Consider the following 55,755-nt stretch of genomic DNA (forward strand, 5'->3'; position numbering starts at 1 on the left):
CCATTCGTCTAGTGGTCCAGGACACTGCCCTTTCACGGCAGTGACAGGGGTTCGAACCCCCTATGGGACGCCACTTCACAACGTACGATGATAAGCGGAAATAGCTCAGTGGTAGAGCATCGCCTTGCCAAGGCGAGGGTCGGGAGTTCGAATCTCCTTTTCCGCTCCAATCGTCTCCCCCTTTTGCTTCGCTCAGTCGTCATTCTCTAGCCAGCCCCGGCTCAACGTCTGTCGCAAGCCCGTCGTTCGTTTTTTCCGTGCTTTTTCGCGTGTCTGCGTTTCAGTTCCGTACTCGGCATTGAATTCTGAGCACTCGCCCCTATCCTTAGTGTCCTAATTTTTTAACCATCTCACAGGTGTCCTGATGGCTGAACCGGCGCTGTCCATCCGTGGCCTGACCAAGGTTTACGGCAACGGCTTTCATGCCTTGAAAGGCATCGATCTCGATGTCCAGCAGGGTGACTTCTTCGCGTTACTGGGCCCCAACGGGGCCGGCAAGTCCACTACCCTCGGGGTGGTCTGCTCGCTGGTGCAAAAAACCGCCGGCAAGGTGTCGGTGTTCGGCATCGATATCGACAAGGACTTCGCGCGCGCTAAGAACAACCTCGGCGTGGTGCCACAGGAGTTCAACTTCAACCAGTTCGAGAAGGTCGAGGACATCATTCTCGCCCAGGCCGGTTACTACGGCATGTCGCATCGCGAGGCCAAGCCCCGCGCCGCGGAGCTGCTCAAGGATCTGGGACTCTGGGATAAGCGCGATGGCAGCGCACGCGCACTCTCCGGTGGCATGAAACGCCGCCTGATGATCGCCCGCGCCCTGATTCACCGCCCCAAGCTGTTGATCCTCGATGAGCCCACCGCCGGGGTCGACATCGAGCTGCGCCGTTCGATGTGGGACTACATGCGCCGCATCAACCGCGAGGAGGGCACTACGATCATCCTCACTACCCACTATCTCGAGGAAGCCGAGAGCCTGTGTCGCAACATTGCGATCATCAATCACGGCGAGATCGTCAAGAACACCAGCGTGCGTGAGCTGCTCGGCCAGCTGAATACCGAGACCTTCCTGCTCGACCTGGCCGAGCAGGTAAGCGAGGTGCCGAGCCTCGATGACTTCCAGATCGAGAAAGTCGACTCAAGCCAACTGGCGGTGTCGGTCAAGCGCGGCCAGCGCCTCAACGACCTGTTCAGCCAGCTTTCCGATCTGGGGCTGACCGTGGTGTCGATGCGCAACCGGGCCAACCGGCTGGAAGAAATGTTTGTCTCGATGGTGGAAGAGTCCAACGCGGAGGCCGCGAAATGAATCCCATGCAGATAGCCGTGGCGCTATGGACCCTGGTCGGCAAGGAAGTGCGTCGCTTTACCCGTATCTGGCCGCAGACGCTGCTGCCGCCGTCCATCACCATGACCATGTACTTCATCATTTTCGGCAACCTGATCGGCTCGCGGATCGGGCCGATGGACGGCTACGACTACATGGACTTCATCGTACCCGGCCTGATCATGATGGCGGTGATCACCAACAGCTACTCCAACGTGGCCTCGAGCTTTTTCTCGAACAAGTTTCAGCGCTCGATCGAGGAGATGATGGTCTCGCCGATGCCCAACTGGGTGATCCTGGCGGGCTTCGTGCTCGGCGGCATGGCGCGCGGCCTGGGCGTGGGCATCATCGTTACCGGGGTGTCGCTGCTCTTCACCCGCATCGAGGTGGCGCACCCGCTGCTGACGATCGGAGTGGTGGTACTGACGGCGGCACTGTTCGCCACCGGTGGTTTCATCAACGCGCTGCTCGGCAAGAAGTTCGATGATATCTCCATCGTACCGACCTTCATTCTGACGCCGTTGACCTACCTGGGCGGGGTCTTCTATTCGATTTCGCTGCTGCCTGACTTCTGGCAGGGCGTGTCGATGCTTAACCCCATCCTCTACATGGTCAATGTGTTCCGTTACGGCTTCCTGGGTGTCTCCGACATTCCGGTGGGCTGGGCGCTGGCCGCCATCGCCGCCTTCATTACCGTGCTGTTTGCCGTCGCGTTGTGGATGCTGGAGCGCGGCAAGGGCATCAGGGGCTGATCATGACTCACGACCGTCCAGAAACGCTTGCCGAGGCCCCGCTGGGGCGCGAGTCGGCTTACCCGGAACACTATGATCCGGCGCTGCTGTATCCCATTCCCCGGGCCGCCAACCGGGCGCCGCTGGGCATCGCCAATGATGCCCTGCCGTTCGTCGGCGAAGATGAATGGCACGCCTTCGAGGTCTCCTGGCTGACGCCGCGTGGCAAGCCGGTGGTCGCGGTGGCCCGTTTTCGGCTGCCCGCCGACTCGCCGAATCTGATCGAGTCGAAGTCCTGGAAGCTGTACCTGAACAGCTACAACCAGACGCGCTTCGCCTCCCGCGCGGAGGTAAGTGCCACGCTGGAACAGGACCTTGCTGCCGCTGCCGGCGCGCCGGTCTCGGTCGAGCTCTTCGGCGTCGACAATCAGGCCCTGGCCACCCAGCGCCTGCCCGGCGACTGCATCGACGATCTCGATGTCGAAATCGAGGCCTATACGCCCGATCCCGCGCTGCTCAGCGTGGGTGAAGAGGTCGTTGAGGAAACCCTGCACTCGCACCTGCTCAAGTCCAACTGTCCGGTCACCGGTCAGCCCGATTGGGGCAGCGTGCTGATTCGCTATCGCGGCCCGCGACTCGATCGCGAGGGGCTGCTGAAGTACCTGGTGTCCTATCGGCAGCACCAGGACTTCCACGAGCACTGCGTCGAGCATATCTTCACCGACCTGATGGCCCGCGCCCGCCCCGAGCGGCTCCTGGTGCTGGCCCGCTACGTGCGTCGTGGCGGGCTGGATATCAGCCCCTGGCGGGCAACGCCCGGCGAGCGCCCACCCGAGCCGCTGCGTCTGGCGCGCCAATAGCCATCTGGCGTACAGTCACGCTAGACGCTTTCAGGCGGGCTTCACGCTTTAAACGGCCCGCCACCCCATTGCTGCAAGGAGACCCGGATGGATGCAATGACGCTGCTGCATGAACGCAGCTCCATGGGCAAGTTGTGCAGCCCGGCCCCCGACGCCGACCAACTGGATGCCATCTATCGCGCCGCCCTGCGCGCACCGGATCACAAGGAGCTCACACCGTGGCGGTTTATCGAGTTCTCGGGTGAGGGGCTTACCCGCCTAGGCGAGCTATTCGCCGAGGCCGAGTTCCACAACAACCCGCATATCGACGATGCCGCCCTGAACGCCGCGCGCAAGAAACCGCTGCGGGCGCCGATGATCATCGCCGTGGTCGCCAAGATCACCCCCGACCAGCCCAAGGTGCCGCCCCTCGAGCAGTCGCTTTCTGCCGGCTGCGCCGCCCATGGCATGCTGCTAGCGGCCCAGGCGCTGGGGTTAGGCGCGATGTGGCGCACCGGCCACTACGCCTTCGACCCCACGGTGAAGAAGGGCCTGGGCCTTGGCGAGCACGACGAGCTGGTGGCTTTCCTGTACCTGGGGCAGATGGGCGGGCGCCACAAGCCGCTGCCGGAGCGCGACCCGGCCGACTTCGTCGAGCGCTGGAACTGAGCCGTGCGTGAGGTGGGTGTGCCGCATCCGCGCTTGGCGCTGCCTGCGGCAGGGCAGGGCGATGACCTGAGCGCCTTTCGGCACTGGCTAGAGGCCGCCATTCCGCTGGTGCCGCAGTTGGGCATTGAGGATATGCACTGGCAGGACGACACCCTGGTGTGGTCGCTGTCGCTTGCCCCCAACCTCAACGACAAGGGCACCGGCTTTGGCGGCTCGCTGGCCGCCCAGACCACCCTGATCGGCTGGAGCTGGGTCACGCTCTGGCTGCGCTCCCGGGGCCGCGAGCAAAACGTGGTGGTCGCTGATGCAAGCCAGCGCTTCAAGGCGCCGGTGAGCGGCGACTACCGCATCCTGTGCCGCCCCGAAGACCCGGCAGGGCAGGCGGCCCTGGCCGAGCGCCTCGCCAGCCGTGGCAAGGGGCGCATCGCGCTGGTGCAAGAGCTCTACTGTGGCGACACCCTGTGCCTTACCGCTCGCGGCGACTATGCGGTATTGCCCTGAAGATATTGGGAAAATTTCGCGACCGGCTTGCAATCGCCGCCTGATCTCGATAAAGTATGCGCCGTTCTGACGCGGAAGGCGCAGCCCCCACGGCAGAGCTAAAAATTGCGGAGGGGTGTCCGAGTGGTCGAAGGAGCACGCCTGGAAAGTGTGTAAGTCGAAAGGCTTCGAGGGTTCGAATCCCTCCCCCTCCGCCACCGAATATAGATAAGCCGCTGATTTCAGCGGCTTTTTCTTTTTCTATGCCATCGCAGACCATACTTCAGCCCATACTTTGTGCCTGGCTTTCACTGGCCTTCCCAGGACACTGTTGGACAGTACGTCCCTTTGCAGCACCCTCCCATCGCTTTCCTTTTCCAATGCCACAGCTGTCACTGACGGTCCCGAGCCTGGCACAGGCTGATCGGCAGCTAAACATCAGGCACCTTAGCCAGAACAACGACAAGGCTTTCAGGTAGGTGGCCCATGTGGCCAACCACTCCGATCTACTTGCGATCCAGGATTTGAAAGAGGTGTTTCTTGGGACGATCCATGTGCACGGAGCACTATGCTTTCTTGTGTCGGGTGAACGAGATAGCTCATTCGGGTAGCGTGGTGGTTTTCTGAACCATGGCGATATCTTTTCCCGTAAGCCCCATGCGGCGCGCCTTCGTGATATGGCGAGCGGGGACCTAATCACCGTCGCCACGCTGCTGTGGCTTGCTGGGAAGGCCATCCAGCAGCAGAGCAGGTGATGGCCCAACCCTGTCGATTCTTAACAATCGCGTAGATGAAAACTTGCCAATAGCAGGTGACAGCCGGTGTCAAGCTGGTACGCTGGGTCGTATATAAGGTATGACGCAAAGGAACTGCGCTATGTCCGACTCTTCAAGGGTGCCACGTATCAACCTGTTCCCGCATTCGTGCCGGGTACCCATCTATGCCGTCGACACCTTGGTTGCAGATCCCACGGTGACCCACTGCCCGTTGAAGGGCGATACCGATTGCTACTCCCTCGACAAAAACGCTCACGTTGCTTGGAGTTATCAGCAGCCGACCAGTGAGCGATTGATGTTCGATGCCGATAAGGTAGGCGGACGGTTCGAGTGAAGTCTCCTACCGACCCACAGTGGTCATGTCAGAGCAGATGGTCAGCATCTGATTTTGTTGTGTGTGGGCCACCATGAACACTTGATGATTTATATTTTTAAAATTCTTTGCATTACACTACAACTGAGCCGAACACGCCGCTGTCAGCGCTTGGAATACCTTGGGGTAGATCTTTAATATTAGCTATGATGAGGATTTATGGCGTTTAAAAAACCTTCCGCACACGTTCCTGTCCCTGAGAGTCCGGATCGGCTATTTCGAGATCTTCCTCGCCGCAAGCACCCAAGCCTATATGATCACCAAGGACAGGTTCTCCGAACATACGTAACCGAAGCGCTAGGCGCATCAGACGTAGCTCTTCAGTTGCCAACTGGTAGTGGAAAAACTCTCGTTGGGCTTTTGCTCGCTGAATGGCGACGGAGAAAGTACGGCGAGCGCGTAGTCTATCTTTGTCCTACCAGACAGCTTGTGAGTCAAGTGGCTGACGAAGCGGACGATAAGTATGGATTGTCTGTTCAGGCTTTTACTGGCTCTGTAAAGAACTACACACCAAGTGCGAAAGCTGCCTACTTAGATGGAAACAAGGTGGGGGTTACTACCTACAGCAGCTTGTTCAATACCAACCCGTTTTTTGAGGATCCGGATATTGTTATCGTCGACGATGCTCATGCGTCGGAGAATTATATTGCGAGCCAGTGGACGGTTAATATTCGTCGTTCTGGTGAAGATGAGGGTTTGTTCTATGCTGTCGCTGGAGTTCTTAAGGGGAAGTTGTCAGAGGTCAGCTATGCCCGCATGATTGGGGAGAGAGGTGGCTTTGAGGATATGACATGGGTCGATAAGATCCCAAGCTATAAGTTGGCAGAAATCGCCCAAGAACTGCAGTCAGTTATATCTCAGAATATACGTGAAAGCGATCAGCGTTACGCGTGGAGCATGCTTGAGGATAATCTTGCCGCTTGCCAGTTGTATGTCACATGTTCAGAAGTGATGATTAGGCCACTAATACCTCCGACATGGACGCACCGTCCGTTCTCAGGGGCAAAGCAGAGAATTTTTATGTCCGCCACTTTGGGGGTAGGCGGAGACCTAGAGCGACTCACAGGCCGCACAAATATCACTCGCTTACCTATTCCTGAAGGGTGGGATCGCCAAGGGATAGGTCGTCGATTTTTCATCTTTCCAGAAAGATCTTTGGCAGAGGATGAAACCCTAGATTTACGTCGTTCTCTAATGAGAAAAGCAGGTCGAAGCCTCGTGTTAACACCAACCAATGAGGCTGCAGAGAATATTCGAGAAGATGTAGGCTCTATGTTGAAATTCCCAGTTTTCACTGCGGAAGACCTTGAGTCTAGCCGTTCAGGTTTTGTAGATAAAGAAGGTGCGGTAGCAGTGATAGCTAACCGCTACGATGGAATCGACTTTCCGAATCACGACTGTCGTCTGTTGTTTGTCGAAGGTTTGCCGAGAGCAACTAACCTTCAGGAGCGGTTCCTCATGACTCGAATGGGAGCCAATCTTCTATTTAATGAAAGGGTTCAAACCCGTGTGCTCCAAGCGGTCGGCAGGTGTACTCGAGGCCTCAATGATTACTCAGCGGTTGTGGTCACGGGGGAGGATCTTCCAGCCTACCTAACGGATCGACGCAGACGGAAGCATTTCCATCCTGAATTGCAAGCTGAGCTTGAGTTTGGGGTGGAGCAGTCGAGCGAAGTCAGCGCGGAAACCATCAAGGAAAACTTCGAAATATTCCTTGAGCATGAGTCAGAGTGGGAGGAGGCAAATGAAATTATTCTAGAAGCAAGGGGCAACGCAGTTCAGGAGCCTTTTCCCGCAATGGGTGAGTTATCCTCAATCGTGAAGCATGAAATAGTCTGGCAGCAGGCAATGTGGGGGCAGGACTACCCGAAAGCATATGAGTCTGCTCGTGAAGTGCTTGGTGGGCTAAACAATAGTGAGCTTCGGGGTTATCGAGCACTATGGCATTACCTTGCAGGGAGTGCAGCCGAACTTGCATCCGCACAAAAATATGCCGACTTAGGTGTGCAGGCAAGAGAGCAGTTCAAAAAGGCGAAAGACGCGGCAGCGGGTATTCCTTGGCTCGTCGAACTGGCGCATGGGCGCGATGAACCGCCAACAGCCGATGAACAAGATGATACAGTTATCCAGCTACAGGTCGAGCGTCTTGAGGCCTACCTACAGAAGCTAGGTACGGTTCATAACCGCGCGTTTTCGGCGAAAGAGAAGAAGATTCGTGACGGTCTCCAGGATGGTGCCTCATTTGAGCAGGCGCAGGTGCTGCTAGGCGAACATCTCGGTTTTGTGGCGGGCAAGCGCGAGACTGATGCTTCCCCCGATCCATGGTGGCAAGTTAGTGATGTGGTTATCGTTTTTGAGGATCATGCCAATGCTAACCCAAGCACAGCCGTAATTGACGCGACTAAGGCGCGACAGGCGGCTTCACACCCGGATTGGATCCGAGATCATGTGACGGATGCCGTAGATGCACGAATTATTCAGCCTGTGCTTGTGACACCAGCCAAGAAGGCCATGCCTGGAGCGCAGCCACATCTCATGAGGGTCGCTTATTGGGGGCTAGATGAGTTCCGGGCATGGGCTGAAGAAGCTCTAGTGACGGTCAGGGAACTGCGTAGGAGCTTTCAGGAACCGGGAAACTTGGCGTGGAGGGCTGAAGCAGCAACAGCTCTTGTAAATGCCATGGCAGATGCGCCGGGACTGAGTGTTTGGCTTGAAAGACGGCCTGCGCGCGAGTATCTGGAGGAAACGCCATAGGGTCTTTGTTTTTCGGCTCAATCTCAAAGCGCTTGGCCGAAAATTCTGAGTGCAACGCCTGACCGAATCGGTAAGGTGTTGTACCCATGTCATATTCTGAATTCTGTATCGAAGAACGGGCGACGATCCAGGTCTACCCCACACGCGCAACAGCGTTGCCAGGATCGCCGGACAGTTTGTCGGCCAAGGCGCAAGCTGCTTCCTGAAAGCCCTCGGGTCGCCTTGATTCAGCACATGCTGCGTCAACGCTTGCCCCCGAGCAGATCAGCGGCAAGCTCAAGCATATGAATATCCCTGACCTCCGAGACTCCTACGTATGCCGTGAAACGATCTACAGCGCTATCTATGCGTTGCCCGTCGGCGAGCTACGAAAAGAGCTTGCGGCAAGTTGACCGGCGCAACCAGATCCCTGATATGGTCAGTATTTACCTCCGTCCTCCCGAGGTGGAAAAACGTGAATTCCCCGGGTACTGGGAAGGCGACCTGATCAAAGGCGAGGGCAATGCATCGGTTGTCGGCACCATCGTCGAGTTGAAAAGCGGCTACCTGATTTTGGCAAAGATGCCCTATGCGATCGCCACCTCTGCCCTGGAAGACTTTAGCGCTGCGCTGAACCGTATATGCCGTTGGCTGCTCGGGAGGGCATGACATATGACCAAGGGCGCGAGATGATGTAGCACGCCCAGATCACCCAGAATACAGGTGTTGCCATCTAATTTTGTGACCCGCATAGCCCGTGGCAAAGAGGAGCCAACGAAAATATCAATGGGCTCATACGGCATTACTTGCCCAAAGGGACGGACCTATCGGTCTATAGCCAGCAAGAACTAGATGAGGTCGCGCTTGAGCTTAACATGCGTCCGAGAAAGCGCTTTGACTTCAAGTGTCCCATTGAAATGATGAGCGAACCGAGGGCGCAGACCATCAAGCTCCATCATTGACACATTGACTGTGTTGTAATCAGAAACTGCATCCACCAGCTATTTTTAATCGGAACGAACTCCATGAATGTTCTTGAATTTGACCAAGGAAACGCCGGAGAGAGTATGGCCGCAAGTGCCTTGTCTCTGATATTTAATGGGGAGACGGCCCGAGAGACAATGCGAGGCGAGGGCATGGGCGCTCTCGATCTTCAATTAAAGTACTCGACAGACTTCCCTAGCCCGTCTTACACTCAAGTGGCAGTGCAAGTAAAAACTGGGCCAAGCTTTGGTCGCTGGACACCAACAAAAAATCGCTGGCGATTACAAAACATTGATCAGGCACATCTAAAAAAGTGGAAAGCAACGAATCAGCCAGTTATCTTGATCTGGGTTCGCCTCGACCCGGAAATAAAAATATATTGGAAGCTTGTAGACAAAAAAACTCCGGTTGAGACACTCTCTGTGTCAGAAAACCATCTTCTCACCCCAGCATCAAGATTTGAAATAGAGCGACTGCTGAACAAGCAACGTCTACCCATCACTAGGGCAGGTAGCTTTACGGTACCCTCGGTCACAACCACAACTGAGGCACGCCACTGGGCTAGAACAAAATTTAAAAAAACAAAGGGAGAAATCAATTGCTGCCTAGGAAAAGTCGCCATCACGAATTATGCCTGGCGACACCTAACAAGAGTCACGCGAGCTCAATCTCACATTCGCGACAGCTTGATAGCTCTGCCGCATGCAAAGGAGCTACTTTCCAAGACACCACACCAGATTCAAACTCTTCCAGACGCAGTTGAGTTAGTGGGAGAAAAAATTACTGTAAATAGAAAGGTTCTTGCGGTGTATCGCAACGTGCACTTCTCTGACAAAGGAGATTGCGTGGTCTATATCAGACTGGACGAGAAAGTCATCTACAATAAATGCTGGAGAAAAAAAGGCTTAATCAGGCAGAAGCTCTGTCAACAACTTAGATTGGAAAGTATTTATAGGAAGACTGCGAAAAGATAGTGCGCATCCCCCCTCTTCACTTACCTGTCCTACACACCAATATGAATATCAATGAGATCAGACACATACCCGAGAAGCGCTGGAGGTATGATCGCGCGCGAGAGCTGAGGAGCGCGCCATTATGATAAAGTGGATTCTGGCTTTGTCAATAGAGATCAATCATCTTGGCCGTTTGAGCGGCCTTGCACTCAATCCTATGGGGCGCAAGCATTCATCTCGGCCTCCTCGTTGCGAACCAAGAGCGAGGGGCCGCTTTCAGTGCTACCTAAGAGTTAGGAAATGACCACCGGCGCTGGCTCTCATTCACATCAATACCATGCACACAGCCCCATGGACGCAATGAACAAACGTCCGCTTTTGGCCGGTAGCTGCCAATGTTCACCAAAAAAAGAAGTAGCTCGATAAGCCGGCGTCGCCCCTGAAGGCAGCGCCGGCGTTGTGGGTTGGTTGACGTTCAGAGGTACCCAAGCTCTGCAAAGGATGAGCAACCTTCTGTCCCAACCACGATGTGATCGATGATGCGGATTTCCACCAGGCCCAAGGCTTCCGTGAGCCGTTGCGTGATGCGTCGGTCTGCATCGCTGGGCTCGGGATCGCCAGAGGGGTGGTTGTGAACCAGGATCACCGCAGCAGCATTCCAAGCTAGGGCCTGTTTGACTACTTCACGCGGGTAAACGCTCGCCGAGTCGATGGTGCCGCGGAAAAGCTCCTCGAAGCAGATCACCCGATGCTGGCAGTCGAGGAATAGGGCACTGAATATCTCGTGCTCATACTCCTGCAATAGCAGCTGCAGGTGCTCGAATGCCAGCGCGGGCTTGGTAATCTTGCGTCCCCTGGCCAGCCGACGACGAGCAAAGGCCTTGGCGATGCTGAAGAGCTCCGATTCAGTCACCGTGTCGGTGATGCGATAGGTGCCGGCGGTCTCGCCGGCACTCAGCTTGCGGTGGTTCATGGTGTCTCCTTCCTCAGGCCGCCATGACCATGGCCATCCGGCGCTCCAGCTCCTCGTGGAAAGCCTCGACGCGCTCGGCGATGTTGCGGATCATCGTCTCGTCCCGGTAGGCCCGCTTCACGAACAGAGGCATGCCCGGCCAGTAGCTGACGAAGTCGATCCATTCCCGCTCGCTGACCCACAGACCGCCCTGGCACTGCGCCAGGTGCTCCTGGGGCAGCTCATCGGCCAGCAGAAGCTCGATCTGGTACTTGGGCAGCTTGGTCTTGATCTCCACCAGGCCGTGGCCATCCACCAGACAGTCTGGCGAATACCCCACCCCGTGATTAAGGATGATGCCGACCTGCTCAAGACGCGGTAATCCTGTGGCTTCTTGGTAGAGCTCGCGGGCCACCGGCTCCAACTCGTGTCCCCGCTGAGTGTGGGTATTGCCTTGGAAGGCATCAGAGGGCTCGCCGGTGATGCGTTCGCCAATCAACTGGTGCATGTAGCTCAGTGCACCGGCTCCGAAGCCGTTCGGCCCCTTGCCCTTGACCAGCAGAGTCTTCAGCTCGGACATGGTGACGATGCCGAGCCTTGCGGCATGCCACTCGGGCGTGCCCTGGTCCAGTGTCAGGATCTGCATAATGATCTCCTTCTCGATGACACGGCATAAGCCGCGAGGGGAGGGCCCTCGCCAGCCGATCAGTGATGTTGGCGGTTGGGCTGTGCCCGCTTTTGCAGAGAGGCTCGAAGTCTGTCGAAGTCGCCGCGCGGTACCTGCTCGGCCTCGCCGTACTTGCCGACGAACCATTCCTGGGTGGCGGGAGGACAGATGGTGATCAGCTGCTTGATCTGACCCGCCTGGAAGGGCGTGACCAGCTTCACCGGAGCGGCGCTGTGTCCGTTGTCGTCCTGGCCGCGGGTGGTGATGTTGAGCAGGGCAGAGAGTACGTAGCGCTTGCCGTAGCTGGTGGAGGAGCCGAAGGCCTGGACGGCATTTTTGCTGCCGCTGGTATCGGCCGGCAACAGCATGCTGGTTTCTTCACGATGACCGTCTTGGTGCATCAGCACGCCGGTCACCTGAATGCCGCATTCCTGGGTCTGAATGCGGAAGCTCATCGCGAAGCCGTGCTTCTTCATGATCGGCCGTACGGTATCGACGATGTCCTCCAGAGTGGCGTAGTTACCGTTGTTGGCCTTGCCACGCTCGGCGATACTCGGCACCTCGGTCTGCATGGCAGCCATGGCAGCGCTATAGGCCATCAGCGCCTGACGATCGAGCACGCGTTCCTGCATCTGCAGTAGGCGCTCCATCTTGTCGATGTCGACCTCTGGGTTGAGAGCGGCCCGCTCGATCACCTGGATGATCGCCGTGCTGTCTGGGGTGGCTTGGGTAACCGGTGCTTTGTTGACGGTCTTGGGGTGAATGGGCGTTGCCATGATGGCCTCCGTTAGCGATAGCGTTGGATGACGTCAGGGAGTTGGTCGATAGGCACCGGCTCGAGGGTTAGGGCCACGCGATAGACGCGGCCCTGGGACAGCACGTGGGTCTCGGCCGTGTGTTTGCCGGCTTCTAGCAGTTGACGGGTGAGCTTCGTCAGCGAATAGCACAGTTCCAGTGAAAGGGCTGTTGGCATTATCGATTCCTCCAAAATAAAGCGCCCGGCCTTGGGGCCGGGCGCTTTATCGTTGATTATTTCGACCTGTAATGATCGGTGCTTGAGTGGAGAATAATGACAATCCAAGCTCAATATAAATATCGAACAGGGTTCGGTCAGCTATAAGGTGCTCGATATCGGTGGAGCAGCAGGGGAAGAGTGCTGATTGTCATCATTGGGAGCGGCATATGCTTCAATCATGGAAGAAATCTGGATTCAGCCCGACAACGCGTTGGTCATCGAAGCGATATCCGTTCTCGTAGCAGAGCGCCTCTTCGCATTCATAACTATCCGATACCATGGGGAGGTGCTCTGGGAGATCTCTTTTGTTGATCGTTATCATTCCACCTTTTTCCACAGCTAACGCACAGTTACGCAATGATGGAGTGCAATCCACCCAATAATAGCCATCCTTCACTTCTGCTTTATGGGCTATCTGGGTGTAGCTAAATGAAGCTCGATTTAGGGCCGTAATATGGCCTTCCGCATCTCGACAGAAGGTTCCTCCACATTGCATTGTTTCGCCTGGCTGACTCAAGGGGATATAGTCTGGGAGGTCATAGAAGTCAACTTCGACGACTTCATTTTCACTTAGCTCTATGCGACAAGTGTCGTAGCAGCTTAGGACGCGGTAGGTACCTTCCGGCGGAGGTGTATATGGCTCTTCATCCTTCTTCGGTACTTCAGCCTTGGCTCGCTCATTAGGAGAGTAGTTGTAGAAGGCATCTTGGTCATTCTCGATATAGGGGAGTTCAAAATCATCAGCTAGTGGTCCAGTACCATATCGGTAGGCAAAGGCCCGGTTGGTTTCTGGCTCAGGGTGGAGGTAGTAATCCTTCGTGATGCGGATGAGAGATTTATTGATATGTCCCCAGTAGTCTGTTCCAGTCGGCAACTTACCAATGAAATTGCCACTCTCTTGGTAGATGCCATTCCCTTGGTGAGTAGCGATGGTGTTGTTGGCCTCCGCTTTAGTGAAGATTCCATTTTCCTGATCAGTTCGGTAAAGAACTGTCTCTTGGCTGGGTAAGCCCTCTACCCTACAGTCCAAGTATAGGCCGCCCTCACTCACTATTTGGCAGGGAACGGCGTCTGGGGCTTCCGCTGTAAGACGAGTTGGGGTGTCGATATACCACCACTCATTGGCATGGACTTCAGCAGAAAGCCCAAAAGCAATGAAGACATTAAATGCTTTTATGAGAGAATTCATGAGCTGCGACTCTGGTTGAAGTAAAACTCAAAGATAGATAGCCATCGGAGGCAGGAGAATAATGAGTATAAGGACTTGGTTGTCATGCCAGTCACGATTGCCTCAGCTTCTTTCTCCGCCGGCTTCATGTTTTTAGCTCTTGCCTATGCGCAACATTTTACGCTTCCGTATATTTTATTGATTATTTTTTACCAAGCGGTGTGGCAAGGGTTTAAGTCACTTTGAAGTGGGTGGCTGATGTCACTTAGCTTGTTTGTAGGGAACCGGTGAGCACTGACATTAGTCTTTATTATCAGGTTGTTGGCGTTTCGGAATTTCTCCCAGAATGACTCGAAATTTGCTGAGCATACTCTACATTCAGTGTTGAAGGGATTGGAGTAAGATTCCCCGTCAACAATGACATCAAACTGTTCGTTTCTAGCCCCTTCAGAGTCATACATTTTTCCCTGGATAGTAGCTGAGGCACTAATATAGCCATCGTATCTAGGGCATGAGATGTGAAGCCTGTTCCCATTTCCGTCATCGACACTGTATTCGAAGACTCCCATACCATAGCCTTCGGTCCATTCGTAAGTACCGGCCATGGCGGTGGCTGTCAGTGTGCCGAGCACCATCGCAGTAAGCAGTTTCTGTCGTTTCAACACTGAGTCTCCTATCTCGTGGAAGGGGCATTTTGCTTAAGTGTCAACTCTTAAGGTTGATATTCAACCTTATGAGCCCTTCAGTCAAATGGGTTGTCGCCCAACCATTTAGGTTGACTGGGAGGGCGGCATGAGCGAAGCAAGGCAAGGTACTCCATCAGAGCGCATCGGCAGAGCCATCGCGAGGCATCGGCTGCGGTGCGGGCTGACCCAAGAGCAAGTAGCCGAGCGGCTGGGGATCGGTATGGAAGCGGTGTCCCGTATGGAGCGAGGGCTGGTGACCCCAAACATTTCTCGCTTGTTTGAGCTGGCTTCCCTTTTTGGCTGTGAGGCAGCCGACCTGCTGCGTGACATTAGTCCTCTTGCAGACGATCAAGCGCGGCGGATTCGAGACCAGTTGGAGAGGCTGAGGCCTTCGGATCGCGACTGGGTCATTAGCCTGATGGACCAGCTTTGTGAACGGCTTGATCGCCCTGATGGGTGAACCAGTACCAGTGATTACGTTTACGTCACAAGTTGCCCCGAATGCAGCTACTGATCACCCGTACCAAGGTGAGATTGCTGTTCAGAGAGGTCTGCCGTGGACGAGCAGTGCAATCACGTCGTATGCATACATTTTATTCCCTAGGCGTGGTTAGAAAATTCGATCAGGGGCTGCCAGCCGGCAGCCCCCTATATACTGCTCTTGCAGTACGTGGCTTCACGCCACTAGTGCAAGGGCGGACTCCAGGGCCTTGTCCTTGAGGCTCGCCCCTTGGCCGAACCATGCGGAATCCATACGGTAATCGTTGCCACGGGCGCGTTTCTCATGGTCCACGTACTCGGTCACCGCGTTAAGCAGACCCCACGCGGTGCCTTGCGCCGTGCATAGCTGTGAGCCACGCCCCTCACCCTGGAAAAGCTTCTGGACGCGATTAAGAGCCCGGACGTTGGGCAACCGAGACGGATCTTCCAGCGGTGCTTCGGCATTGCAGATCACTGCCTGGAAGTAGGCTCTCGCTTCCTCCTGACTGACCTTGCGCTCGGCCAGCGTTTTCAGGCGATACATGAAGTCGTCCCACTGTGAGACAGAGATCCCCAATTGCTGCTTGACCAGCTGAGGACGGAACTCGGTGCTGTGCGGTACTTTCACCCCTTGCGACATACCGTCTACGGCAATGGATAGGGTGTTGTTGCATACCACCCGCACCGAGGTCGGCATAGCGACGGTGGCCAGAGATCCATCGCAGGACGTAGCCAACAGCAGGTAGTCGTTGACCTGGTCTTGACCCTTCAGAGCCCCACCCAGGCCACTCTTGGCCAACGCCCAGAACTTGCGACCACCTTTGAGCACACCCGCGGTCTCGAGCTCATAACCCGCGTATTCCGTGAGATCGCGATAGAACTCCAGTACCTCTTCCGGCTGCACCACCTTGTAGCGTTGGGAGACCACCGATAGCGGATCCTTGGTATCGGAGCGGTAGAGCACTTTCTGTTCCGGGAAGGAGTGGGTGCTGCCCAAGTGGCCTGCTCCATCGGCAATGAAGCGTACCGGGGATTCATCGATGTGCCAGTCCATGCCGGCTTGCTGTCGCCAGACTTCCAGCGGCTGGTGACGAGACAGCTGCTGGCCCAGCCCATGCCAGGGAGTGTCGCCGACGTAAGCCATGTGCTCGATTTGATGTGCCATGAGAAATCTCCTGGACGAAAAAAAGCCGGCTGAGTGCCGGCTGATGGGATAAGAGGATGTGTCGTGTTGGGTCAGGCCAGCTCACGGAACGCGTGGCCACACCCTAGACAGAGCCAGGGGATGCCTTCTCCGGGAGGGAACAGGTTTACGACTAGGCGATCGCCAGCCGCAGCTCCAGCGATGCCACCTGATGCGCCGGCGACGATAGCGGCAGCGGCTCGAGTGAGCGGAAATTGTCTGGAAGAGACCAGGTTCCCGGGAGAGTAGAGCGACCCATAGGCGCCCTGAAGCGAACCGGCCATTGCGCCGGCCGCGATCCCGAGTTTGCGGGCAGTCTCGAGGTTGATGACGCGCTGCGACTCGCAGCGTAAGCAGGGTGGGGCCATGTCAGGTCTCCTGTGTTGATGACACGAGCTCGAAGGGACTCAACTCACAGGAGTGATATAGGTCTAAAAATTATTTATTTGGGTTGATTTGGAAGGTCTGCTTCATGGATCGCCTCTTAGCTAATGAAATGTTTTAGGCTTTGTCCGAAAAGTAGGATTTTCTAATGTGGCCAATGCCGCAACTGCATAGGTGACCGCATGGCAGGACGCGACGAGCTCTCCGATCAAAGCTGGGAAATGATTAAGGACATCGTCTCGCCCTACCAACCAATGGGCCGCCCTCGCCGAGATGACCGCCAAGTGCTGAACGGGATCTTCTGGGTCCTGTGCTCAGGCGCTAAATGGCGCGACCTCCCGGAACGGTATGGATATTGGAAGACGGTCTATGATCGGTTCCGGCAGTGGCGAGACGATGGCACCTGCGAGGCTATCCTGAATCGGCTACATCTCAAGTTACGGGAAGATGGGCTGATGGATTTGGATACCTGGATGGTTGATTCCACCTCGATCCGGGCCAGGCGGGCTGCCTCTGGAGCCGGCAAAAAGGGGGATCGAAAGAACCCATAGACAATGCGCTGGGGCGCAGCCGAGGCGGCCTGACCACCAAGATCCACATGCTTTGCGATCGGCATGGCTGGCCACTAACGTTCACCGTGTCGCCGGGGCAGGATTCGGATACCCGCCACTTTATTCCCACCATGGAGCACGACCATTTGCCTGGGCGAGTGGGATGACCACGTAAACGTTGCCGATACATCGTGGCGGACAAAGGCTACGACAGTGATTCCCTCCGCCGGTACTGCGACCGCCACCGGATGAAGCCGATCATTTCCAGACGCAAGATGCACCGAAAGCCACGGCCGGGGGCGTCCAGGGGATTTGACAAGCCGCGCTAACGGGAAAGGAACGTCATCGAGCGCTGCATCGGCTGGATCAAAGAACTACGCCGTGTCTGCACGCGCTATGACAAGCTCGCCAGCAGTTTCAAGGCGATGGTATGCCTGGCCTGCATAGACCGTTGTTTGCGTGCAGACTTTTCAGACAAAACCTAAGTCTGGTGATGTGATGATGCGCTCAGGAAAGTACCTACCTCGATTATCCACCTCGACAAGAGCTTGATCTCTCCATAGAGGAAGTTCTGAAATGGTAATCTCTTCACCATTCTTGATCTCTGGCTTGTTAGTCGTCCAGACTGTGTTTCTAAATTCGTAATCTCCGCCAGTATGGCTCGGAGTTTTGAGGTGGCCAAGCTTCTCCAGAGTGTCGAGTGCCAACTTTCGAGATTTAATTTTTCTTAGCTTACTGTTGCCTCTTTGTTGGAAAAGGGATTTTTTGAAACGGTAACCGTAGTAGGTTGGTTCTGCAAGTCTGCCTATGTCCTGTACCATAAGGTTCGTCAATGTTACTATTTCAGGTTCCTCTGCCAGATGCTCAAGATAATGCTGAGAGCACTTCCTGCAGAATTTGTATGAGTATTCTAGTGTGTTGGAGCTGATGTCTCCTTCGTAACCCTCAAAAGCGTGTATTATACCTGCAACACGCGTGATGTTTTCCATTAATTTAGATGCGTGTTCCTTGGCGTAGTGGTATATTCCACCCTCTATTATTTGGCATTCAATAGAGTTGAAAAGGGCTTTCCAGAGGACTTTGGCCGTCGAAGTAAACATTATGGCTTGACGACTTTCGCCATTTTCAAAAGACGATAATGATTTTGAGAGAAGCTCTTTTACCCTTGAGTAAAAGTTCTGTTCCACATGCTCGGCTATAGGAGGCCTCTCGTTGGTGCGATTCCCAGCCATTGCCTCAGGTCTGATAAACAAGAATCGCGATAAGAAGCCATTGTCGTTTGCTTCCCTCCCTTTTTTATCAAGGAATCGGTCCATGGCTGCAGGTTGCAGCATCAAGCAAATGCTCAACCTTGGTTCATGCAATACAAAACTCGGCTGGCTAGATCTGTCAATGGTGATCGTGGATCCTGAATATATTGAGTTGAATATATACATGTCACGAAATGTGGGTCCATTTAGTAAATTCCCAGACTCGCTTGAGCTCAAGAAAGCATAAGGAAAATTTTCGTAAAGGCTCAATGCTAAGGCGCCAGGAGTTGCGTTTTTATATATTATTCTTATGTTCTTGTGAGTGGTCGGTTCTGCTGACTGCAATTCGGTGATCTGTGATTCTATATTTATAATATTTTCTTTTTCTGAACCTTTGGTCACCGCTTTAGATAGGGCCTTTTCCAAGGCGCTAATTTTAATTTTCCAGTTTTTATAGAGTCGGTGAGCTTCAGAAGCCTGTTGTTTTCTTCTTTCCGCCAGGGCAATTTCAAAATCAGTGATGGGTTGATCCGTCCACTTTTTAAGAGTCGTTTTTCTCTCGCTGCTTCCTGCGACAGTGCAGGTCATGAGCGACATGGGTACTTTAATATTGCTGTCCGGATATTCCACATCGAATAGGCCTTGGCAAGCGGTTGACATTACGCCAAGAACGGCTAGCTTCGCCATTTCCTCTTTTACTTCCATTGAGTACGCCAGCTCTGTAGTAGTGGACTCAAACAGTGAATCCTCAAGAAAACGTGGCCACTCCGTTGGCACCTCAACATTCAGTTCCTCATGGGTCAAGGTCTCCTCAGGTTGAGGAAAGTAGTTTTGTGTGTCGCTGCTCATAGTTCACCTCCATGGTTGCTAATGTTGCTAACTTAGCAGGTTTAGCATAGGGGGTATAATGAGTTTTACTATTCTTTTAGGAGTATGCCATTAGATAGTAATGAGAGGTTTAGGATCTTTCTGGACGCTAGTGGGTAACCACTTCTATATGAGCATTTTTCAAGAGGACCTCTCTGAACTCAAAGGCTGAATGCTCTCTTCTTCGGCACCTTCACGCATTCTGCAGCCCTGCTATCAGAAACTTACCCGTCAAGATTGACTGCACAGCCTCATAGTGTGCCGGCACCTTGAACCAAGACAGGTGCCAGCCCCTTTGGATCTACCCAATCGGTCATCTGAGATTGATTCGGCCATTTGACGTGTCCAATTGACGGTCGTGAGCAGACGCTGATGGCTGATGGAAAGGACTTGTAGAGCAGAGGGAGCTCTTATTGGAGGTCAAATATTTTTTTCCATGGCTGATGATTCCTGGCCTGAAGGGGAGATTTGAATGACTTTTTGAATAGCTCAACCTTGGTGCTGGTGTATCTGCGTAAGGGATTTACAATTGTCGGTGACAAGTGATTACGGAGAGAACCATGAAACAGGCACAGCAAACGGCACAACAGCACCCCAAGGACAGTTCTAGACTTAGGGTGCTGAGAATGAAGGATCTGATTGAGAAGCTTGGCATTAGTCGGTCATCGATCTATGAGATGCTAAACTCTGACTCGCCTCGCTATGACCCAACTTTCCCAAAGCCGGTTAAGTTAGGGGCACGATCAGTAGGATGGATCGAAGGTAGCATCGATATATGGCTTTGTGAAAGGCAGAGTGATCAACTTTAACCTCGCCTGTTCTTGTTGCTTACAAAGGCTTGATGAGCACTTTTATCATTGTTCATCCAGTTTGTTATCAATGTCTCAATCTTTTTTTCGGAAGTTTCATGAACTGCACGATGTTCGCTTTTCTCATGCCTATGCCAAATGGGAGGTGCAAGAGTGTGCGCTGCTTTTTTTACTGCGCGCCACCCGTTTTCTGGAGCTTCTGTATATAAAAATTCAATCAGATATTCTTTGAGATTGGCATGATGACTATTAGCTTGGGCACCATTTTTTTGGTGTATAGATTTCTCACGTCGCTCATGTTCTGCCATGCATGACAGCTCTAAACGGTGCTCCAAAGAAGCAAACTCGACCAAGCATGACCAGGACTTTTCATTTAACCCTTCCTCTTCAAGGAGATCAGCGCAGACTACCCACATGAAGGCGGTTGAGAAAATGTCCTGAAGCTCGGCCTCTACATTTCCACATAGGGCGCCCTTAACGACCTCTTGACGTTTTGTGGCCGATTGTCCATTTCTGATGTTAGATAAGGAGTCATGATATTCCGCTTGAAATTTCTCTTCCGTCTTTTCTTCACTGTTGACTAAAGGTAAATCGTCACCCGAAGTGAATTGGGGGTCAGATATGAATGAATAGGTTTCTTGAAGGAAGCGTTTTCTAGTTTCAATTTTCTCTCTGAGCGAGGTTTCTGAAAAATCATGATAGTGGTCCGGAACTACCATGACGCTTTGTGTTAGATGCTGGTTATACTCGCCTCCTGTTTTTTCTTGCCGGGCATATGTGGGTGGTAGCGGGTTTCTTTTCATTTCGCATGCTCCTACGGTGTGAGGAGGTATTATGCCAACAAGTATTGGAGTTGGTCTATAAGGGTGCGCTATTTTTATCATGATTCTTACATGAACTTGCCTGGTTGGCTCCGGTTGTCATGGGGTTATAGAGAAATCCGGTTAATAAATATTATTGGGTTATATGCTATTGGGGTGGTGATGGTTGGGGTAGACTCAAGTGTATAAGTGAAGATATTGAAGAAGGTTTTTTTAGTGGAGAATAAGGAGCGCGGATGGGGTATGAAATACAAGTATGAAGTCAGTGAGAACGACTACCCTTTTGATGAAGAGTGGGACTTTGAATGGGAAGCTGGTAATGGTGTGACATCAGCTAGTGAGACGGGAGAGTGGTGGGGTGATAAGGAGCTGGAGTCGGGCGATGATTCAGAAGGAATCATTGAAGCTGATAAAAATGATGCGTTATATGAAACTCTGCCCTGCGAAATGGAAGAGGTGCTTGAAGGTGATAATAAGTTTTTCGTTGAGCATCTGCGCCGTGTTGAGGCGTTAGTGAAAGGTGTGGCAAGAAAGCGAGAAAGTCATTTCGAAGTCATCGAGGGAAAGGGGAGGCTGAAAATATGCCAGTCACTTCATGGTAAGGAATTTAGAAATCTACTAAAAAGAGGGTGTGATCCTCGATGCCATCAGCTATCAGTGGTGGACCAAAACCCTTTTGTTGGTGTTTATCATAAGGTGGTGAAGAAATGGGAGAGTGAATTAAGAGAAGTGGTCAGGTATGGCGTAATGCAGGGAGGTGTGCCTCAAACCGTAGAGACCTTGAATCGGGTTGTTGATGACCTCAGGCGTGAGTTGGACAGGCCTATTATCAAGTCATTCGCGAAACGTGTTGATAGATCAGCTCAGGAGCGGGGAAAGAAGGCAGTAGCCATTATTGATAAGTGTTTTCAGCATCGCTCCAGGCTGTTGGTGTTGAGAGTCGACCTAGGGTACAGGAAAGGGCTATTTATTGAATCGCCTGATTTCTCTAGGGATTTGGCGACAGTCAAGCAGCATTGGGCTGCACTGAGTACAGGTCTCAAGAAAGGGAAGGTCGTGCCGAATGTCATGGAGGTTTTTGGAAAGCTGGAATATGGCGTCTTGTCTGGATTTCACTTTCACCTAGTAGTCATCATGAAAGGAGCTGAGCACCAAGAGGACATTAACTACGCTAAGAAGGTGGGGCAGTATTGGTGTAAGGGCGTGGTGGGAGAAGAGGGTAGGTACTTTAATTGCAATAGGATTAAGCATCGGTACAAGCGGTTAGGCATTGGTGAGATAAACTACTATGAGGATGAAAAAGTTTCTGCATTGAAAGAGGTGGTGGTCAGTTATGTGGTCAAGAGTGACTACTACATGAGCGCTCTTTCACCATCCAAGAAAACCTTTGTCCAGCTGTCGTGCACGAACAAGGACCAGATGGTCAGGCGCGGACGGCCACGACGTTATCTCTCCAAGGTGTGAGAACCATCAAACATCAGTTTATGACAACGAACCGTTCAAGCTGATGGAATGTCAGCCAGTAAAAAATTCCCACCTCGACTCCCCTCCCAGCGGTTCACCTCTAAGGCGATCATCTCAGTACCAGCACGCAGCGAGCTCTCTCTGCTGCTGGCTCACTAACCAACGGAGATTATGACCATGGCCAAAGGCAAGACACCCATGACCCCTGCAGCTGCCTCACGTGTCCAGAGCCACACTGCCAAATCGAACGGAGGCACTGTGCCCAAAGGCTCTTTTGCCTCAAGAGCGTCTAGTGCAAGCGCCCGTAATGCAGCAGGTGGTCGCGGGAAGAAGTAACCGGTGACTGCTATGGCTTAGGTTGGCCCTTGGTCGCCTGAGCCATGGTGTGGTGCCAGTATTCTTGATGTGATCATTTTTTCCACTACGACTACTTGATACAGCTAAGTTTTAACTTTCTATGCTGAAGAAGCGTCATACGGGTGCGGTAAACTAACGATCTTTGTGTGGAGGGTGGTATGGCTTATCATTATCAATGTGCGAATTGCTACTGTACGCTGTACATGAATGCTTGCAGTGAAGGAGAAGCGTATCATTCTGTTGTGAATGGCGACCTCTGTTTGTCTTGCCAGGCTGATAAGGAAGCCGAAGAAGACGATGATGATTAACGTTTTTTAAATGGCATATCAGGCTCAGGGTGTCTTCAGGATACCTTGAGCCTTAACGTGTCTCCAATACTCTGGATACCGCGAGAATTTTTGTATAAGCCAATCCCTATCTAGCAGTCCAGTCAGAGGCGATGCTTCCTGCAAGATCTGATCAAAACTCGCTAGCTCTTGAATGATCCATTTGCTCCACGCTGTTGCAACGCGTGTCATGACAAATGGCAGGAAGGCGCCATAGTCTTTCCCGGACAGGGATTCGAGGAACTGCGTGAGGTGGTAAGTCTCAGGAACTGTTCCGGACCTCCATTCCTTAAGTATCCTGTAACGAGTATCATTAGCAGCGTCAAGAATATCTTGCAGGCCTGCATTGCCACGGACTCGCGTTCGCAATTTATCAGGCTGAGGCAGGTACATAGCCATGGCTCGGTACGACAACGACTCGCCAGGTGGGCTGAAGGCATCACACCAGAGCTCGTAAAGTCGATAAGTCGGAGTGATCAGTTCTCCCTTTTCTAGTAGTGGCATCAGCTGCCCCATGGCGCCATGATCCATCAGAGCATCATCTAGAATATGAGGTAACTGCAGTGTTTCTCGAAGCGGAAGCATGTCTGCCATAAAAGTGGCCAGGAGCTGATGGTAGAAGTCCAAGCGAAGGTTGAACGTGCACTTAAATACATCAGCTAAAAGCTCTGGTGTGTTGGTGTATTCAGGTCGGTTTATTTTGACTATGGCAGTACCATAGGTTTGGATCTCTTGTGGCTTGAGAAACGTGTGATGTCGGCAGGTGTCGCAGAAAGCATTATATATCAGTGATAGCCTTTCTTCGGTCGATATCTCCAATTTTCGGGTGCGGTGAAATGTCAGCACCAGTTGGCTCTCCGCCTCGGAGCGCCGTTGTAAAAATGCAAAAGTCTGAGGTAACTCCAGCATAATTGGCTGGCGACGATTTATGCCTTCAAGAAACGTTTTTGCTTGTACTAACCATTTCGCACCGTTGGTGCCATTGACGATAGGGCCTGCTGCATTTGAGTATTCAAATGGATCTGGGAAGCCCATTTTCCTAACTGCTTCATAAACATTGTTCTTTATTATATCTGCAGTGCGAGGTGTTACGCCCTCCCGGCAGGCTTTTCTCAACGTCTTCAAGTCTGGTTTGGGCTGATTCAGTTTCTGCTGCATCCAGTGTAGGGCGGTATGTGTTTGTTTAGGCCCACTTAGCCAGTTAAGTAGCTCCCCAATCGGTGGGACAAAAGGAAATTGAGAGTCTGGGATATCGAACTTTATTTTTTCGCTAGCCATGTCGCACTCCTTGCGGCCTCATCAAACCAGACAGTTTTCCTTCCCACCTCATGAGGTACTGAGCTGAATGGCTGAGTCAAGTCTTGTTAGCGTGCTATGCCATGACTACACTGCCCAGAATTGAACTCTTTTGACAGGCCGGGCAGGGGATGACAGAGCAGATCATGACCATCAAAGAGGTGGCAGGCTACCTCAAGGTCCACGAGAGGACTGTCTACCGGCTCGCCGCCAAGGGCGAGCTGCCGGCCTTCAAGGTCGCCAACGCCTGGCGCTTTCGCCTGCAGGATATAGATCACTGGATTAGCCAGCAGACGTGTTCAGCCGTCGGCATGGCCAACGCTGCCGAGGCGAATCGCGGAGGCGAGTCATGAGTATGGCTTCTCACTGGAAGCAGATCACTCCCTCGGATTACGCCTGGGAGCGGGAGGCGCTGGAGTATCTGCGCGAGGAGCTGCCGGACCACGACCCCTATCGGGCCTGGTCGAATTTCGAGTTCATCGCCCAAGATGGCTCCATCAATGAGGTCGATCTGCTGGTCCTTACGCCCAAGGGCTGCTTCCTGGTGGAGGTGAAGTCGCATAGTGGTGAGCTGAGCGGCGATGCCAGTACCTGGGTCCAGGTAAAGAGGGACGGACGTCGGCATTCGTTCGACAACCCGCGTCTGCTGGCCGACCGCAAGGCCAAAAAACTGGCGTCACTGCTGCAGGTCCAGCCCTCCAGCCGTAGAACCAACAAAGAACGAATCCCCTTTATCACCTCCATGGTGTTCCTATCGTCAGATAACCTGACGACCCGCCTGGAGGGGCCAGCCCGCATCAATGTCTGCACGCGCAACGACGTACTGGCCACGCTGACTGAGATGCACGAGGATTGGCCGCATCGTGTCATGACGCGCCCAATCGCTACGCTCTTGTCGCGGGCCATGGAAGAGGCGGGGATCAAGGAATCCAAGCGTCTTCGTCGCGTCGGCCAGTATGAACTCACCGAGCTGTTCGATGAGTCCGACTACTACCAGGAGTGGCTGGCTCGGCACCTCGATGTGGGCATGACTCGCAAGGTGCGTATCTACCTGACTCAGCAGCGCCCGGTGGAGGAGGCTAGGCGGCTCCAGAAGGCCGCTGAACTGGAGTTCCGCATCCTAGAGGGCATCGAACACCCTGGCATTCTGCGTGCGCTGGATCTTCAGCAACACGACCACGGGCCGGCATTGGTCTATGAGCACGACCCTGAAGCCTTCCGCCTGGATCTGCTGCTGCGTAACAACATGCGTCGGCTGGATACCCTTCAAGCGATCGACCTGGTTCGGCAGATCGCCGAAGCGGTGAAGTTCGCCCATGGCCAGCGCCTCCACCATCGCGCACTCAGCCCGCAGAACGTATACGTCAAGCAGCTGCCGGATGGCGAGCTGCGCTGCAAGATCGCCAACTGGTCCACGGCGACCCGCATCTTCGAAAGCGATGCTCAGCAGTTGAGCGTGTTGAGCCACCTGACCTATCTGGTGCGCGAGGAAGCCGGGCCCTACATGGCACTCGAGACGCATCAGGGGCAGGGCGACGGTGTCCAGATGGATGTCTTCTCCCTGGGGGCCATCGCCTATCACCTGTTTACCGGCATGAAACCGGCCGAGAACGACCTGGAGCTGCAGGACAAGCTTAGCCATGGCAAGGGGCTGCAGATCACCGATGCGCTCAACGGGGCCAGCCCCGAGATGCAGTACCTAGTGCAGTACGCCACGCATCCCGACGTCAGCAGCCGCATCGATTCCGTGGAGGATTTCCTGGAGCTGCTTGACAAGCTCGAGCAGTCCCTCGCTCATGCCGAAGGGGAGGTGGCGGTATCTCCCACTGGGGCCCAACCCGAGCAGCTGCTGGCCGAGGGCATCCGCGTCATGAAACGCCTGGGCAAGGGCGCTTCCTCGGTGGTCTTCCTGGTGGACTACCAGGGCCAGGAGCGTGTACTAAAACTGGCAGTGACGCCGGACCACAACTCGCGCCTCCAGCAGGAAGCCAACACCTTGGCAAGGCTGCGGCACCAGGCCATCGTCGGCTATCATGACAAGATTGAGCTGGACGGGCATGTCGGCCTGGTGCTCGACTATGCCGATCAGGGCACCCTGGCGCAGCGCCTACGCCGCGAAGGGGCCGTGCCGCTTGGAATGCTCGAGCGTTTCGGTGAAGACCTGCTGGGTGCCCTGCTGCATCTGGAGGATCACGCCATCTTCCACCGCGATATCAAGCCCGAGAACCTTGGGCTGCTCAAACTGGGTGGCAGTCAGCTGCATCTGGTGATGTTCGACTTCTCGCTCTCCAACGCAGGGGCCGATAACATCACCGCCGGTACGCTGGCCTACATGGACCCCTTCATTCGCGATCCTGGCCGGCGCCGCTGGGATGACTATGCAGAGCGCTTCGCGGCTGCCTTGACGCTGTATGAAATGGCGGCGGGCAGCCTGCCGGGATGGGTTGGCGATACCGGGCTTCCGGCGCTGATCGAGGGGCAGCTCCAGATCGATAGCACCGTATTTGACCCCAACGTGCGAGATCGACTGACGGCCTTTTTCTATAAGGCGTTGACCCGTGATGTGCGCAAGCGCTTTGCCAATGCGGAGGAGATGCTAAAGGAGTGGCGGCTGGTTTTTCTCAATGCCCAGCCCGACACCCAGCATCCGCCTCTAGAAGCTGCTTGTACCTGTCCTTTCGACGAGGCCTCCCTCGATACCCAGATCGGTCTGCTCCCGCTCTCTGCCGCCGCACTGGATGCGCTCACCCGCCGTGGTGTGAACACCGTGGTGGACCTGATTGGCCTCAGCCGTAGCAAGGTAAGGGTTTGGGCCGGTGTTGGGAGCCAGACTCGCGTGGAGCTCTCTAAAGCCATAAGTGATCTGCAGGAACGGCTGCAGACCGAGCAGCAGTCCCGTGAGCAGGCACAGAGCAGCGATGAGCATGCCAGCATCGATCGCCTGTTTGGCATGGTGATGCCCACTCGGCGCACTGATCCACAGCGAGAGCAGTTTCTAAACGAGTATCTCGGGCGATTGGATGGCGAAAAGCCCAGTGACAGCCATGCGGTGCACTGGCCGACCATGCTCAGTATCAGCGCCCACACCGGTCTCGAGACCAGTGAGGTGCGTACCTTCCAGGACAAGGTGGTTGCCCTGTGGAGTAAGAACAAGGCGATTACGGAGGTCCGAGATGAGATTGCCGAGATCTTGGCCGACAACGGTGGCGTGATTACGGCGCTGGAGATCTCCGAAGCGCTGCTGCTGCGCCGTGGCTCTCTTCAGGAGAGCCCTCAGCGGGAGCGCTGGGCCCAGGCTGTGGCGCGTGCCGCCGTGGACACCGAGCTCGTTAAGCAGGAGCCGCGCTGGATCATTCGACGCATCGGCCGGCGCCTCGTGCTGGCCGACAACGTGCAGGGGCGCGGCGAGGAATTCGCCGACTACGCCGAGGCGCTGGGGCAGCTTGCCGACGAGTGCGTGGAGCAGGAGGCCCTGCTGTCACCCAGCCGGACCCTCGACAAGGTGCGCAGCGTGCCCGCACCGGAAGTCTCCATGGGGCTAAGCAATGCCCGTTTGCTACGGCTGGCGGCAGCGGCATCTCAGAAGGCGGCCCTTTCTAGCCGGGCCGAGTTTTACCCCATTGGCATGAAGGCCCAGCGTGCGCTGGAGCTGGCTCAAGGGGCGTTGCTCGGCAGCAAGGCGCTCACCGTGAAGGAAGTGCAAGAGCGTGTGCGGGGTCGCTACCCCATGGCCGAACCGCTACCGGGCAGGCCCCAGTTGGATGAGCTGATTCGCGGACTGGAGATGGGCTTCGACTGGGACGGTGACTACGAGCTAGCCGACAAGCGGCGGGGCGCCTACTGTCTGCCGATCGCCAATTTCAGCACCAGTGGCACCCGCAGCCTGAGCCAGAGCCACCTCGGCAGCAGCGATGAAGGTCCCGGCGTCACACTGCAGGACGTCAAGGCTCTGGAGCAGTCCATCGACAACGCCCTGGAAGGGGCTCGTTTCCTGGCGCTGACCGTTCAGCCTCGTAAGTGGGAGCAGGCCAAAGCCAAGCTGCGTGCCAACTACCCACTGACGCTGATCAGTTTCGATGAGCTGCTGCTGCGTCATCTACATCAGCTGTGCCAAGGCATGAAGCGCCCGCCGGACTGGTCGGTGGTGCTCAAGGCCGATGCCGCCGAGCGAACCAGCCGCGACTGGCAGAATCTACAGCGTCTGGTGGCGCGAGTGCTGCCGGCCATGGCCGATGAGATTCGCCAGGCCGGCCAGCCGGTGCTGCTCACCGAGCCCGGCCTGTTGGCCCGCTATGAACTGGTCACCACCTGGCTCAACAACCTGCGTCAGCAGCTAGTAATCTCGGCTGGCGATGGCACCACCGCTCATGCCTTGCTGCTGCTGATCGCTGCCGATGCCCAGCACGATGGTGCCGCCATCGATGGCGTGACCGTGCCGCGCGGGGCGGGCACCCGTGAATGGGCAAGGATTCCTAGGGTCTGGCTGGAGAGTGACGCGATGGCCAGCGTGGCGTGATATCCACCACAGACCTCCAGAAACAAAGAGATTGCCGGTCACCCGCTTAAGACGGCCATCCGGCATCTACTGACGGCGCACTGAGCGCCGCACAATGAATACGTAGGGAACAGGGAATGATTGATCGCGAGAAGCTGCTGAGCGACCTAAAGGGCGAGCTGCCGAAGATTGAGGCGGATATTCTCCAGTACAGCGAGCGCCATGCCGAGCTGGGCCAGCACTTGCGGGAAGAGTACCAGAAGGCGGTGGAGGCCGGCCGTACTGCCGAGCACTTCGTTGCCTGGCGGGAGGCGCAGATCACCCAGGCCGCCGCAGCCTGGGTGCTGACCTGTGTGTTCGTGCGCTTCCTGGAAGACAACGGCCTGCTGGATGAGCCGGTGCTCGCAGGCCCCGTTTCCCGCGAGGATGGCAGCCGCCCCCTGGCCCATGCCAAGGAGCGCATCACCCACCACTTCAGCGAGCACCCGGCCCACGCCGAGCGTGAGTACCTACTGGCCCTGTTCCGTGAGCTCGACCAGTACCCAGTGATCGATGCGCTGCTCGACCCGCGGCATAACCCCCTGTGGCAGATCTGGGTCTCTGACGACGGCGCCAAGCGCCTGGTGGACTTCTTCCAGCGCATCGACCCGGAGAGCGGCGAGCTGGTCCACGACTTCACCGACCCGGAGTGGGATACCCGCTTCCTGGGCGACCTCTACCAGGATCTCTCCGAGGCGGTGCGCAAGCGCTATGCGCTGCTGCAGACGCCGGAGTTCGTGGAGGAGTTCATCCTTGATTACACCCTGACCCTGGCCATCGAGACCTTCGGCCTGGAGGGGCTGCGACTGATCGACCCAACATGCGGCAGCGGCCACTTCCTGCTGACCACCTTCGAGCGGGTGTTCGACGCCTGGCAGCGCCGCGAGCCGGCCACTAACGCGCGCCATCTGGCCCAGCGCGCCCTGGATGTGGTGCACGGAGTGGATATCAACCCCTACGCCATCGCCGTGGCCAAGTTCCGCCTGCTGATCGCCGCCCTGAAGGCCGCCGGCTCCGACAAGGCCCGCAACGCCCCGGACTTCGACTTCCACTTGGCGGTGGGTGACTCCCTGCTGCACGGCAAGCGCCATGAGTCTCAGGGGCAGGGCCTGCAGCTCGATACCTTCGACGACTCGCTCAAGCATGCCTTCGAGACCGAAGACTTGACCAAGCTCAACCAGATTCTGGGGCAACACTATCATGTGGTGGTGGGTAACCCGCCCTATATCACCGTCAAGGACAAGGCGCTGAATGCAGCCTACCGGGCGCTCTATCCCACCTGCCATCGCCAATACTCCCTCGGGGTGCCCTTTACTGAACGCTTCTTCGACCTGACACTGCCTGTGGAAGGTAATCAGTCCGCTGGCTATATGGGTATGATTACTGCCAACAGCTTTATGAAGCGGGAGTTTGGCAAGAAACTGATTGAGGAGTATCTACCCCATAAAGAACTGACGCATGTGATCGATACGTCAGGCGCCTATATTCCTGGGCATGGTACGCCAACAGTGATTCTCTTCGCGCGCAACCAGAAACCAAAGCATGAAAAGGTTCGGGCTATTCTCGGTGTGCGTGGTGAACCTGGCACACCAGAACCGGCAGCGAAGGGAAAGGTATGGAGATCAATCGTTGAGCTCCTTTGTCAGCCAGGAAAAGAAAATGAGTATGTCAGTTCTGTGGAAAATGATAGAAGAGATTACAGCTCTCATCCATGGAGCCTAAGCGGGGGTGGGGCGGCAGATCTAAAAAGTGCTCTTGAGGAAGAGGGTTCCTCCCTGGCTGATGTTGTTGAGGCAGTTGGGCGTACAACTGTCGTGGGGCACGATGACGCATGGGTTTTTCCCAGCAGGGCAATCAGAAGGCTAAGCTTGGAAGAAGTAGCACTTCCATTTGTTACTGGTGATGTGGTAAGGGACTGGGCTCTCGCAGATTTTGATATGGCTATTTACCCTTATGATTCTCTGGGTGGAAAAGCTTTGCCATATCTTGATATAGGTGTTGAAAAAGTTCTATGGCCAAACAAGACGGTACTTTCCGGAAGGAGTGTATTTGGTAAGACCCTGAAGGATAGGGGGGACTCCTGGTTTGTTCATCTTGAGCACTATGCGGATAAGCTTAAAACTCCTCTCGCTATTCCTTTTTCTTTCGTTGCTACCCATAATAATTTTGTTCTTGACCGTGGCGGTAAGATTTTTAAACAATCAGCCCCTGTTATTAAATTGCCGAAGGGTTCCAGCGAAGATGACCATCTTTTTCTTCTAGGTCTTCTCAATAGCTCTATTGCCTGCTTTTGGATGAAGCAAGTTTTTCATAACAAGGGAAGCACAGTAGACGATAAGGGTGCCCGTCAGACAACGGTAGCTTTTGAAAATTTCTACGAGTTCACTGGGACCGGGCTGAAGAGCTTTCCTGTGGCTCAGGATTCCGATGATGAAGTTTTAGAGCTAGCCCAAAAGCTGGATGAGCTTGCACAACACCAATCTGGATTCAGCCCTTCCAAGACTCTCCAAGCCAGTTCACGGGCTCCCCGAGAATTGCTCGAAACAGCGCATAATGAAGATACCGAACACTGGTATCAGATGATTGCCCACCAGGAAGAGCTCGACTGGCAGTGCTATCGGCTCTACGGGGTTCTGGAAGAAGACCTCTGCTACCAGGCCACTCCGCCGCCGGTCAATCTGGGTGAGCGTGCTTTCGAGATTGCCCTGGCCCGCCGTATGGTGGCCGGTGAGACCGAGACCACCTGGTTCGAGCGCCATCGCAGCACCCCGATTACCGAGATCCCTGACCACTGGCCGGCGGACTACTGTGCGCTGGTGGAGCGCCGCCTCCAGGCCATCGAGGAGAACCGCTGGGTCAAGCTGGTGGAGCAGCCGGAGTACAAACGCCGCTGGAACCGCGAGCCTTGGGAGAAACGCCAGCAGCGCGCCCTCAAGGAGTGGCTGCTGGATCGCCTGGAAGAAAAGGCCAAGGCCAACGGCCCCGAACTGATCACCGGCGCTCAGCTGGCCGACCGCGTGCGCCACGACGAGAAGTTCCAGCAGGTAGGTGAGCTCTATACCGACAACCCCCTCTTCGATGCCCAGCAGCTCGTCACCGAGCTGATCGCCGTCGACGAGGTGCCGCAGATGGCCCCGACGCGCCTCAAGCCCGCGGCGATCAAGAAGTTCCGCGCCTGGCAGGAGACCTGGGACAAGCAGCGCCAGGAAGATGCCATCGATGCCGAGTTCGGGGTGGCCGAGCCGCTGAGCACCAAAGACGCCGAGAATGCGGATAAGGTGAAGGCCTATGAGGCCGCGAAGAAGCAGGCCGAGGCCAGGAAGGCCGCCGAGATAGGCACCATTCCCGTGCCCCCCAAGTATGCCTCTACCGATTTCCGCAAGGGCAGCTACTGGTCGCTCCGCGGCAAGCTCGACGTGCCCAAGGAGCGCTTCTTCAGCCTGCCCGGCTGCGAGAAGCCCGGCGACAGCACCCCGGTGATCGGCTGGACCGGCCTCGACCACCTGCAACGCGCCCAGGCTATCGCCGGCTGGTACATGGATCGCAAAGACCAGGATGGCTGGGAGGCCGACAAGCTGATGCCCATGCTGGTGGCCATCGAAGAGTTGATCCCCTGGCTTAAGCAGTGGCACAACGAGCTGGACCTGGAGTATGGCGAGCGCATGGGCGACTTCTACGAGGGCTTCCTGTTCGAGGAGTTGCGCCAGTTCGAGCTTACCCGTAACGACCTGCTGGCCTGGCAGCCCCCGGCCGCCAAACGTGGCCGGCGCAAGAAAACGGCCGGTCAGGCATCATGAATCTCATCCCTAACAAGCAGGAGCCCAGGCGATGCTGAAGTCTTTAAGTCTGGAAAATGTTGGCCCTGCTCCTACGATGGAGCTGGGCTTTGCTAAGCGGCTCAATGTCATCACCGGTGACAACGGCTTGGGCAAGAGTTTCCTGCTCGATATCGCCTGGTGGGCCATGACCCGCCAGTGGCCGGCGGAGCTCAACCCCAAGCTCACCTCTGGCAAGAAGGCGCTGCCTCGGGATGCCGGGTCAGCAAGGATCTCATTCGAGTTCACCGGGAAGTCCCGCGCCAAGGCCTACACTAGTGAATTTCAGCCACGCGAAGGTAAGTGGAAGGGGAGTGCCGGGCGCCCCGCCAATCCGGGGCTGGTGTTCTATGCCATGGCCGACGGCAGCTTCGCGCTCTGGGATCCTGCTCGCAACTACTGGCTGACCAAGGGTGATGAAGATTTTCAGGACCGTCCTCCGGCCTACGTCTTCAGTCCGATGGAGGTGTGGGATGGCCTCGAAAATAAGGACGGCACTTGGCTGTGCAATGGCCTGATTCGCGACTGGGCCAGCTGGCAGAAGGAACGTGGTGAGCCTTTTGACCAGCTCTGCGATGTGCTGAAGGTACTGTCGGCATCCCCAGATGAGCCGTTGACGCCCGGTGAACTGACTCGCATTAGCCTGGACGATGCCCGAGACATGCCTACGGTGCGTATGCCCTACGGACAGGATGTACCGGTGGTTCATGCTTCGGCAGGCATGCGACGGATCATCGCCTTGGCCTATTTCATGGTTTGGTCGTGGCAGGAGCATCAGAAGGCAGCGCGTTTGCTGGGCGAGCAGGAAACGCATCAGGCAGTGTTCCTGATCGACGAGGTAGAGTCCCACCTGCATCCCCAGTGGCAGCGCAAGGTGGTACCGGCGCTAATCAAGGTGATGGGCGCGTTGGTTCGCAATGCCTCGGTGCAGCTTATTACGGCGACCCATTCGCCGCTGGTCATGGCATCGATTGAGCCTTTCTTCAACGAGAAACGTGACGCCTGGTTCGATCTCGACTTCGTCCAGGACGAAGTAATGCTGACGCGTCGCGATTTTCGCAAGCACGGTGATGTCAGCACCTGGTTGATGAGCGAAGCCTTCGATCTGAAGAGCGCCCGGGCTGAGACTCAGGAACATCTGATCGAGAAAGCTTCACGCCTGCTGGAACAGGAGGAGCCAGATCAGGCGGCCATCAAGCGCATGCATGGCAAGCTGGTCGAGGCACTCAGCCCCACGGATGACTTCCTATTTCAGTGGCGCTACATCGGCAAGCGCAAAGGGTGGTTGTAATGATCCCTGTGGCGCTGCAGCCGGAGCCTGAAAATTTCGATCGGGACGTGCGACAGAGGGGGAGCGCCTGGCTAGCCGAGCATGACATCGATCCCGAGGCACCACCGCCCAAGGCCAGCAAGTTGCCCGCCTACTGGCAAGCTACGAATCGGCAGCTATGGGAAGCCTATGAAGGGGTGTGCGCCTACCTGGCCATCTACTTCGAATGGGCAACTGGGGCCAGTTCGACGGATCATTTCGTGGCGAAGTCGCGACATGCCGGCGGTGCTTACGAGTGGTCAAACTATCGGCTTTCTTGTCTCGGGGCCAACCGCAGCAAGCATGCCTATGATGATGTGCTGGATCCCATAGGGCTGCCTGAGAACACCTTTCATCTCAACTTGGCCAGTGGGCGTATTTATCCGGCGCCACATTTGCCGGACGATCTGAAGCATCAAGCGACAGCCACCATTGAACGCCTCGAACTGGATAGCCCCGACCTCAACACCATGCGTGCCCGTCATTTTGCCCGCTACCTGCGTGGCAAAGATGTAGATACGCTGCGCGAGCTCTCGCCCTTTGTATGGCACGAGGCCAGGCGCCAGAATTTGCTATAACGCTATGTTTTCGTAGGGAAACGCTTCATGACACTGATTAAAGAGTTGATCGAGATCCCCGAGAAGGTCCAGCGAGGGGATTTCGTGCTCAACCTCTCCCAGGGGCTGGAGGGTGAGGCTATCCACCAGACTCTGGCCCAGTATGTGGTGACGCCGCAGCTGGCCAAGGCCTTCGACGAGGCCCTGGCCTTCATCAAGAGCACGGTGGCCGACAACCAGAATCGTCAGAAGGGCGCCTATCTGCACGGCAGCTTCGGTAGCGGTAAGTCACACTTCATGGCGGTGCTGCACCTGCTGCTGCAGGGTAACTCCGAAGCCCGGGCGATCAAGGAACTCGCGCCTGCCGTCAGCCGTCATGATGACTGGCTGCAGCAGCACAACATCCTGCTGGTGCCCTACCACATGATCGGGGCGCCCAGCATCGAGGCGGGCATCCTCGGTGGCTATGTGCGCTACATCAGAAAGCGCCACCCGGAGGCTCCCCAACCGGGCTTTTACCTGAGTGACCGCCTGTTCCGCGATGCTGAGGGAATGCGCAGCAAGCTGGGCGATGACACCTTCTTCGAGATCCTCAATCAGGAGGATGCTGGCCTGGCTGATGACGATGGCTGGGGTGAGGTGGGCGACGAGCGCTGGACGCCGCAGAGTTTCGAGGCGGTGCTGCAGGGGCGGGCCAGCATGGAGGACCACACCGCGCTGGTCTCGGCGCTGGTGGGCACCTTCTTCCAGTCCATGAGCGACCTGGCCAATTCCTCCAGCGATGAGCTGAAGTCCGGTGAGAAAGTCGGCTACGTCGACTTCGACGAGGGCCTGCGCATCATGACCCAGCATGCCAAGTCGCTGGGCTATGATGCTGTGGTGCTGTTCCTCGATGAGCTGATCCTGTGGCTGGCCAGCCACATCTCCGACCACCAGTTCATCGCCAATAACATCCAGAAGGTGGTGAAGCTGGTGGAGCCCAGCGAGCCCCGGGCGCTGCCCGTGGCGAGTTTTATCGCCCGTCAGCGCGACCTGCGCGAGTTTGTCGGTGAGCAGACGGTGGGCGCCGACCAGGTAGCCCTGAGTGACTCCCTCAAGTACTGGGAGGGGCGCTTCCACACCATCAAGCTGGAAGACCGCAACCTGCCGGTGATTGCCCAGCGGCGCCTGCTCAAGCCCAAGGATGAAGTCGCACGGCAGCAGATTCAGCAGGCCTTCGATGCCATCGACAAGAGTTTGCGCGACGAGGTGCACAACGTCCTGCTGACCTCCCAGGGCGACCGGGAGATGTTCCGTGAGCTCTACCCCTTCAGCCCGGCGCTGATCCAGGCCCTGGTGGCGCTCTCCTCGGCGCTGCAGCGCGAGCGAACCGCCCTGAAGGTGATGCTGATGCTGCTGGTGGAGCAGCGCGATACCCTGAAGCTGGGAGGGGTGATCCCGGTAGGGGATCTCTACGATGTGATTGCCTCCGAGGCGGAGCCCTTCTCCGAGCAAATGCGCGCCCACTTCGAAAACGCCAAACAGTTGTTCGAGCGCAAGCTGATTCCGATGCTGGAGGCCGAACATGGGATCAGCTACGCCGAGTTCCAGGCCTTGCCTGCCGGCGATGCCAAGGCACGGGCTTTCAACAATGACCTGCGGCTGCTCAAGACGCTGCTGCTGGCGGCGCTGGTGCCCGAGGTGGAGTGCTTTAAGCAGCTCACTGCCCATAAGCTGGCCGCCCTCAACCACGGCACCATTAAGTCGCCGATTCCCGGCCGTGAGGCCCAGGCGGTGCTGACCCGCTGCCAGCGCTGGGGCGGTCAGGTCGGCGAGATCAAGGTCTCCGAGAAGAGCAGTAACCCGACCATCGGCATTCAGATCGCTGGGGTCGATACCGAGAGCATCCTCGAGCAGGCGCAGATCCACGACAGCGATGGCTCTCGCCGCAAGATGATCAAGGACCTTGTGTTCGAGGCCTTCGGCATCCATGACGATGGTCAGCTGTTCATTGAGCACCGTTGGCTGTGGCGAGGCACCTTGCGGCATGTCGACGTGCTGTTCCAGAACGTGCGCGAGATCGACGACTTCAACACCTTCGAGTCCAACGGCGACGATTGGAAGCTGATCGTCGACTTCCCCTTCGATACCGGTAACCATTCGCCGGCAGATGATCGCGCTCGGGTGCAGGAGTATCTCGACGCCGACAGAAGCTCTCGCACCCTGTGCTGGCTGCCCTATTTCCTCAGCCAGTCGGCTCAGCGCGATCTGGGCATCTTGGTGCGACTCGACTACGTGCTCAAGAGCGACGACCGCTTTAGTTCCTTCAGCAAGCACCTGACGCCGGTGGACCGGGCCCAGGCACGCACCCTGCTGGAGAACCAGCGCAGCCAGCTTCATCAGCGCCTCAAGGATTGCCTGTTGGGCGCGTATGGCGGCAGCTCACCCGTGCCGGGTAGCCTGGATGATTCAGTCACCATTGACGAGCAGGTGATGTCCCTGGAGCCGAGCTTCAAGCCGCGCTTGCCGCATGGGGTGAATCTTGGCCAGGCCTTCGAGCAGCTGCTCGACCAGGCGCTGCGCTTCCAGTATCCCGACCACCCCGAGTTCAAGACCGAGGTGCGAGTCAACGACCTAGGCAAGGTGCTGGCGGAGATCCGCCGCGGAGTGCATGCCCCTAACGGACGCATTGATGTGGAAGGCTCGCTGCGTGGCCTGATGGAGAAGATCGCCGAACCGTTGGGGCTCGGCACCATGCACGAGCGCCATTTCGTGTTCAAACCTGACTGGCCAAATCTGTTGCGCACTAACCTGGCCAAGATGGGGCAGGGCAATACCTCGCTCAGCGTGGCGCAGTTGCGCAGTGCCATTGACTACCCCGACCCCAGGGGGCTACCCAGCGAGGTGCAGAACCTGCTGATCCTGGTGTTCATGGAGCACGGCCAGTACGCCTGCCAGATGCATGGTCAGGAATACGACCCGAGCCTCAAGGATCTGCCGGACAGTCTTGTGCTCAGCAAGCAGGAACTGGCCGAGCCCTCGTTGTGGAGAGGCGCGCTCGACAAGGCCGGCGCGATCCTAGGCGTGACCCTGCGCAGCCAACTGCTCACCGCCAATCATCAGAATGAGCTGATCAAGCAGGTACGTGAGGAGGCAGAGGCGTATCTCCATAGCGCCGAGACGCTAGTGGAGGTGCTTCGTCAGCGCCTTGCCCAGCTTGGCGTCAGCGACCAGGGGCAACGCCTATCCACGGCCGAGTACGCCCTGACGCTGATGAACCAGCTGCGGGACCTGGAGGGTACGGCGCTGGTCGAGGCACTGGCCAACAGTGAGGCGCCCAGCTCGGATCAGGCGCTGGGGCGTAGCCTCAAGACCGCGCAGGAGGTGGCCAGCCGGATCAAGCACAACAACTGGGCTCTGCTGGAGAAGATCTGGAAGGGAGGCAATGCCGAGGCGCAGGCGATCAAAGAGCGCGTGATTGAGGCGCTCAAGGCGGACGAGCTCGCCAAGCCCATCGGCCCAGTGATGGATCGTGCCCAGGAAGATGCGACCGCGCTTATTGCGCCGACGCCCCCCGTGGTCGACCCGCCAAAGCCGCCTGGTGGTGAAGGTGGTGGCACCGGCTCTGGCCCCATCAAGCGAGTGGTGCGCCAGGAACAGCGCCATAGCCTCACTCGTCAGCAGGCAAAGCAGCTCTTCGCTGAGCTCGAGGCCCAGCTGTCGGATGACCAGGAGCTGGATGTGGACTTTACGATCACGACCCGTGAAGGGCAGGATGCCTGATGCCGGCCACGCGACTCACTCGACATGCCGATACGCTGCCCGGCGCGATCTACAACCAGCTTCAGGCCATCCTGCAGCGTGCCCCCGACGCCGACAGGGTGGCGCTGCTGTGGCGCGATCCGCTGCAGCCTGAGGAGCAGGTCCGCCAGATCGGTGCTCAGACGGTCAAGCTCGTCTGGTGCCCCTCCGAGCTCGCCATGCGCGAAGCGCTGGTCTCTCATGATGATCCGGAGAAGCGAAGTCTGGAGAAACAAGGCCCTGAGAAGCTGGTGATCCTGGCCAACCTGGATCAAAGCCAGCTGGGTAAGGATGTATTGGCCCGTCTGTGGAAAAACGAGCCGCAGCGTATCAGCCCCTGGCGCACCCTCGAGCAGCTGGCTCGGGTGCAGACCATCGATCCGCGGCTGACGCGCCATCACCGCTGGATGGCGGATGCGTTGCTGAACAGCTTCGACCGTTTCGAGGGCCATATCGTCTTCGGCGAGGTGCTGGACCAGGAGACGGCTTGGCAGGCACTGGCCTGGGGCTATCTGGATTACACCGAGGCCAAGCCGGAACTGCCGGCACTCTTCCGCTGGTCGTTGCAGGAGTCGGCCAAGCGGCGAGTCGAGGCGTTGCCCGACAGCATGCGCTCGCACCTGGGGGAGTGGCTGCAACCCGAGTTGCCGCGTACGGGGGAAGTGGTAGAGACGCTCCTGCGAGAAGGCCATGCCCATGAACTGCTCGCCGTCGGTCTGGCCTGCAGCGTGATGTATGCCAGCGAGCTCGAAGCCGCAGAGGAGATGACCGCACAGGTGATTTATTCGGGCCGCGGGCGGTTCATCGAACGCTATCTGGATGGGCGGAAGTTCTCTCCCAGCGAACTCAAGACATTTGGTCGCGAGGCGATGGACACGGCGCAGTCGCTGCTACGTCATCAGGGGCTGAAAGCGATCAGCGTGAGCCTGAGCCAGGCGGAGCAGATCCTGGCCAGTCTGGATTTCATGCCGGCCCTGGGGATCTCGCCACTGCTGCCGGGGGCGCTGATGCAACGCCTGGATGCCTTCGCGGCCAACCTCGACAAGGCTCTGGAAAAGGGAGGCAAGCCGCCGCTAGTGGCCCAGGCCGAGCAGGCCTGGGAGCACCTTCAGGCCCACACGCTTGCCCATGAAACCCAGCGTCATGACCAGATGCGCCGTGCCGAGATGGCGCTTCGGCTGCTGCGCTGGCTGGGGCAGGCGTCCCCCTCTGTGACCGGTACCGCGCCACAGATGCTCAGTCAGTACATCAGTGACGGCAGTTTCGTGGATTGGGCGCGGACCCAGCTCTGGGCGGGGGAAGATCACGAAGCACTGGCACGTGTCTATGCCTCGCTCTCAGAGGCGGTCGCTCAGCGCCGTGAGCAGCAGAATCATGGCTTTGCCCGGCATCTTCCGGCTATTGCTCGCGGGGACAGTTTACCTCCCACCCTTGTGCCGGTGGAGAGCGCGCTGGAAACGGTCGTCGCGCCGATTCTGGCCAAAAAGAAGCCGACGCTGCTGCTGGTGTTGGATGGCATGAACGAGGCCGTCCACCGAGAGCTGCAGGAAGACCTGGCCGCCTATGGGTGGATCGAGGTGAGTGAACAGGCTGACCCGCCGCCGCGCTGCCTGGTCTCTGCGCTGCCCTCGGCCACCGAGTTTAGCCGCTGCACGTTGCTGTCCGGCGCCTTGGTGAGAGGCAATTCGGCCCAGGAAAAGCAGGCCTTCGCCGGCAACAACAAGCTGAGACAGCAGCTGTCGACGCGCTTCCCGCCGGTGCTGCTGCACAAGCAAGACATACAACAGCCGGGAAGCGGCGGCCTGGCCCCCGAGGCCAGGGCCCGCATCGCCGGTACCGAGCACAAGCTGGTAGGAGTGGTGATCAATGCCATCGATGATCAACTCTCCAGCAGTTCTCAGGTGGTGGTGCACTGGAATCTGCAGTCGACGCTTCCCATGCTGCGCCAGGTGCTGGAAGCCGCGCGCGAGGGTGGGCGTGCGGTGGTCATTACCAGTGACCATGGCCACGTGCTTGATCATGACTCCCAGTTTTCCCAGCCTCAGGTCGAGACGCACAACGGCGAGCGCTATCGGGAGGAGGGGGCCCCGCCCGGTGATCAGGAGGCAGAGGTTAGTGGGCCACGCGTCCTGACCGCATCACAGCGTGCCGTGGTGCCCTGGTCGGAGAAGCTGCGCTATACCAAGAGCCGCAACCGTGGCTATCACGGCGGTGGCAGTCTGCAGGAAGTGGTCATTCCTCTCGGCATCTACATCAGTGCGAGTGATCCGGCGGGCATGCCAGGGTGGAGCGAGTTGCCGCGCAGCTTGCCGACCTGGTGGCACAACGAGCCGCAGAGCGTAAACGTGGATGGCACAGTGGCCGAGGCCCCTGCTGAGGCGTCGGCCAAGGCGGGGCGTAAGGCAAAAAAGCCTGCCGAGCCCGATACCTCCATGCCGGACTTGTTCGCCGAGTCGACTCCGCCGCAAAGTGCTCCTGTTGAGGAGCAAGAGCATCATCTCTCCGTTGAGCCGGTGGATACACGCAATTGGATCGATGACCTGTTTGCGTCACCGGTTTTTGAGCAGAACTTCCAACGTGCCGGGCGCGTGCCGGTGACCAACGAGCAGATCCGCCGCTTGCTGGAGTTGCTCGATCAGGGCAAGGGCAGCGTCATGGAGGCCCAGGTGGCCAAGCGCCTGGAAATTCCTAGCATCCGCCTACGAGGTTTCCTATCCGCGATTCAGAAGATTCTCAACGTGGATGGCTACCCAGTGCTGAAGACTGATCGGGAAAGCCGTACCGTGGTGTTGGACAAGGAATCGCTCAAGCTCCAGTTTGAGCTGTAAGGAGTTCTTCGTGAGTATCAGCCGCCAGCGCAGTCAGGACATCATCGATGCATTACGTCGTGGTACCGTGCCCCAATACGGCCTAGATGCCCTGGCGGTGGGGTTGGGCCACCTGGAGCAGGCCTTCGATGATGAGCTGGCCAAGGTGGTTCGGGGTGGCGCCGTGTTCAAGGCGATCCGTGGCGAGTATGGCAGCGGCAAGACATTCGTCAGTCGCTGGTTTCGCGAGCGCGCCCATGGTCTCGGCTTTGCGTGTGCCGAGGTGCAGGTCTCCGAGACCGAGACTCCGCTGCATCGCCTGGAGACCGTCTATCGGCGGCTCATGGAGCGGCTGACTACGGCGGATTCCCCCACTGGTGCCTTCCGCAGCATCATCGAATCCTGGTTCTACACCCTGGAAGAAGACGTGCTGTCCCAACAGTCGATTGATCCCGATGATGTGGAAGCTCTGGTGGAGGCCACCGACCGGCTGATGGAGCAGCGCCTGGGTGAGGTGGTTCGCTCGGCCCCTGCCTTCTCCCTGACGCTTCGCGCCTACCGCAAGGCCCTGCTGGAGGGCGAGGAGGAGATCGCTGATGGGCTACTGGCCTGGATGGCGGGGCAGCCCAACATCGCGGCCGCGGTGAAGCGCTACGCGCGCATCAAGGGCGATATCGACCACTTCGGTGCCCTGAGCTTCCTCCAGGGCATTCTGACCATCCTCAAGGACTCCGGGCACCCCGGCCTGCTGCTGGTACTCGATGAGGTCGAGACGCTGCAGCGCATGCGTGGAGACGTACGCGACAAGAGCCTCAACGCGCTGCGGCAGCTGATGGATGAGATCGACAGCGGTCGCTTCCCGGGGCTTTACCTGGTGATGACCGGCACCACGGCCTTCTTCGAAGGGCCCATGGGTGTGCAGCGCCTACCGCCTCTCGCTCAGCGTTTGGCGGTGGACTTTGCCACCGACGCTCGTTTCGATAACCCGCGTGCCGTTCAGATCCGGCTGAAGGGCTTCGATACTGGCCTGCTCCAGGAGGTGGGCTGCAAGGTCCGCGACCTTTATGCCGCCAACAGCGAGGTACCCGAGCGGGTTCTCTCCCGGGCCGATGATACCTATGTCGCGAGCCTGGCGATGGCAGTGACCGGCGACCTGGGTGGCAAGATCGGTATCGCCCCGCGAATCTTCCTCAAGAAGCTGGTAGGGGAGGTGCTGGACCGCATCGACCAGTTCGAGGAGTTCGACCCGCGTCAGCACTATGCCCTGACGATATCTGACACCGAGTTGTCGCCTGTCGAGCGTGCCGCCCGCGGTGCCGAATCGACGGATGATATCGAGCTGGATCTATGAGTTCGTTCGATCGGCTCCATCCGGCTCTCCAGCATCACATTGTGAATAGCTTGGGATGGCCGCGCCTCCGCCCTCTACAGGAGGCGACCATCGATCCTGTACTGCGAGGGGAGCATGCAATCCTGTTGGCCCCTACCGCCGGCGGCAAGACTGAAGCAGCATGTTTCCCAATCCTTTCGCGTATGCTCTCGGAAAACTGGGACGGTATCAGCGTCCTCTATCTCTGCCCGATCAAAGCGCTGCTCAACAATCTGCTGCCGCGTCTCGAATACTACGCTGGCTTGCTGGGTCGCAGCGTAGCGCTCTGGCATGGAGACGTCAGTGCCTCGCGCAAGGCGAAGATCGTCGCAGACCCTCCCGATATTCTGCTTACCACGCCAGAGTCGCTGGAGGCGATGCTGATCTCCTCTCGCATCGACCACCGATGGCTGCTCGGGCGGGTTCGCAGCGTGATCGTAGATGAAGTGCATGCCTTCGCTGGCGATGACCGTGGATGGCATTTGCTTTCCCTCGTCGAACGTATCCAGGGGCTCGCAGGCCATGAAGTCCAACGCCTTGGTCTTTCTGCGACCGTCGGCAACCCTGAGGCACTGTGTGATTGGTTGGCCGGTGGCAGCCAGGCCAGCCGCAGTGTCATCAATCCGTTGTCAGAGAGTGCAAAAACATCGGATGTTCAACTCGACTGGGTCGGTTCGCTGAAGAATGCCGCCATTGTCATCTCACGCCTGCACCGAGGTGAAAAGCGGTTGGTGTTCGTAGACAGCCGTTCCCGAGTGGAATTGCTCACCATGGAGCTACGTGGTCTGGGTGTTAACACCTTCGTCTCTCACAGTAGTCTCAGCCTCGAGGAGCGCAAAGCTGCAGAGAGCGCCTTTGCCGAGGGTTCGAACTGCGTCATCGTGGCAACAAGTACTCTGGAGCTGGGTATCGATGTCGGCGACCTGGACCGAGTGATTCAGGTCGATGCGCCTTTCAGCGTCAGCTCATTCCTGCAGCGTATCGGGCGCACCGGACGCAGAGCCGATGTGGCACGGAACTGCCTATTCCTGGCGACAACCGAAGACGCCTTCCTCAGAAGCATCGGGCTGCTTTCCCTTTGGCGTTCCGGTTTTGTGGAGCCCATTGAACCACCAGCGCTCCCCCTGCACATTTATGCCCAGCAGGTCATGGCGCTGTGCCTGCAGGAGCGAGGCATCATCGAGACGGATATCGAGCGCTGGATCGGCAAGATGCCTGGCTTCCAGCGGATTGCACCTGAGCAGCGCAGAGACGTGCTCCGCTACATGGTGGATACCGGCATTCTGCATAGTGACGGCGGCATGCTGGGAATTGGTGACAAAGGGGAGCGTTCCTTCGGATACCAGTACTTCATGGAGCTCGTTTCTGTCTTCACGACACCACCGATGGTGAAGGTCTTCCATGGCAAACAGGAGCTTGGCGAAGTCCACGAACTGACGTTTGCGGTGCGTGATTCGGACAGTCCGGCTCTGCTTACGCTGGGAGGAAGAAACTGGTCTACCACCTATGTGGACTGGCCGAGACGGCGGGCCTACGTAGAGCCCACGGAGCTAAAGGGGCGCTCACAGTGGCTAGGCTCAGGGCAACCCATGCACTTTGCCCTCTGTCAGGCGATCGAGGCAAATCTGCTCTCTGAAAATACCCCCGAGAGCTACTCGAAGCGAGCCGCGACCCTGCTCGAAGGTCTGCGAGAGGAATTCGGCTGGCTGGAGTCGGGGCAGACCACGGTACTGATTGATAGCGATCGCAACGCCACTTGGTGGACCTTCGCAGGCGCCGTCTTCAATGCGGCCATGGCCGATGCTCTGGGTGACCTGGCGGAAAGGGTCAGCTCCGATAACCTGGCGGTATCGCTAAGCAAGGTTGTCGACGCGTCGCGGCTGCGTGAACGAATCCGGTGGTTGCTGGATGTTGAAGATGAGGAGTTGGTGCAGGTGCCACTGGATGCTGGGTTTATTCAGGAACTAAAGTTTTCTGAGTGCATGCCACAGGAGCTTGTAGAAGAGGAGCTCTTAGCAAGGTATTTCTGTGATAGTGAGAAAATATCTCTCTCCGATAGGCAGATGGTAATGATAAACTCACTGATTTATGGTTAAAATAGTTGATTTTAGATGAATCAGGGGTTGGGTGTGTTGTGACTTATTGAAAATTTTGGACCTCTTGCCGTGCGTTAGAAAGCGAAAGATGAAATCACACTGCCAGAAACAGGCATCCAATTTCTGGCAGGGCTTAAGAAAGCTAAAGGTGGAGTTCAATCTGAAGATAAAACATAATCCGTAAAGGCTGGTTATTGTGCGCAAAAAACACAAACAGTTTCCAAGGATATATCGACTTTTGCAGCATTCTCTTCGGAGCAGTATGAAGGGTCATTTACGCTTATTTGATTAGAATCCATCTGCTCGTGAGATAGATACAACGTTGCATCCCCCTCGGTGAGTTCAAGGACTTCTATCTGCTCTTGTGTAAGGTCGAAAATTTCAAGATAAAACGTCTGCTCCCCCTTGCAGTCAGGGTCGCAGTGATCTGTACAAGGTAGGGTGACAGCATTAGACATGGGAATTTCTCCTGTTCAGGCTGAAGCGACTGCTTCAGTTCGAAACTAGTCTATTCCCCGCTGCCCACTGCACGTCAAGAGCCTGAGGAGATTTGTACTATATAGGACATCCTTGGACAAAAATTAATAAGGGCAGTTGCTTTTTTGGCTGTCGAAATTGGGGAGTTGGTCAATGTCTGGGCATGGGGTTCCTCCCAATGAGTCATTGTGATAGCTACAATGCCAATGACAGGTTGGAGCTGCTTTGGGAAGAGGGCGTCGAGGGAAGAGTTGTCTAGATATATGCAATAGGGGCGAATCTATTTGCTAGCAGTTTTTCCGAGGATTTTTTCAGCCAGAAAAATCTTGTTTTATTGCAGTTCTTATTTATAATTATGGTTGTCTGGCTAGCTAAGTTGGTCAGTATTGTTTTTCAGGGAAAATAGGGGCTATAAAGATTAAAGGTCATAGAAAGGGAGAGTGCTGTGGCGAGGGTGATACTGGTAAGAAGCCCGCTTGAATTAGCAAAACAAGATCAGGCTGGCTATGGCTGGCCACAAATGAATTTTTCAGAGCACTCATCTGCTGAGTCTCTGATGGCAGCATTTCGTGACCAAGGTATCGAGATAGGTAGGAAAGGAAACCAAATCCGGCGATTCTTTAATATTCGTTCCGGAGACTTGATAGTGGTGCCCGTCGCTCGCGCTATCCTGCTTGCTAGAGCTACTGGCGAAAAAAGCTTTGGACTAGATGTCGGCTATGGAGAAAACCGCGTCGGCGCAAAATATCTGCGGGGTTCAGATGGGACCATAAAAAGGATTACTCGCGACGATCTCTCCACCGCCCTTGAGACTCGGCTAAAAATTCGGATGGCAGTCGCATCGCTGGATGAGTTTTTAGATGAAATTGAAAAGCTTTACGATCGGTTAGAGACTAGCGGTTTCAGTAACATCAACAGCCAGCATGAAGCTGAGAACAGTGAAGCAATTGATGCTTTCAAGAAAACCTTGTTAGAGCGTATTCAAGAAGGAAGCACCTTCCTTTCTGGAGGCGGAAATGGAATGGAAATGCTGGTGATGGAGCTCTTGAAGCTAGAAGGGTATGATGTTCACCGACCCAGCAAGCAACACTACGAAGGCATTGCAGATGCCGATATTGAGGCTTACCGAAAGGATCGATTCAATCCTACAAAGCTCCTTATTCAAGTAAAGCATCATCAGGGCACTACGGGTGCTCACGGCATCCGCCAACTCGCCGCAATTGATGAGGACGACGCTCAGCGCTGGCTTATCACTACAGCCATCTCAGGAGAAAGCACAAAGGCATTAGCTGAGAAAGATGGTATCCAGATAATGGATGGAGCTGACTTTGTCGATTGGCTCTTCGAACATTGCCAAAACTTATCTGTTGTCACACGTAGCCGACTGGGGCTTTCCGATGTCCCTGTGCTGCTTTAGCAGTGTGACTGAGGGAGGGGGATGAACTATTTCAATGAGTTCGAATAACGTCGGCTAGACCAGTTCAGATTAATGTGCCCGTCTGATGGCTTGATGGCTGGGGAATAGTTTTTTTCTCTGATAACTATGGCCGATTATGTAAGTCGAAATAATGTCTGGATTGGGGGCTATTAGTCGGCTAGAAGATGGAGGTTGAATTTAATTTTAGGTGATTTCTTGACGATTTCTTGGCGTTTAGTGATTATTAATATCATGAATAGATGGTGGTTGTATTGAGCAAGGAGAGTTTTGCAGCCAAGTTTCGAGTAGATTGCGCCAGAAAAACATGCTTGCCGATCAGGATGAGAATTTTTTTATTTTGTTACGCCAAAGATACGGGAAATGAAAGGTAGTATTTTGGTTCCTGTCTTTAATATTTCGAATGTGGCCCAGTCGCCATAGCGTAGGTACAATGCATTTTTCACGCCATCAGCATTTTTGTAATTTTCCTTTTTTAATCCGGCAACAACAGAAGTTCCAAATTTAAGCCTTTCATTAAGGGAGTTGTATGCTTCTTCTGTAGATGTGCTGATTAATTTGAATTTTATGCTGTAAATGTTATTTTCGTCTTTAGAGAAAAGTATAAGCAACGGTGTGTCAAGGTCATGATAATTCAGAGACTGTGCGAGTTTTACGTTATCAGTAGGTTGTCCTGGCACGTTTACTAAAAAGTCCGTTCGTTTCGTAGGGAGCTGCTGATTAATATGGAGGGGTGTGGGAGTTATTTCAGTAGGCGGGCGTATAGCAAATACAGCAAAGTTTTCTCCCGTGATATGGTGTAATGCAGTCCAATAATCATTATCCCTTAGTACTTTTTCATATGTGCATGTTTTTCGGTATAAATCACAACTCCAAAAAGACTGGCTACATCTGGTTGATTGTCATATTTTTCCAGGAATTTTTCTAAACCTTCAATGTTTTTCATTTTAACTTTTTATCTACGAGGGTGAATTTAATGTGCATGACCTTTGAATGTATACAGAAATATCCTGGTTGACAACCATCGCACCAGCATGAAGAAGAGTGCCCAGCTTCGCCTGGTTTTAAAATGTGATGAAGTCAGCCCAGTCCTGCATCATCGCCCGCCGCTTCTCGAACAGGTCTCCACGACGGTAGGCCGCTTCTACCTTGTTCTCGATAGTGTGGGCGAGAGCCATCTCAGCGACGTCACGGGGATAGCTGGTAACTTCGCCCGTCCAGTCGCGAAAGCTTGATCGGAAACCATGGGGTACGTAGTCGCCACGCTCGCCACCCTGGCCATAGCCCATGCCACGCATTAGTTGCAGCATGGCCATGTTGGAAAGGGGGCGTCCATAGCGAGCACCAGGGAAGACATAGGGACTGCCCTGTACCTTCGGCAGCTTTGTTAACAGCTCCACTGCTTGCCGTGACAGCGGCACACGGTGTTCGCGGCGAGCCTTCATCCGGTCAGCTGGAATCGTCCAGGTCTCATTGTCGAGGTCAATCTCTGGCCACTCCGAACGTAGCACTTCCGAGGTGCGTGTGGCCGTCAGCATCAGGAACTGCAGCGCCTTGGAGGAGGTGCTGGTGTAGCCCTGGATCTCGGTCATGAAGTCGGCGACCTTCTCGTATGGCATGGCCGGGTGGTGGGTCACCTTCTTGACCCGTGATGGCTTGGCCAACAGCTTGTCGAGGTGCCCACGCCAGCGGGCCGGGTTCACAGGGTCTCGGTAGTTGTGCGCCGCGGCGTAGTCGAGGACGTTCTCAATCCGGCCTTGCACCCGCTTGGCCGTTTCGGTCTTGCTGGTCCAGATCGGTGACAGGATCTTCAGGACGTCCTGGGTGGTGACATCATCAACAGGCTTGCTTCCGATGACCGGTCGAGCGAAGGCCTTCAACGTGCTCACCCATTGCCGTGCGTGCTTGGCGTTCCGCCAGCTGTGGCGGTGAGACATGATGTAGCGGGCGGCACAGCTGGTGAAGGTGGGCTTGGCCTCGTCTACTTGCTCTTCTTCTACCTTGGCCTCAAGGGGATCAAGGCCTTCCTTGATGAGGGTACGATTCTTGCCAGCACGAGCTCGCGCTTCAGCAAGGCTGACGTCTGAATGGCTACCAAGGCCCATGTCACGAAGCTTGCCATTGCGCCGGAACCGATAGATCCAGCTTGCTCCCCCTTTCTTGCCAATTTTGAGGTACAGGCCCTCACCATCGTTGGTCAACCCGGGCTTGGCCTCCCTGATCAGCTTCTGTACCCCACGTGTGGTGAGCTTGCCCATGGCCGCCTCCTCGTTGTCGGAAGGGGCAGCGTACCATACCCTAGCCCATACTCCAGCCCATACTTTGACTCTGCAAATGCCAGTACGGCCTTGGATCTTGCTGGACAAAAAACACAAAAAAATATAGCTAAAACAATGATTAAGTGGTTTTTATTGGACTTTTATGTAATCTATATAAGCGGACTCCCCCTCCGCCACGAATATCGAGAAAGCCGCTGATTTCAGCGGCTTTTTCTTTATCTGTAACTTTTTGACCTACACTTTGACCCCCACCTAATACCTGCTTTCCATAGGCCCCCTCGAGACGTCCTTGGACGACCGTCCTTTCCAGGCCCTAGCACAACCCTCAGCCATATCCCCCTTGGTCGGTTATCGCTAATTCAGACATGACAGTCGCACCTGTCTTAGGTAGTGTCCTCCTAAGTGTTGTGAGTGGACGTTGGTTGTTGAGGCGCACTTTCTTCTCGAATGCATCCACACCGCGGCCGGCGATGGCCGTCCGCTCGAGCGGGAGGAAGTCGAGTCCACGCTGTACTTCCCCTCCGAGCAGCCCACCGCCCAGGGCCTCGATCCGGCCCAGGTGGTCGGGGTGAAGGTTCGCGGCGACTCGATGGGTGGCACGCTGCCTGATGGTGACTGGGTGCTGGTGGACCGCAGCAGCCGCGACCCGCACCCGGAGGGGGTGTTCTTGCTTCTAGTGGGTGGCGAGCGTCGGATTAAACGTGTACAACGTGTCGCGGGCGGCGCCTGGCTGCTGATCAGCGACAACCCGAGGTATGAGAAGGAGCTGATCAAGCCTCAGGACATGAAAGATGTTGAAATCCTCGGGCGATGCGAGATTCGCATAGGAAAAATTAACTGAATTGTTGAGATTTTTTGAATGAACGGTGCGATTTCCAGCCCGAAGCTAGGCCTTAAACAAGAAGTCGGTGCGGCTTCTTGGTATAAATATTATGCTGGTTATTCCTCGCATTTTGTTTCTGATATCCTCAAGCATTTCACTGTTGAGGGCCAGACCGTCCTCGATCCTTGGAATGGCGCGGGTACGACTACTTACGTGTCGAATCTTCTTGATCGGTCGTCAATTGGCGTGGATATTAATCCTGCGTTAGTGTGCGTGGCTAAGGCAAAGTTATTAGAGCCTAATGTATCAGCTAGCTTGCTCCCTTTAGCTTCGAAGATCACTAAAGCTTCGATGGATTATCAAGATCCTGCATTACCTGATGATGGTCTTTTTCATTGGTTTGAAGGTGGCGCTGTTAAATGTTTGCGTGCTATAGAGTTAAGCATTCTGCGTCATTTGGTGGACGAAGACTTGTCATTTGACCAAATGATGAAGAGTCCATGCAAGGGGGCGGTCACTCCGCTGTCTGGATTTTTCTATGTTGCTCTTTTTCGTGCTGTGAGAAGCTTGATATCACCCTTTAAGACTTCAAATCCAACTTGGATAAAAGTGGCAAAAAAGCCTGAAGACAGGCTTAGGGTTAGTGCAGAAAATATTGTGCTAGAGTTTAAGAAGGAAGTTTTTGAAATGGCGGGCTCCCTAGATGGTTTGCAGGGAGGGATTGAGCGCCAGTGTATAACTGATATTAGAGTAGGTAACTCAAAGCATCTAGATATTCGAAATGGTGTTGTTGATTTTGTTCTTACATCACCGCCTTACTGTACTCGTATAAATTATGTTAGAGCTACTCTTCCAGAGCTTTGTGTGGCTCTTAAGAACGATCCTTTAAAAGACGAGGAGTTGCAGGCGCATACCATCGGCGCCACAACAAATCGTAAGGGTATTGCTGCTGATGAAAGTTTTTTTGAGTCAGTTGGTGGTACTTGTGAGGACACGATTAATAGTATCGCGCGTCATCCGTCAAAAGCATCTTCTACGTATTACTACGAGTATTTTGTGAATTACTTTAAGGGTCTTGTGGCTTCTATGTCCGAGACTGAGCGTGTTCTTGCTCCGGGTGGTAAAGCTGCATTTGTCGTTCAAGATTCATTTTATAAGGATGTTCATATCGATCTTCCTAAGATTGTGATGGAGATCGGTGAAGGAATGATTTTAAAAGCTGAGAATCTTTATTCGCACTTGGATAATGCTCCGTTTTCTCTTATTCATAAGCATGGGAAAAAATATAGAGATGCGTCTAAAGCTACAGAAAGCGTTATTTTGTTGGAGAAAAGTTCATGAGGATTAATGACACTTCAACCACTGTTGTGGAATACTGCAATGCAATGGATCGGGGGGAGATAAAAATAAATAGAGATTATCAGAGAAATTCCAAAGTATGGCCCGTGGCGGCAAGGTCTTTTCTCGTTGAAACCATACTCCTTGATTATCCTATCCCTAAGTTTTTTCTTTACCAATCAACAAACATAAAAACTAGGCAGACTATCAAAGAGATAGTGGATGGTCAGCAGCGCAGTAGCACCATTTACGATTTTTTTCATGGTAACTTTAGAGTCTCTAGAACGTCAGAGGTTATAGAGGCTCGAGGTAAGCTTTATGAAGAGTTGGATGAAGAGCTTCAGCAGAAGTTTCTAGAATACACTCTGTCTATTGATTTGTTTATTTCAGCGTCTACTGCACAAATTCGAGAAGCTTTTAGGAGAATGAATTCATACAACGTTCCTCTTAACGCTGAAGAACATAGGCATGCTGTATATCAGGGTGAATTCAAATGGGTTGTATATCAGATAGCTAGAGATTATAGCACTAGCCTAAGAGATATAGGTGTATTCACTGATTCGCAACTAATTCGAATGCAGGACGTGAAGCTGTTTTGTGAAGTGATTCATTCAATGATATTCGGCATTAAAACAACAAAAAAAGCGGACCTTGATAAGCTTTATAAAGCTTATGATGAAGAAGGTAGTATACCGGACAAGAATGCCAAACTAGAAGTTATAGATTATGCTGTTAATTATTGCTTGGAACTTGAGGATATTCATAAGTCATCTCTTATGAAGCCGCATGTTTTTTATTCCCTTTTGCTTGCTGTAGCTCATTGTCGGTTTGATCTTCCTGAGCTTGAGGAGATTTTTAATTTAGATGGCAAACAGAGGCGTGACCAGTTTGATATGCTATCAAGGTTAACTCAGCTGTCTGAAGCTGTTTCAGGTGATGAGGAGACCTCTGTCTACCCTGAAATGGTAAGAGCTTGTTCTGGTGGGACTAACGTTAAAGATAAAAGGGAAGCACGCGTTCGACTTTTCTGCGAAGCAATCATGGTATGATGTATGCGCCCATCATCACACTTAAATAAAAGTTATAATAAGTTTTTAAAGAAAAGCAATAGGCTTAGAGATGACGTGGTAAAGGCGCAGTCTCTTTCTTTTAGAGAGAGAGACTTGGTTCTTGGCTATACTGTCCTTCAGTTCCATAACTTATGGGCAGCTTACTGTAGAACTATAGCTCTATCCGCGTACTATAAAGCGAATAGCTCGTCAGGCAAAACTTCATTCTCAGTTCCTGCCTCTGCAAGAACGAATTGTAGAGATCTGGAGAGCTATATATATGACTTCACCATTCTATGTAAGCCGTTCTTAGCCAAAAAAAATCCTTCTCCACCAATTCAGTCGCGGCTTGAGCCAGCTTGGCATAATATTGATATATTGTATGATGGTCTTTCGTGGTTTTCATACAGTAATATTAATGGTGTTGATGCGGCAAGAAGTTTCTATAATGGTGTGACTAATCATGTTACAGCGGCTAGAAATTTCTATGCGCACAAAAAGAAAGATACAAATGAAAAGCTGGTTAGCCTTGTGAGGCGAGAATATACAGTAGCATTTTCACATGATGAGCATGTTACTGATATTCTTTTCAAGCGACCTAGAGGTGAGGCCACTCCTCTGGCTGTCTATTGGATTGATGTTGTTAAAAGTGGGGCTGGTTTGATGGTTTGAGATTTTTATCAACTAAGCTATCTGTTTTTGATCAACAGTCATGCTCTGGCAGAAAAAAGCTCATTCCATCTGGTTGTCCAGCGCGGCGAGCGGTGCGTGCAGCGCAGGTGCCAGGCCGCGTTCTGGCGCGGCACGCCAAGGCGCACGGTGCCCTTGCCCATCTTTCCGTTCACCTTGTCCAGGGCGGCCATCAGCTTGTGGTCGCGCTCGCGCTGGGCCTCCCGCTCAGGCGTGTCGAGTAGCGAGAGCTGCTCGCGGTTGGCGTCCACCAGGTCGAGCAGCATCACCACGGCCTTCATGAAGCGATACCCGCGGCGATAGATCGCCTCGAGCCCCTGCTGGGCGGCGGCCAGGATCGGCCGGCTGTCGTCAGGGGGCTCGGGCAGCTTGACGACGCTGGGCGAGTACTGGGGGCAGGTAATCCAACTGAAGGAGCGCGAGGTCATGATGCTTTGGTGGGGCTCGCTTGCTTCGTTAAACTCGATGCAGGGCGTGCCAAGGAGATCACGCACGGTGGGCTTGAGGGTGGCAAATCCGCCTCAGCACTGCGGAATGCCAGGTTAGTGGCTTGGCAGTGATTATGGATGCCTTCCTGCCAGTATTGTAACTGGCGACCGAAATCATAGGAGGGCATCACATCCGCCCACTCGATGCAGTGTGCTTTGGTTGCTTGCGTACCTGGTAGCCGCAACTATCGAGATCCGGCTCCCCTCCAAGGTGAAATTGCGGTCGCAATAGAGTGACTCGTGCTGATCGTTAGACTTGGGCTTCAGCGATTCGATTTGCTGCCGAAAGAGAAGTAACCGGATCCGCTATTGCGTATATAGATGCAATGCTTGAGAAGACTCAATCGCCGAAAGACGTGTTCCATAGGGGAGTGGTAGTGATGAAGAAGAGCCAAGGAAGGGCGCGTGATTTACAAGATGGAAAGAGGAAATATGTTAAATTTGATTTAGGCGGTATAGTTGCGTTCTCCGCATTTTCTGGCGTAATAATAAGCATTATTTTTGTATACACCTATCTGAAAATGATGGGAAGGAGTGATCTTTTCGTAGATGTGGTCGCTGGTGGTAATGTTACAAGCTATATATTGGCACTAGGTTCACTATTCGGTTTTTTAGCTTTTTGGTGTTTGTTCTTCCTTCATACATGCTGATAATGGCGAATGACCTTTCTAAGGCTTTTGTTCCTAAGAGAAAAAGGGGCTATCTACATGTTAGCTTGATGATTAGTTGCTGTTTAGTCATCTTTTTAATGTTGGCGGCGGTGGTGTGCGCTGCGTATAGTGGTGTTGAGGATTTTGTTATTTATAGCATGACTGCTTCGGCAGTTTTATGTCTGGTGCTATCTTGTTGTTGGTTTAAAAGAAAATATTATCGCCCATCCTTGGTGTTGGGAGAAAAGAAGGGGTGGAGAAATTACAAGTTGCCAGCTTTTTTCTTTTGTATTATGTTGGCTTTCTTGATATTTTCTAGCTCTTTATATACTTATTTTGTTGCAAAGGTTGTTCTGGAGCTTAGGAGTTGGGATGATGATGTTAGTTCATTGGTGATGGCATTTTTTTTAAGCACTGCCAATATGCTTGCAACTCTGATTCCTGCAGCGCTATATTTTGTAAGCGCGGATAATAAAGCTTCCAAAAGGATGGCCGCTTTTTCTATTGGCTTTTTATTGTTTGTTTTCTGTCTAGTGTTCTCTGTACCAAAGGTCATGGATGTGGCTAGATATAACGTAGCTAGGGTGATAGGTGCTAACGACTCAAATACTTGGGTTTACAAGATTATTGACCAAGATCTAGGCGTGGCTTTTTCATATCCAAGTTGGGATGGTTCATATGACGCTGAGAGTAATGAGCTTAGCGCAAAGCTGTTATATGGCATGGGGCGTATGAAAGTGCTATGCCCAAAAGATGCTGAGATTGATCTTAGGAAAGAAAGTTATACTCCTGAGGATTCTATGAGTTGCGTGCTAGTTGATTCTGAAAAGGTGATGAAAATTAAACCACTGCACAATAGTGACGAGGTAGGAGATAATGTTGATAGCTAGAAAATCAATATCTCGCATGAAGCTTGCGTTATAAATCCGCTTACACTAGGTGTACAGTGATGGTTTCGCCTGACACATGCCTCCGTGGGCTCCTATAATTAAGTAGTGTTTTCCGACGTTTTCAGGGCTCTTTCTTCGTTGTCTTGGGGAGCCCATTTTTGAAGACGGCATAGGGCGTCATCCCCTTCATGGTACCCCCGCCTGTACAGTGATGATCGTCGTCTACAAAGACCAGATATCTTCCAGCACACCGCGCACGGCGGCGATGACTGGTTCGTCGCGCCGCTCCTTGAGCCATACGAAGCTCAGTGCACAGGGCAGGCTGATGCCTTTGGCAACCACAAGCCCGCGTTCCTGGCGCTCCTGCAGGGCATTGGCATCACGGGCCAGGGCGAGGCCGATGCCAGCTCGTACCAGGTCGATCATGCAGGGTTCCTGATCGACCTGGGCCACGCGGTTCGGTGTGAGTCCATGTGCCAGCATCCGTTGCGTCAGTAGCCGGTAGTGAACGGAGCGCGGCGGGGTGACGATCCAGGGCAGGGCGGCCAGGCTGGGCCAGTCGGTGCGTGCCAGGCGTGATGACCAGCCGTCCGGGGCGATGACCTTGTAGTCGAAATGCGTCAGTTCGATCATCTCCACCACCGGTGCCCCTTCTCCGGTTTCCGGCATTTGGCCGGGCGACTCCAGGTAGAAGCCAACATCCAGTTCGCGTTTCAGCAGTGATTCGAGCACATAGCCGCTGGTGCCGTGGTGCAGCTCGGTCTCGACCTGAGGGATCCGCTGCACTAGTCGGTGCAGCAAGGCGCCTAGGCGAATGAATTCGGGGTCGACGATGGTGCCGATGCGCAGGCATCCGCGCAGCGTCTCGTGCATCGACTGGGCGCTGATCTGCTCAGGGCTCCATTCGTCCCGCAGCTGTCGGGTTATCCAACGGATCAGGCTGGGCAAGCGCTTGGCCGTCTTCCCAACAAGTCTACGTCGCCGGTCGCTGAGAGTCGGAGCCTGCTCCGGATCATAACCATGGCAGACAGCGTTTCGACGGATCTCCAGACTGACCGTGCTGCAGTCGTTCTATGAATCCAACAACTATGTCAACGCCAATGAAGGTTGTCCGCTTTTCATCAGTTCAGATTGTCCGATTTATGTCAGTGCTTTTTCATCGGAACAGATTCAGGCTCGTGTGAGGGGTCGTCCTCCTTCGTCGTTGGTGTCGTCACCAGACCGGCTCGTCGCT

Annotated in this window: 41 protein-coding genes, 2 tRNA genes and 3 pseudogenes; 32 read left to right on the plus strand and 14 right to left on the minus strand. The window is 54.9% G+C overall.

Annotated features, from left to right (window positions below; translation table 11 throughout):
• The first annotated feature begins 94 nt into the window (after nucleotides 1-94).
• The 11 genes and pseudogenes from HUS66_RS15655 to HUS66_RS15705 all read left to right on the plus strand — a co-directional run bounded on the left by HUS66_RS15655 (nucleotide 95) and on the right by HUS66_RS15705 (nucleotide 9,880).
• Nucleotides 95-169 (plus strand) — tRNA-Gly (locus HUS66_RS15655).
• 195 nt (nucleotides 170-364) lie between these two features.
• Nucleotides 365-1,303 carry an ABC transporter ATP-binding protein gene (locus HUS66_RS15660; RefSeq protein WP_175072134.1) on the plus strand — a complete coding sequence of 313 codons (939 nt, stop codon included), beginning with the start codon at nucleotides 365-367 and terminating at the stop codon, nucleotides 1,301-1,303.
• Entirely contained in the window at nucleotides 1,300-2,073 is a 774-nt protein-coding gene (locus tag HUS66_RS15665; protein WP_175072135.1) for an ABC transporter permease, read from the plus strand. The genes HUS66_RS15660 and HUS66_RS15665 overlap by 4 nt, the downstream gene beginning before the upstream one ends.
• A 2-nt stretch (nucleotides 2,074-2,075) precedes the next feature.
• Nucleotides 2,076-2,912, plus strand: a complete 837-nt coding sequence (gene queF, locus HUS66_RS15670) for an NADPH-dependent 7-cyano-7-deazaguanine reductase QueF (protein ID WP_175072136.1) — start codon at nucleotides 2,076-2,078, stop codon at nucleotides 2,910-2,912.
• An 87-nt stretch (nucleotides 2,913-2,999) separates the two neighbouring features.
• Complete coding sequence (locus HUS66_RS15675; protein ID WP_175072137.1) at nucleotides 3,000-3,560, plus strand: nitroreductase family protein; 561 nt, start codon at nucleotides 3,000-3,002, stop codon at nucleotides 3,558-3,560.
• A 3-nt stretch (nucleotides 3,561-3,563) separates the two neighbouring features.
• Nucleotides 3,564-4,061 carry a YiiD C-terminal domain-containing protein gene (locus tag HUS66_RS15680; RefSeq protein ID WP_175072138.1) on the plus strand — a complete coding sequence of 166 codons (498 nt, stop codon included), beginning with the start codon at nucleotides 3,564-3,566 and terminating at the stop codon, nucleotides 4,059-4,061.
• A 109-nt stretch (nucleotides 4,062-4,170) separates the two neighbouring features.
• Nucleotides 4,171-4,258: transfer RNA gene (locus tag HUS66_RS15685), tRNA-Ser, on the plus strand.
• 658 nt (nucleotides 4,259-4,916) lie between these two features.
• Nucleotides 4,917-5,150, plus strand: a complete 234-nt coding sequence (locus HUS66_RS15690; protein WP_175072139.1) for a DUF427 domain-containing protein — start codon at nucleotides 4,917-4,919, stop codon at nucleotides 5,148-5,150.
• Between the two features lie 198 nt (nucleotides 5,151-5,348).
• Entirely contained in the window at nucleotides 5,349-7,943 is a 2,595-nt protein-coding gene (locus HUS66_RS15695; RefSeq protein WP_175072140.1) for a DEAD/DEAH box helicase, read from the plus strand.
• 45 nt (nucleotides 7,944-7,988) lie between these two features.
• Nucleotides 7,989-8,884, plus strand: a pseudogene (locus HUS66_RS15700) (IS30 family transposase).
• Between the two features lie 63 nt (nucleotides 8,885-8,947).
• Nucleotides 8,948-9,880, plus strand: a complete 933-nt coding sequence (locus tag HUS66_RS15705; protein WP_175072141.1) for a DUF4365 domain-containing protein — start codon at nucleotides 8,948-8,950, stop codon at nucleotides 9,878-9,880.
• Nucleotides 9,881-10,334: 454 nt separating this feature from the next.
• Here HUS66_RS15705 and radC read toward each other — a convergent pair whose 3' ends face one another.
• From radC to HUS66_RS15730, 5 genes are all read right to left on the minus strand, one after another.
• Nucleotides 10,335-10,832, minus strand: a complete 498-nt coding sequence (radC, locus tag HUS66_RS15710) for a RadC family protein (RefSeq protein ID WP_175072142.1) — start codon at nucleotides 10,830-10,832, stop codon at nucleotides 10,335-10,337.
• Nucleotides 10,833-10,845: 13 nt separating this feature from the next.
• Complete coding sequence (locus HUS66_RS15715) at nucleotides 10,846-11,457, minus strand: lambda exonuclease family protein (protein ID WP_175072143.1); 612 nt, start codon at nucleotides 11,455-11,457, stop codon at nucleotides 10,846-10,848.
• A 59-nt stretch (nucleotides 11,458-11,516) separates the two neighbouring features.
• Nucleotides 11,517-12,254, minus strand: coding sequence for an ERF family protein (locus HUS66_RS15720; RefSeq protein ID WP_175072144.1), 738 nt, complete (start codon nucleotides 12,252-12,254; stop codon nucleotides 11,517-11,519).
• An 11-nt stretch (nucleotides 12,255-12,265) separates the two neighbouring features.
• Nucleotides 12,266-12,451: a hypothetical protein gene (locus HUS66_RS15725; protein ID WP_175072145.1), complete on the minus strand. Its 186-nt coding sequence runs from the start codon at nucleotides 12,449-12,451 to the stop codon at nucleotides 12,266-12,268.
• Nucleotides 12,452-12,665: 214 nt separating this feature from the next.
• Nucleotides 12,666-13,682: a hypothetical protein gene (locus HUS66_RS15730; RefSeq protein ID WP_175072146.1), complete on the minus strand. Its 1,017-nt coding sequence runs from the start codon at nucleotides 13,680-13,682 to the stop codon at nucleotides 12,666-12,668.
• A gap of 84 nt (nucleotides 13,683-13,766) precedes the next feature.
• On the opposite strand from HUS66_RS15730, the gene HUS66_RS15735 reads away from it, so the two are divergent.
• Both HUS66_RS15735 and HUS66_RS15740 read left to right on the plus strand, forming a co-directional pair.
• On the plus strand, nucleotides 13,767-13,907 hold the full coding sequence (locus HUS66_RS15735; protein WP_175072147.1) for a hypothetical protein: 141 nt from the start codon (nucleotides 13,767-13,769) through the stop codon (nucleotides 13,905-13,907).
• A gap of 546 nt (nucleotides 13,908-14,453) precedes the next feature.
• Nucleotides 14,454-14,807 carry a helix-turn-helix domain-containing protein gene (locus HUS66_RS15740; protein WP_175072148.1) on the plus strand — a complete coding sequence of 118 codons (354 nt, stop codon included), beginning with the start codon at nucleotides 14,454-14,456 and terminating at the stop codon, nucleotides 14,805-14,807.
• Between the two features lie 216 nt (nucleotides 14,808-15,023).
• Here HUS66_RS15740 and HUS66_RS15745 read toward each other — a convergent pair whose 3' ends face one another.
• The gene (locus HUS66_RS15745; protein WP_175072149.1) at nucleotides 15,024-15,992 is read right to left on the minus strand and encodes a DUF932 domain-containing protein; all 969 of its coding nucleotides are present in this window, start codon (nucleotides 15,990-15,992) and stop codon (nucleotides 15,024-15,026) included.
• A gap of 584 nt (nucleotides 15,993-16,576) precedes the next feature.
• Here HUS66_RS15745 and HUS66_RS15750 point away from each other — a divergent pair.
• A pseudogene (locus HUS66_RS15750) lies at nucleotides 16,577-17,430 on the plus strand (IS5 family transposase).
• On the opposite strand, the gene HUS66_RS15755 reads toward HUS66_RS15750, so the two are convergent.
• Nucleotides 17,416-19,044, minus strand: coding sequence for a YfjI family protein (locus HUS66_RS15755; protein ID WP_175072150.1), 1,629 nt, complete (start codon nucleotides 19,042-19,044; stop codon nucleotides 17,416-17,418). The pseudogene HUS66_RS15750 and the gene HUS66_RS15755 sit on opposite strands and share 15 nt — an antisense overlap.
• A 644-nt stretch (nucleotides 19,045-19,688) precedes the next feature.
• Here HUS66_RS15755 and HUS66_RS18150 point away from each other — a divergent pair.
• Nucleotides 19,689-19,871: a helix-turn-helix transcriptional regulator gene (locus HUS66_RS18150; RefSeq protein ID WP_254628868.1), complete on the plus strand. Its 183-nt coding sequence runs from the start codon at nucleotides 19,689-19,691 to the stop codon at nucleotides 19,869-19,871.
• Here HUS66_RS18150 and HUS66_RS15765 read toward each other — a convergent pair.
• A complete protein-coding gene (locus tag HUS66_RS15765) occupies nucleotides 19,868-20,674 on the minus strand; it encodes a hypothetical protein (RefSeq protein WP_175072152.1) in 807 nt (268 codons plus the stop codon). The genes HUS66_RS18150 and HUS66_RS15765 overlap by 4 nt on opposite strands.
• Nucleotides 20,675-20,881: 207 nt before the next feature.
• Between HUS66_RS15765 and HUS66_RS15770 the strand changes: the two genes are divergently transcribed.
• Nucleotides 20,882-22,156 (plus strand): hypothetical protein, encoded by a 1,275-nt coding sequence (locus HUS66_RS15770; protein ID WP_175072153.1) that lies wholly within the window; start codon nucleotides 20,882-20,884, stop codon nucleotides 22,154-22,156.
• A 689-nt stretch (nucleotides 22,157-22,845) separates the two neighbouring features.
• On the opposite strand, the gene HUS66_RS15775 is transcribed toward HUS66_RS15770, so the two are convergent.
• Nucleotides 22,846-24,117 carry a hypothetical protein gene (locus HUS66_RS15775; protein ID WP_175072154.1) on the minus strand — a complete coding sequence of 424 codons (1,272 nt, stop codon included), beginning with the start codon at nucleotides 24,115-24,117 and terminating at the stop codon, nucleotides 22,846-22,848.
• A 164-nt stretch (nucleotides 24,118-24,281) separates the two neighbouring features.
• On the opposite strand from HUS66_RS15775, the gene HUS66_RS15780 reads away from it, so the two are divergent.
• The 9 genes from HUS66_RS15780 (at nucleotide 24,282) to HUS66_RS15820 (ending at nucleotide 44,402) form a co-directional block, all read left to right on the plus strand.
• Complete coding sequence (locus HUS66_RS15780) at nucleotides 24,282-24,488, plus strand: helix-turn-helix domain-containing protein (RefSeq protein WP_425340091.1); 207 nt, start codon at nucleotides 24,282-24,284, stop codon at nucleotides 24,486-24,488.
• A complete protein-coding gene (gene pglW / locus HUS66_RS15785; protein ID WP_254628864.1) occupies nucleotides 24,485-28,651 on the plus strand; it encodes a BREX system serine/threonine kinase PglW in 4,167 nt (1,388 codons plus the stop codon). The genes HUS66_RS15780 and pglW overlap by 4 nt, the downstream gene beginning before the upstream one ends.
• Nucleotides 28,652-28,767: 116 nt before the next feature.
• Nucleotides 28,768-32,466 (plus strand): BREX-2 system adenine-specific DNA-methyltransferase PglX, encoded by a 3,699-nt coding sequence (pglX, locus tag HUS66_RS15790; protein WP_175072156.1) that lies wholly within the window; start codon nucleotides 28,768-28,770, stop codon nucleotides 32,464-32,466.
• 31 nt (nucleotides 32,467-32,497) lie between these two features.
• Nucleotides 32,498-33,775, plus strand: coding sequence for an AAA family ATPase (locus HUS66_RS15795; protein WP_175072157.1), 1,278 nt, complete (start codon nucleotides 32,498-32,500; stop codon nucleotides 33,773-33,775).
• Nucleotides 33,776-33,897: 122 nt separating this feature from the next.
• Nucleotides 33,898-34,371, plus strand: a complete 474-nt coding sequence (locus tag HUS66_RS15800; RefSeq protein WP_217488117.1) for a hypothetical protein — start codon at nucleotides 33,898-33,900, stop codon at nucleotides 34,369-34,371.
• 27 nt (nucleotides 34,372-34,398) lie between these two features.
• A complete protein-coding gene (locus HUS66_RS15805) occupies nucleotides 34,399-38,112 on the plus strand; it encodes a DUF6079 family protein (RefSeq protein WP_175072159.1) in 3,714 nt (1,237 codons plus the stop codon).
• Nucleotides 38,112-40,958, plus strand: coding sequence for a BREX-2 system phosphatase PglZ (gene pglZ, locus HUS66_RS15810; RefSeq protein WP_175072160.1), 2,847 nt, complete (start codon nucleotides 38,112-38,114; stop codon nucleotides 40,956-40,958). The genes HUS66_RS15805 and pglZ overlap by 1 nt, the downstream gene beginning before the upstream one ends.
• A gap of 10 nt (nucleotides 40,959-40,968) precedes the next feature.
• Nucleotides 40,969-42,288: a BREX system ATP-binding protein BrxD gene (brxD, locus tag HUS66_RS15815; protein WP_175072161.1), complete on the plus strand. Its 1,320-nt coding sequence runs from the start codon at nucleotides 40,969-40,971 to the stop codon at nucleotides 42,286-42,288.
• Nucleotides 42,285-44,402 carry a DEAD/DEAH box helicase gene (locus HUS66_RS15820; RefSeq protein ID WP_175072162.1) on the plus strand — a complete coding sequence of 706 codons (2,118 nt, stop codon included), beginning with the start codon at nucleotides 42,285-42,287 and terminating at the stop codon, nucleotides 44,400-44,402. Before brxD ends, HUS66_RS15820 begins: the two co-directional genes overlap by 4 nt.
• A gap of 191 nt (nucleotides 44,403-44,593) precedes the next feature.
• Here HUS66_RS15820 and HUS66_RS15825 read toward each other — a convergent pair whose 3' ends face one another.
• Nucleotides 44,594-44,860 (minus strand): hypothetical protein, encoded by a 267-nt coding sequence (locus tag HUS66_RS15825; protein WP_175072163.1) that lies wholly within the window; start codon nucleotides 44,858-44,860, stop codon nucleotides 44,594-44,596.
• Nucleotides 44,861-45,324: 464 nt separating this feature from the next.
• Here HUS66_RS15825 and HUS66_RS18045 point away from each other — a divergent pair, with 464 nt between their 5' ends.
• Nucleotides 45,325-46,296 (plus strand): restriction endonuclease, encoded by a 972-nt coding sequence (locus tag HUS66_RS18045; protein WP_175072164.1) that lies wholly within the window; start codon nucleotides 45,325-45,327, stop codon nucleotides 46,294-46,296.
• 353 nt (nucleotides 46,297-46,649) lie between these two features.
• On the opposite strand, the gene HUS66_RS15835 is transcribed toward HUS66_RS18045, so the two are convergent.
• On the minus strand, nucleotides 46,650-46,994 hold the full coding sequence (locus HUS66_RS15835; protein ID WP_175072165.1) for a hypothetical protein: 345 nt from the start codon (nucleotides 46,992-46,994) through the stop codon (nucleotides 46,650-46,652).
• Nucleotides 46,995-47,378: 384 nt separating this feature from the next.
• Entirely contained in the window at nucleotides 47,379-48,572 is a 1,194-nt protein-coding gene (locus tag HUS66_RS15840) for a tyrosine-type recombinase/integrase (RefSeq protein ID WP_175072166.1), read from the minus strand.
• 439 nt (nucleotides 48,573-49,011) lie between these two features.
• Between HUS66_RS15840 and HUS66_RS15845 the strand changes: the two genes are divergently transcribed.
• The 4 genes from HUS66_RS15845 to HUS66_RS15860 are packed head-to-tail and all read left to right on the plus strand — an operon-like array spanning nucleotide 49,012 to nucleotide 52,475.
• The gene (locus tag HUS66_RS15845) at nucleotides 49,012-49,434 is read left to right on the plus strand and encodes a S24 family peptidase (protein WP_175072167.1); all 423 of its coding nucleotides are present in this window, start codon (nucleotides 49,012-49,014) and stop codon (nucleotides 49,432-49,434) included.
• Between the two features lie 18 nt (nucleotides 49,435-49,452).
• Nucleotides 49,453-50,757 carry a DNA methyltransferase gene (locus HUS66_RS15850; protein WP_175072168.1) on the plus strand — a complete coding sequence of 435 codons (1,305 nt, stop codon included), beginning with the start codon at nucleotides 49,453-49,455 and terminating at the stop codon, nucleotides 50,755-50,757.
• A complete protein-coding gene (locus tag HUS66_RS15855) occupies nucleotides 50,754-51,803 on the plus strand; it encodes a DUF262 domain-containing protein (RefSeq protein ID WP_175072169.1) in 1,050 nt (349 codons plus the stop codon). Before HUS66_RS15850 ends, HUS66_RS15855 begins: the two co-directional genes overlap by 4 nt.
• Nucleotides 51,804-51,806: 3 nt before the next feature.
• Nucleotides 51,807-52,475 carry a hypothetical protein gene (locus HUS66_RS15860; RefSeq protein WP_175072170.1) on the plus strand — a complete coding sequence of 223 codons (669 nt, stop codon included), beginning with the start codon at nucleotides 51,807-51,809 and terminating at the stop codon, nucleotides 52,473-52,475.
• Between the two features lie 38 nt (nucleotides 52,476-52,513).
• Here HUS66_RS15860 and HUS66_RS15865 read toward each other — a convergent pair whose 3' ends face one another.
• Entirely contained in the window at nucleotides 52,514-52,921 is a 408-nt protein-coding gene (locus HUS66_RS15865; RefSeq protein WP_254628866.1) for a DUF4113 domain-containing protein, read from the minus strand.
• Nucleotides 52,922-53,361: 440 nt separating this feature from the next.
• On the opposite strand from HUS66_RS15865, the gene HUS66_RS15870 reads away from it, so the two are divergent.
• A complete protein-coding gene (locus HUS66_RS15870) occupies nucleotides 53,362-53,631 on the plus strand; it encodes a hypothetical protein (protein ID WP_175072171.1) in 270 nt (89 codons plus the stop codon).
• A 2-nt stretch (nucleotides 53,632-53,633) separates the two neighbouring features.
• Complete coding sequence (locus HUS66_RS15875; RefSeq protein WP_175072172.1) at nucleotides 53,634-54,521, plus strand: hypothetical protein; 888 nt, start codon at nucleotides 53,634-53,636, stop codon at nucleotides 54,519-54,521.
• Between the two features lie 222 nt (nucleotides 54,522-54,743).
• Here the strand turns inward: HUS66_RS15875 and HUS66_RS15880 are convergent.
• A pseudogene (locus HUS66_RS15880) lies at nucleotides 54,744-55,583 on the minus strand (LysR substrate-binding domain-containing protein); the annotation flags it as partial.
• Nucleotides 55,584-55,755 lie beyond the last annotated feature (172 nt).

Origin of the sequence: Onishia taeanensis (assembly GCF_013349955.1) — a bacterium.
GTDB classification, from domain to species: domain Bacteria; phylum Pseudomonadota; class Gammaproteobacteria; order Pseudomonadales; family Halomonadaceae; genus Onishia; species Onishia taeanensis_B.

Bases quoted from the DNA above. Each gene is read 5' to 3' on its own strand.
- HUS66_RS15660 (WP_175072134.1), top strand. From the start codon at position 365: ATGGCTGAACCGGCGCTGTCCATCCGTGGCCTGACCAAGGTTTACGGC.
- HUS66_RS15665 (WP_175072135.1), top strand. From the start codon at position 1,300: ATGAATCCCATGCAGATAGCCGTGGCGCTATGGACCCTGGTCGGCAAG.
- queF (WP_175072136.1), top strand. From the start codon at position 2,076: ATGACTCACGACCGTCCAGAAACGCTTGCCGAGGCCCCGCTGGGGCGC.
- HUS66_RS15675 (WP_175072137.1), top strand. From the start codon at position 3,000: ATGGATGCAATGACGCTGCTGCATGAACGCAGCTCCATGGGCAAGTTG.
- HUS66_RS15690 (WP_175072139.1), top strand. From the start codon at position 4,917: ATGTCCGACTCTTCAAGGGTGCCACGTATCAACCTGTTCCCGCATTCG.
- HUS66_RS15695 (WP_175072140.1), top strand. From the start codon at position 5,349: ATGGCGTTTAAAAAACCTTCCGCACACGTTCCTGTCCCTGAGAGTCCG.
- HUS66_RS15705 (WP_175072141.1), top strand. From the start codon at position 8,948: ATGAATGTTCTTGAATTTGACCAAGGAAACGCCGGAGAGAGTATGGCC.
- radC (WP_175072142.1), bottom strand. From the start codon at position 10,832: ATGAACCACCGCAAGCTGAGTGCCGGCGAGACCGCCGGCACCTATCGC.
- HUS66_RS15715 (WP_175072143.1), bottom strand. From the start codon at position 11,457: ATGCAGATCCTGACACTGGACCAGGGCACGCCCGAGTGGCATGCCGCA.
- HUS66_RS15720 (WP_175072144.1), bottom strand. From the start codon at position 12,254: ATGGCAACGCCCATTCACCCCAAGACCGTCAACAAAGCACCGGTTACC.
- HUS66_RS15725 (WP_175072145.1), bottom strand. From the start codon at position 12,451: ATGCCAACAGCCCTTTCACTGGAACTGTGCTATTCGCTGACGAAGCTC.
- HUS66_RS15730 (WP_175072146.1), bottom strand. From the start codon at position 13,682: ATGAATTCTCTCATAAAAGCATTTAATGTCTTCATTGCTTTTGGGCTT.
- HUS66_RS15735 (WP_175072147.1), top strand. From the start codon at position 13,767: ATGCCAGTCACGATTGCCTCAGCTTCTTTCTCCGCCGGCTTCATGTTT.
- HUS66_RS15740 (WP_175072148.1), top strand. From the start codon at position 14,454: ATGAGCGAAGCAAGGCAAGGTACTCCATCAGAGCGCATCGGCAGAGCC.
- HUS66_RS15745 (WP_175072149.1), bottom strand. From the start codon at position 15,992: ATGGCACATCAAATCGAGCACATGGCTTACGTCGGCGACACTCCCTGG.
- HUS66_RS15755 (WP_175072150.1), bottom strand. From the start codon at position 19,044: ATGAGCAGCGACACACAAAACTACTTTCCTCAACCTGAGGAGACCTTG.
- HUS66_RS18150 (WP_254628868.1), top strand. From the start codon at position 19,689: ATGAAGGATCTGATTGAGAAGCTTGGCATTAGTCGGTCATCGATCTAT.
- HUS66_RS15765 (WP_175072152.1), bottom strand. From the start codon at position 20,674: ATGAAAAGAAACCCGCTACCACCCACATATGCCCGGCAAGAAAAAACA.
- HUS66_RS15775 (WP_175072154.1), bottom strand. From the start codon at position 24,117: ATGGCTAGCGAAAAAATAAAGTTCGATATCCCAGACTCTCAATTTCCT.
- HUS66_RS15780 (WP_425340091.1), top strand. From the start codon at position 24,282: ATGACCATCAAAGAGGTGGCAGGCTACCTCAAGGTCCACGAGAGGACT.
- pglW (WP_254628864.1), top strand. From the start codon at position 24,485: ATGAGTATGGCTTCTCACTGGAAGCAGATCACTCCCTCGGATTACGCC.
- pglX (WP_175072156.1), top strand. From the start codon at position 28,768: ATGATTGATCGCGAGAAGCTGCTGAGCGACCTAAAGGGCGAGCTGCCG.
- HUS66_RS15795 (WP_175072157.1), top strand. From the start codon at position 32,498: ATGCTGAAGTCTTTAAGTCTGGAAAATGTTGGCCCTGCTCCTACGATG.
- HUS66_RS15805 (WP_175072159.1), top strand. From the start codon at position 34,399: ATGACACTGATTAAAGAGTTGATCGAGATCCCCGAGAAGGTCCAGCGA.
- pglZ (WP_175072160.1), top strand. From the start codon at position 38,112: ATGCCGGCCACGCGACTCACTCGACATGCCGATACGCTGCCCGGCGCG.
- HUS66_RS15820 (WP_175072162.1), top strand. From the start codon at position 42,285: ATGAGTTCGTTCGATCGGCTCCATCCGGCTCTCCAGCATCACATTGTG.
- HUS66_RS15825 (WP_175072163.1), bottom strand. From the start codon at position 44,860: ATGTCTAATGCTGTCACCCTACCTTGTACAGATCACTGCGACCCTGAC.
- HUS66_RS15840 (WP_175072166.1), bottom strand. From the start codon at position 48,572: ATGGGCAAGCTCACCACACGTGGGGTACAGAAGCTGATCAGGGAGGCC.
- HUS66_RS15850 (WP_175072168.1), top strand. From the start codon at position 49,453: ATGAACGGTGCGATTTCCAGCCCGAAGCTAGGCCTTAAACAAGAAGTC.
- HUS66_RS15855 (WP_175072169.1), top strand. From the start codon at position 50,754: ATGAGGATTAATGACACTTCAACCACTGTTGTGGAATACTGCAATGCA.
- HUS66_RS15860 (WP_175072170.1), top strand. From the start codon at position 51,807: ATGCGCCCATCATCACACTTAAATAAAAGTTATAATAAGTTTTTAAAG.
- HUS66_RS15865 (WP_254628866.1), bottom strand. From the start codon at position 52,921: ATGACCTCGCGCTCCTTCAGTTGGATTACCTGCCCCCAGTACTCGCCC.
- HUS66_RS15870 (WP_175072171.1), top strand. From the start codon at position 53,362: ATGAAGAAGAGCCAAGGAAGGGCGCGTGATTTACAAGATGGAAAGAGG.
- HUS66_RS15875 (WP_175072172.1), top strand. From the start codon at position 53,634: ATGGCGAATGACCTTTCTAAGGCTTTTGTTCCTAAGAGAAAAAGGGGC.